Raw genomic sequence first — 48,846 nt, forward strand, 5'->3', positions numbered from 1 at the left:
CCGACAGCAACACCCAGCTGTGGCAGGCCCTGGGGGACGAGCCGGTGAACGACTGGCACCCCCCGGTGATGGCGCTCGCGTGGCGGATCCTCATCGGGATCACGGGCGACTTCTCGGTCATGGCCGCGGTGCAGGTCGCGTTGCTGTGGGGGACGTTGTGGGTGCTCGCCCGGCTGGTGTGGAGGAGGACGGGCAGCCGTGGGCTCTCCCTCGCGGTGCTGGCCGTCGGGTGGGCGCCGCACATCATGAACTTCACGGGGGTGGTGTGGAAGGACGTGCACCTGGCCTACGCGCTGCTCGCGGTCTTCGCGATCGCGCTCACCGTGCGCGAGTTGCCCCGGGACCGGGTCAGGACCCGCTGGGCCCTGCTGGTGCTGGGGCTGCTGTTCCTCACGTACGCCGCCCTCGTGCGCAAGAACGGGATCCCCGCCACGATCCCGGTCTTCGCCCTGCTGGTCCTCGCGGCATGGCCCGCCCCCGGCCGGCGTCGCTGGCTGGCCGCCGCCGGTGTCTTCGCCGCGGTCGTGCTCGCCGGCAGCGCCGGGGTGTCCGCGGCGACCCACCCGCTGGCCACCCGGGTGTACGCGGTGATCCCGGTGGACGACCTCGTCCACGTGCTCACCCCGGACCAGGTGCGCAGCGCCGCCGAGCAGGCCGGTGCGAGCCCGGACCTGCGAGACCGGCTCGTCGCCGCCGCCGTCACCTGTCAGGAGCGGCACATCACTTCCGACGGATACCTGCAGTGCTTCCCGCAGAGCCGCCCGTTCGACGTGACGTATCTGGACCGGCGGGCCGACGTCGTCGTGCGGATGTGGACGCAGCAGATGCCGAAGCACTGGAAGGGCTATGCCGAATACCGGGCCCGGGTCTTCACCAAGCTGCTCTTCCAGAGCAATCAGACGTTCTGGAACGGCACCCACGTCAACGCCGGCGCCCGCCTGCACCCGGAGGTGCGCAGGCAGCCGCTGAACGACACCTTGCGATTCGCCCTGCAGAACTATGTGACCGGGTTCGCCCGCGACCTGCCGATGCTCTTCCAGGGCTGGTTCTGGCTGGCCGTCTCACTGGTGCTCGTGCTGCGCCGCCGGCCGGCCGGCCCCTACGCCCGCGAGTTGCGGCTCCTCGGGGCCAGCTCCCTCCTGTACATCCTCGCCTACCTGCCCACGGCGCCCGAGTCCAACTACCGTTACGTGTACTGGCCCGCGCTCGCCGGGACCGTCGCACTCGCGCTCATCGCGACCGCCTTCGTGGCGCGTCGGCGCACGGCGGCCGGCGGGCCGGACTACCGTCCCGCCGTGCTTCCGGCCGGCCGGGCCCCCAAAGCCGCTGCGGCGGGCCCGCGCGAGGACGCCGGCGCCGTCGGATGACCCCGGCCGCCGTCCTGACTCACACCGCCACGTAGGTGACCGGCTCGCTCCCGGTCACCGCCTCGGCCCGCCCCAGCTTCACCAGGCGGCGCAGATGCGATTCGGCCTCCGACACGGCGATGTTCCGCGATCCGTAGGGGATCTGCGCCCAGGGCCGGTTCCACTCCATCCGCTCGGCCAGCTGCCATGGCGTGAGCGGTTCGGCGAGCAGGGCGAGGAGGCCCGTCAGACGTTCCTCGTGGTGGTCCAGGAGTTCCTGTACGCGGCCCGCCGCATCCGCGAACGCGTACTGATGGGCCGGGAGGACCTCGGCGACGCCGAGGCGGCCGATGCGCTCCAGGGAGTCGAGGTAGTCGCCCAGCGGGTCGGTGGCCGTGGCGTCGTCCGGGTCCTCGTAGAGGCCGACGTGCGGACTGATGCCGGGGAGCAGATGGTCGCCGGAGAAGAGGCGGCCGCGGCCGGGGAAGCCGGCCGGGTGGTCCTCCTCCAGGTGCAGGCACACGTGGCCCGGGGTGTGGCCCGGGGTCCAGATGGCGCGCAGGGTGCGGCCCGCCAGGTCGAGGAGCTCCCCCGGCACGATCTCGCGGTCCGGGACCGCGGCCCGCAGCCCGGGCAGGGTGCGCATGCGGCCGCCCTTCTCGCGGGCGGCCCGCAGCGGGGCGATGTGGTCCTCGGGTGCGCCGACCGTCGCCAGCTTCGCCGCCAGGTAGGACAGCCAGGTGCCCGGCTCCGACTCGCGGGTGCGGCGGACGATCGCCGTGTCGGCGGCGTGCATCGCGATCCAGGCCCCGGACGCCTCGCGGACCTGGCCGGAGAGGCCGTGGTGGTCGGGGTGGTGGTGCGTGATGAGCACACCGTGGATGTCGGAGACGCCCACGCCCACGGTGGTCAGTCCGGCGGTGAGGGTGTCCCAGGCCTCCGGGTCGTCCCAGCCGGTGTCGATCAGGACCGGGCCGCGGTCCGTGTCGAGCAGATGGACCAGCGTGTGGCCCAACGGGTTGTCCGGGATGGGGACCTTGATGCTGTGGACGCCTCCACCGTGGTTGATCACCTGCGTCATGGACTCCCCATCTCTCCGCGGTCTCGGCGGCGTGCGGGGTACGGCCACGACGCGCCGCGTCCACTGTAACGAGAACTTGTTCCAGTGGTAGCCCCGGTCGACCATCCGTATCGGTGCGCTGGGGAAGGGCGTTCGGCCGGTGCGCCCTCGCTCGCCGCGCGCGGGCTCGACCGGCGTTGCCCCAGCCGTGGACTCCTGGAACTGGAACTGGTATCAGTTCTGACACAAGGTCAGATGAGGGATCGTCAGTCGGGCGGGTCACGTGCCGCGTCGCGGGAGGCAGCAGCCATGAGCGAGCTTGTCGAACACGGAAAACTGTTCATCGGCGGGGAGTTGGTGGATCCGCTCGGCCGGGATGTCATCGAGGTCATCTCCCCGCACACCGAGCAGGTCATCGGCCGTGTGCCGCATGCCGCCGAGGGGGACGTGGACCGTGCCGTCGCCGCGGCCCGGCAGGCGTTCGACCACGGGCCCTGGCCGCGGATGTCACTGGACGAGCGCATCGCCGTCGTCACGCGGATCAAGGACGCGTTCGCCGTGCGGTACGAGGAGATCGCCCGGGTCATCAGCTCGGAGAACGGAACCCCGTACACCTCCAGCGTCATGGTGCAGGCCCTCGCCGCGATGATGGTGTGGGACGCGGCGATCACCGTCTCCCGCACCTTCCCGTACGAGGAGCGCCGGGACGGGGCGCTCGGGCAGCTGCTCGTGCGGCGGGAGCCGGTCGGTGTCGTCGCCGCCGTCGTGCCGTGGAACGTGCCCCAGTTCACCGCCGCGGCCAAGCTCGCGCCCGCACTGCTCGCCGGATGCTCGGCCGTCCTCAAGGTCTCGCCCGAGTCGCCGCTCGACGCCTACATCCTGGCCGAGATCGTCGCCGAGGCCGGGCTGCCCGAGGGTGTGCTGTCGATCCTGCCCGCCGACCGCGAGGTGAGCGAGTACCTGGTGGCGCACCCCGGCGTCGACAAGGTCTCCTTCACCGGGTCCGTCGCCGCCGGCCGACGTGTCATGGAGGTCGCCTCGCGCAACCTCACCCGTGTCACCCTGGAGCTGGGCGGGAAGTCCGCCGCCGTGATCCTCCCCGACGCCGACCTGGACGCCGCCGTCGCCGGCATCGTGCCCTTCGCCTGGATGATCAACGGCCAGGCCTGCGTGGCCCAGACCCGCATCCTCGTCCCTCGTTCCCGGTACGAGGAGACCGCCGAGGCCTTCGCCGCCGCCGCCGGTGCGCTGAAGGTGGGCGACCCCCTCGACCCCGCCACCGAACTCGGCCCGCTCGTCGCGCAGCGCCAGCAGCAGCGCTCCCTCGACTACATCGGGATCGGGCAGGAGGAGGGTGCGAAGATCCTGACCGGGGGCGGCCGTCCGGCGTCGCAGGAGCGTGGCTGGTACGTCGAGCCGACCCTCTTCGGGGACGTCGACAACTCCATGCGCGTGGCCCGCGAGGAGATCTTCGGCCCGGTCATCTGCCTGCTGCCGTACGGCGACGAGGACGAGGCCGTGCAGATCGCCAACGACTCCGAGTACGGCCTCAGCGGCAGTGTCTGGACCGCCGACACCGAGCGCGGCATCGACATCGCCCGCCGGGTCAGGACCGGCACGTACAGCGTGAACACCTTCAGTCTCGACATGCTCGGACCGTTCGGCGGCTACAAGAACTCCGGTCTGGGCCGGGAATTCGGACCCGAGGGGTACGGGGAGTACTTCGAGCACAAGATGATCCACCTGCCCGCCGGGTACGGGGGCGAGGCCTGATGGGGGACCGGTGGAGCGTTGAGGTCGACCGGTCCGTCTGCATCGGGTCGGGGATGTGCGTGAACCACGCACCGGCCGGATTCCGGCTGGACTCCGCCCGGCAGTCCCACCCCGTCGACCCGGACACCGACGCCAACGAGCAGGTCCTCGCCGCCGCCGAGGGATGCCCGGTCGAAGCCATCACGGTGGCGCTGGCCGACTCGGGGGAGGTGGTGTTCCCGCCGGAGGAGTAGGGGTGCTCCGGCGGCTCAGGGCCGGGTGCCCGACAACAGGTGCAGCCGCAGCGCCAGTTGGAGTTCCAGCGCCCGGTCGGGCTCGTTCCAGTCCCGGCCCAGCAGTACCTGGATCCGGTCGAGGCGCTGCACCACCGTGTTCACGTGCACGTGCAGTTCGTCCTTGGCCCGGATCAGGCTGCCGCCTGCGGCGAAGTACGCGCTCAACGTCCGAACCAGGTGCGTGCCGCGCTGCGCGTCGTACTCCAGCAACGGCCCCAGCGCCGCCGTCACGAAGCCGTCGACGTCCTGGGCGTTGCCGAGGACCACGCCCAGGAAGCCCAGTTCCTCCACGCACGCGCCCTCGCCCGTACGCCCCAGCACCCGCATCGCCCGCAGGCAGCGCGCCGCCTCGCCGTACGCCCGGGCCAGCTCCTTGGGGCCCCGGGCGGGCCCGGCGGCGGCCACGGTGACCGGGGACTGAGCCAACTGGCCCAGCTGGGCCGCCGCCGAACGGGCCGCGCGGCCCGCGGCCGTGCCGTCGTCCTCGATCAACAGCACCACCGTGCCCGCGTGTTCGGCACTCACGCCGTGGATGTCGCCGCCGAACAGATAGCGCATGGCGGCCGGGGCCAGCCGCTCCCGCGCCCCGGTCTCCGCCACCAGCAGCAGGTGCGGGCGGTCCAGATCGACACCCAGGCGGCGGCCGCGCTCGGCCAGCCCCGCCGGGTCGCGGCCCGTGTCCGTCAGCAGGTCGGCGATCAGCTCGCCGCGGATCCGGTTCTCCGTCTCGGCCACCGTGCGCCGCAGGAGCAGCAGCAGCCCGGTCACCACCGCCGACCGTTCGAAGAGCCTCCGGTCGGAGTCGTCCAGCGGCCGCCCACGGTGCAGTACGAGCCCGGCCAGCAGCTCCTGCCCGGCGAGCACCGCGCAGACCACCCGCCCGTCGCGGTGCACGGCACGCGCCCCCGTACGGGACTCCTCGGCCGCCTCCGCCAGCCACCCGGCGTCCATGCTGTCGGCGGCGAAGCCCGTACCGTCCGGGCGCACCGCGGCCAGCGGGCGGCCGCCCGGGTCGTGAATGGTCAGCGGGGATTCGAGCAGCGCGGCGACGGCCGCCGCGACGTCCTTGACGTCCCGGCCCCGCAGCACCAGGTCCGTCAGCCGGTCGTGCGACTCCTCGGCCCGCCGCATGGCCGCCGAGTGCGCCCGTACGGAGGCGTTGGCCTCGGCCAGTTCCGCGTTCGCCTCCGCGAGTTCGGCGAGGGCCGCGGTGGTGTCGGCCAGCGCGCGGGCCGTGTCGATGGCGATCGCTGCGTGCGCGGCGAGTGAGCAGAGCAGCGCCACCTCGTCGGGGCTGAAGACCCGGGGAGCGCGGTCGGCCGCGAAGAGCACGCCGATCACCTTCCCCGTTCCGCCGCGGCTGGAGCCGAGCAGCAGGGGCACGCCCAGGATGGCGACCAGGCCCTCGTCCAGGACCCCGGCGTTGATGTTGCGGGTGTGGTGGAAGCGTTCGTCGGCGGGGTAGTCCGGCGTCGCGTACGGGCTCGCGGTCTGCGCCACCAGGCCGCCGAGCCCCTCGCCGAGCTCCAGGCGCAGCCGCTGGAAGAGGACCGAAACCGACCCGTCGGTCACCCGCATGTAGGTGTCGCCCGCCTCCTCGTCCGGAAGCGTCAGATAGGCCGTGTCCGTGCCCAGCAGCATCCGGGCCCGCCGCACGATCGCCTTCAGCACGTCGTCCAGGTCGCGGGAGGCCGCCAGGTCGCCCGCCGTGTCGAACAGCGCGGTGAGCTGGAGTTCGCGGCGCCGGTGCTGACGCAGGGCGCCCCTGATCCGCAGCGCCGTCGCCGTGGCCCGCTCCACCTCGGCGAGCTCCACGGCGGGCACGCCGTCCCCCCGCGCCTGCGAGGAGACCGCCCCCAGCGCCTCGGCGGGCGCGTCGTCGGCCAGCAGGTCGAACAGGCGCCGGAGGTGGGGGGCGGCGGAGGGGAGCGGTTCAGGCATGGCGTCCAGCGTTTCGAAGAGGGGATGAGAGGTGGATCAGTTCGCGGTCCAGCCGCCGTCCATGGAGAGCGAGGTGCCCGTGATGTGCCCGGTGCGGGGCCCGCACAGCCACAGGACCGCCTCGGCGACGTCCGCCGGTTCGATCAGCCGCTTGATCGCGCTGCGCTCCAGCATCACCCGTCCCACCACGTCCGCCTCCGATATGCCGTGCGTCCGCGCCTGGTCCGCTATCTGGTTCTCGACCAGGGGCGTGCGTACGTAGCCGGGGCTGACGCAGTTGCTCGTCACCCCGTGTTCCGCCGCTTCGAGCGCGACCACCTTGCTCAGCCCTTCCAGTGCGTGCTTGGCCGTCACGTAGGCCGATTTGTAGGGACTCGCGCGCAGCCCGTGCACCGACGAGATGTTGACCACGCGCCCCCAGCCGCGTTCGTACATCCCCGGCAGGGTCCGGCGCAAGATGCGGAACGGGGTCTCCACCATGACGCGCTGGATCAGGGCGAACCGGTCCGGCGGGAACTCGTGGACGGGCGCGACGTGCTGGAGCCCCGCGTTGTTGACCACCACGTCCACATCGGCCGGCAGCGTGTCGACGACCGCGGGGTCGGACAGGTCCACCACCCAGGGCGTCCCGCCGATCTCCTCCGCCAGGCTCTTCGCGGCCTCTCCCGACCTGTCCACGACGTGCACATGGGCGCCCGCCGCGGCCAGCGCCAGGGCGCAGGCCCGCCCGATGCCGCTGGCCGCACCGGTCACCAGCGCGGTGCGCCCGGCCGGCAGCGGTTCTGGTGCCTGCGGTGATCCGCCGCCGGGGGAGGGGACGGCGGGCTCGTGATCCGGTCTGCGGGAAGTCTCCATGGCCGTCACCGTAGGTACGCGGCGGCCCGTGTCACACGGCGCCGGTGCACACACCCTCCTGCCCCGGCATGGTGGCGGCGTACATGGTGCCGCCCCGCGCCGGGCCGCTCCGGCGCACGGCCCCCGGACCGCACAAGGGCCCCGCCGCACACACCCCGCACGCGCCGGTGTCCGCCTGCCACATGGGCGTGCGGATGCCCCGCTCATAGGTTCCGGCAGCAACCCGATCCCCGCACGTACCGACCAGGGAGGCACCCGTGCGCCCATCCATCCTGAGACGACTGCTCCGCCGCGTCGCGTCCACGGCCGTCCTCGGCCTGCTCGCGGCGACGCTGAGCACCACCGCCGCCGCACAGCCCGCGGCCGCCGCTGCCGGCGGCCTCCAGCAGGTCACCGGCTTCGGCTCCAACCCCGGCAATCTGCAGATGTACGCCTACACACCCGCCGGACTCCCGGCGAACGCGCCCCTGGTCGTCGCGCTGCACGGCTGCACCCAGACTGCCTCCGCCTACTACACCAACTCCGGCTGGCCGAAGTTCGCCGACGAGTGGGGCTTCTCCGTCGTCTTCCCGCAGACCACGTCGGCGAACAACTCGCTGTCCTGCTTCGGCTGGTTCGACCCGGCCGAGGACACCCGGGGCAAGGGCGAGGCCGCGTCGATCGTGCAGATGGTCGAGTACGCGAAGCAGCAGTACGGCTCGGACGGCCGCCGGGTGTACGTCACCGGCCTCTCGGCGGGCGGCGGCATGACCGCGGACCTGCTGGCCGCCTACCCGGACGTGTTCGCGGGCGGCTCCGTGGCCTCGGGGCTGCCCGCACAGTGCGCGACGAGCCAGGCGGCCGCCTCGGGCTGTCAGACGGGCCCGCAGAAGCTGACGCCCGCGCAGTGGGGGGACAAGGTGCGCGGCGCCCACCCGGGGTACACCGGGCCCTGGCCGCGGGTGGCGATCTGGCAGGGCACCTCGGACTACACGGTGTACCCGGCGAACGCCACGGCCCTGCGTGACCAGTGGACGGACGTCTGGGGCATCGGCCAGACGCCGTCGTCCACCGGCACCCTCCCCGGGAACACCACCCGCAGCGTCTACAACGACGCCTCCGGGAACCCGGCCGTGGAGACGTACTCCGTCTCCGGCATGGGGCACGGCCTGCCCGTGAGCCCCGGAACGGGTGCCCAGCAGTGCGGGACGGCGGCCGCGTACTTCCTGAACACGATCTGCTCCACGTACTACACGGGCGTGTTCTGGGGCCTGGACGGCGGCACCCCCGGCGGGGGCGGCGACCAGCTCCCCGCGCCCGCCGGCGTGACCGTCACCGGCACCACGGACACCACGGCCACCCTCTCCTGGAAGGCGGTCGAGGGCGCGGCCTCGTACGCCGTCCACCGCAACGGCACGAAGATCGCCTCCCCCACCGCCACCACGTACACGGACTCCGGCCTCACCGCGGGGACCGCGTACCGGTACACCGTGACGGCCCTCGACGGATCGGGCACGGCCGGCACCGCCTCGGCCCAGGTGACGGCGACCACCACCGGCGGCAGCACACCCGCCACCTGCTACTCCGCCACCAACTACGCGCACGTGACGGCGGGCAGGGCCCACATGTCCGGCGGGTACGTGTACGCCAACGGCTCGAACCAGAACATGGGCCTGTACAACGTCTTCGTCACACACACCCTGAAGGAGTCACCCGCCGGATACTTCGTGATCGCGGACAGCGGCTGCACCACCGGCTGACGCGTGCGGGGGACGGGCCCGGCAGCGGAACTGCCGGGCCCGTCCCCCGCGTCAGGCGCCCTGCCGCGTGAACGCCACCAGACGGTCGGCGATCTCCCGACCGCCCCGCTCGCCCGTGAGGACCGTGTAGTGGTTCACGTCCTTCACCGCCACCGGCTCCACCCGGGTCCCGTCCAGGCAGGCCGCCGCGAGCCGGCCCTCGTCGTACAGCCCCTGCTCCTCGTCCATCAGCCCGCGCGCCGCCCACAGCAGGGTCGCCCCGACGGGGAGCTTCCGTACGGCTGTGAGCACCTCCTCGTCGAACAGACCGACACCGTCCGCGCGGATCGCCTCGATCCGGCACGTCGAGCGCAGCGCGGGCTCCTCGCCCGACAGGTCGCGCTGGATGTACGCGTCCACCTCGTCCGACCACGCCCCCGCGAACGCCGGGTGGGCCTGCCAGAAGGCGCGGTAGGCGGCCCGGTCCGGGAACGTCATCGACAGGCGGTCCATCGCCGGCCCGATCACCGCCGTCAACAGCTCGTCCGGCGTCAGATGCGTGGGTGCCGGGAAGCCGATGCCGCCGTCGACGAGCAGCAGCGGGCCGAAGCGCAGCGGGTGGCGCACCGCGGCCAGCGCCGCCACGAACGCGCCCATCGAGTGGCCCGCCAGCACCACCCGGTCCAGGCCCAGGGCCTCGGTCAGGGCAGCGATGTCGTCCGCGTGCGCGGCGATGCCGTACGGACCGGGTACCCCTGAACTCCCCGCCCTGCCCCGCAGGTCGGGGGCGATCAGCGTGACACGGCCGGCCAGCTGCCGGGCCACCGTGCCCCAGGAGAGCGCGTTGGCCGTGATTCCGTGCAGCGCCACCACCACCGGCGCGCCCGGATCGGTCGCCGGCCAGCGCAACGCGGCCAACGCGCCCCCGCTGACGGGGGCTTTGATCTCCTCGTACGGAATCACTGGTCTCCGGTCTCCTTCCGGTGCGAGACGGCCCCGAGCCTGGACGGCAGCCGCGCCAGGCCGCCCGGCAGCAGATGTACCACGGCCACGAACAGCACGCCCAGCAGGAACAGCGGCTGGGAGAGCGGGACGCGGAGCACGGACGGCAGATCGGCGACCGCGCCCGAACCGGCCAGATCACCGAGCCGGTGGTCCGCCCACGTGTAGAGGATGCCGCCGACCATCGGGCCCCAGCGGGTGCCCGAGCCGCCCAGCACCACCATCACCAGCAGCGACAGCGTGAAGTCGGACGTCGTGGTCTGCGGTGTGGAACCACCGGTCAGGAGCAGGTGCACGATGCCGCCGAGCGCGGCGAGCGCACCCGCGAGGACGAAGGCCGTGAGCTTGAAGCCGTACGGTTTCAGGCCCAGGACCTCCACCCGGCGCTCGTTCTCCTTGATGCCCTCCCAGACGCGCCCGGTGGGAGAGCGGACCGCCCAGGCGACGACCGCCAGGGTGAGGACGAGATAGGCGAGGGCGATCCAGTAGAGGTTCGCGGTGTTGTCGATGCCCACGAGCCAGGAGGGAAGCAGGTCCGCCGGGGCCGCCCGCCCCTCCTCACCGCCGGTGACACCGCCGGGGTTGCGGGACACCAGGATCGAGCCCGCCTGGGCGAAGGCGAGGGTCACCATGGAGAAACCGATTCCGGTGACGCGCAGGCTCACCGACCCCAGGACCAGGGCCAGCGCGATACCGAAGAGCAGCCCGAGGGCCGCGGCGAGGGCGAAGGGGAGCCCCGCCTCCAGCAGGAACATGTTGGTGGCGTAACTGCCCGAGGCGAAGTAGAGCGCGTGGCCGAACGAGAGCAGCCCGGTGCGCCCGAGCAGCAGGTCGTACCCCGTGGCCAGCGCTCCGAACAGCAGGCAGGTGGCCAGGAGCTGCAGGCTGCCCGCGCTGCCGAGCGGCCCGTCCAGCAGGCCGGGCACGGGCACGGCGCTGAAGGGGGCGACGGCCAGGAGCAGCAGGACGGCGGCGGGCCACCAGCGCAGTGGACGTGTCCTGGCACGCGGAAGGGGCGCGGCGGCGGGGCCGCCCCCGGTGCGGTCGTGTGTCTCGGTGGCGGTGCTCACGCGAGCCTCCCCGTCAGTCCGCGCGGGCGGATCAGCAGCAGCGCGGCGAGCAGGACGACGACCGCCAGGTCGCCGAGGCCCGCCGCGGTGTAGTAGTTGGCGAACTGCTGGACCAGGCCGATGACGACGGACGCCACGGCGGCGCCGGTCACCGACCCCATGCCGCCGGTGACCACGACCACGAATGCGAAGATCAGGAGCGACGTGCCCTGCCGGGGGTCCACCGAGCCGAAGTACAGCCCTCCGAGCGCCCCTCCGAGCGCGGCGGCCGCGCCGCCGATCGCGAAGACGAGCGTGAACGCCCTGCGGACGTCGATGCCGAGCGCGGTGACCATGGCCCGGTCCTCGACCCCTGCCCGTACGACGAGGCCGTGCCGGGTCCGGCCCAGGAAGAGCCGCAGCGCCACCAGGACCACGAGCGCCGCCGCGATCAGGACGAGGCGGTTGACCGGGACCTGCGCGCCCAGCAGCCCGAAGGTGCCCGACAGCGCCTCGGGCCCCGGGTAGGTCCGGGCGTCCGAGCCCCAGATGCCCGACAGCAGCGCCGGGACGGCGAGCCCGACCCCGACCGTGGCGAGCACCTGCTCGCGCGGCCGGGTGTAGAGCGGGCGGACGACGGTGAGTTCCAGGAGCACGGCGGCCGCGGTGCCCACCGCCGTACCGAACAGGACCGCGAGGACGAAGCCGGCCCCGCCGGGTCCCGCGCCGGGCAGATTCCCGGACGCCGCCCACCAGGTGCCGTACGCACCGATGGAAAGCAGCGCCCCGTGGGCGAAGTTGAGGACGTCCATCAGGCCGAAGATCAGCGAGAGCCCGGACGCGATGAGGAAGTAGAGGGCTCCCAGACCGAGTCCGGTCATGGTGAGCAGTACGAGGGTGGACATCAGGAATCCGCCTTCACGGAGGGTTCGTCGGCACCGGCAGGAACTTCGGTGACCGGGCCGTGGCCCACGCCGAGCAGCCTGCGGGCCGCGTCCGCGTCCTCGAGCAGCTCGTCCGCCGGGCCCCGGTGGGCGGTGCGGCCGTCGGCCAGCACCACACAGTGCCGGGCGAGGCGCCGTACGACGGCGAGGTTCTGCTCGACGAGCAGGACCGGCACCGCCTCGGCGGCCCGCTCAAGTACCTGGGCGACCTCGGTGACCACCTTCGGCGCCAGGCCCTTGGTCGGTTCGTCCGCGATGATCAGCCGGTTGGTGTTCAGCAGGGTGCGGCCGATGGCGACCATCTGCTGCTGACCGCCGGACAGCGTTCCGGCCAACTGCCGTGCCCGTTGCTTCAGTTCCGGAAACAGCTCATGGACCAGCGGGTACGCGGGCTCGCCCGCGCCGCGCCGCTCCGCCAGCCGCAGGTTCTCCGCGACCGTCAGCCCGGCGAAGATGCCGCGGTCCTCGGGGGCGTAGCCGATCCCGCGCCGGACCAGCGCGTGCGTCGGCAGCGCCGCGGTCTCCTCGCCGTCGAGGCGGACGCTGCCTTCGCGCGGGACGAGGCCGAGGATGCCCCGTACGGTCGTGGTCTTCCCGGCCCCGTTGCGACCGAGCAGCGCGGTCACGCCGTGGGCCGCGACGTCCAGGTCGACTCCGTGCAGGATGTGACGGCCGCCGATCAGGACCCGCAGATCCCGTACGTCGAGCAGGGGTTGCCCGGTCACAGTCCCTCCCCGAGGTAGGCCTGCTGCACGGTCGGGTCGGCGGTCACGGCCGCCGGTGTGTCGAGGGCGAGCAGCCGGCCGTGGTGCATCACGGCCAGTCGGTCCGCGAGGCCCAGCAGCACGTCCATGTGGTGCTCGACCATGAGGACCGTGCGCCCCTCCTCCCGGTGCAGGGTGCGGATCAGCTCGGTCAGCGCCGGGACCTCCTCGGCGCTCACCCCGGCCATCGGCTCGTCGAGGAGCATCAGCCGGGGCTCGCCCACCAGCAGCACGGCGAGCTCCAGCTTCCGCTTCTCGCCGTGCGACAGTTCGGCGGCCGTCGCCCCGGCCCGGTGACCGAGACCCGTGCGCTCCAGGACGCCGACCACTTCGGCGGTGTACGGGTCGGCCCGCCGCCAGAGGCGGTACGAGCCGCCCCGGGCAGCCTGCGCGGCCAGCCGGACGTGGTCGGCCACCGTCATCGCGGGCCAGAGGCTGGACGTCTGGAAGGTGCGGCCGATGCCGCGCCGGGCCCGGACGTGCGCGGGCCGGTCCGTCATGTCCGTGCCGTCCAGCGCGATCGTGCCCGTGGTGGGCAGCGTCAGCCCGCTGATCAGATTGAACAGGGACGTCTTGCCCGCCCCGTTGGGCCCGATGAAGGCGAGGAACTCGCCCTCGCGGACGCTCAGGGTGATGTCTCGGACGATGGTCGCGCCACCGACGCTCCAGCCGATCTGGTCCAGCCGGAGCACCGGGGCCGCCACGTCCGCCGGGCTGCCGGGCCCGAGGGTGTGGGGTGCGGTCACGGTTCAGCCCGCCGAGGGCTTCACGGGCGGAGCCACGGTGTCCATCGCCTCGGTGTCCACCAGCCCGGGCTTCGCGGCTGCGCCCTTGCCGGACAGCCGGGCGACGAACATCGGCTGCAGCAGCGCGTGGTCCTCGGCCCGGACCTGCTGCTTGCCCTTGGCCCCGTCGAAGGTCCAGCCCTCCAGGGCCTTCACCATCGCGGCCGGGTCGGTGGCGCTGCCCTCGGCGACGGCGTGCACGATCATCTGGGCCGCGGTGAAGCCGTCCGGGGTGAACAGGTCGGGCGTTCCGCCGGTCCTGGCCACCGAGTCGAGCATCGCCTTCTCCACGGTGTTGCCGCCACCCGCGCCGGGGAAGTAGTGGGCCAGGAACGACACCTTCGCCCCGGCCGCCCCGAAGACCGGGTACGAGGCGGTCCCGGCGAGGCCGGTCACGACCTTGCCCGCGCCCAGCACGCCCTGTTGGTCCAGTGCGGTCCACAGCGCCGGGGCGGTGGACCCGGCCCAGGCGACGAAGACCAGCTCCGGCCCGCCCGCCTTGACCTGGCGGGCGAACGGCGTCAGGTCCGTCGCACTGGGCGGCGCCAGCACCGAGCCCACCTTCGCGCCCTTCGCGCCGAGCACAGCCTTGACGGCGGCGACGTTGGCCTGGCCGAAGGTGGAGTCCTGGGCGAGGACCGTGACCTTCTTTCCCTCGGCGTCGCCGAGCATCGCGCCCGCCGTCAGGATGTCCTGGTAGGACTGGCGGCCCGAGCGGAACGTGTACGCGTTGATGCCGGTCACCGCGTCGGTGGCCGCCGGGCCGCTGACGTACAGCACCTTGTTCTGTGCGGCGAGCGGTGCCATCTGCAGAGCGACGCCGGAGTCGGTGGTGCCGGCCAGCACCTTGTAGCCCTTGCCTATCAGGCTCTTCGCGGCGGAGACCGCCTTGCCGGGGTCGCCCGCGTCGTCCTGCTCGGTGACCTCGATGCGGTGGCCCGCGACCTTGCCGGTGCCCTTCGTCGCGTAGTCCAGGCCCGCCATGAAACCGTCGCGGTACTGCTTGCCGTAGTCCGCGAGCAGGCCCGTCCGGGAGTAGACCAGGCCGACCTTCACGGGCGCGTCGGCGGCGGACTTCCCGGACCCGCCGGACCCGGAGTCGCCCGCCTTGCCGGCTGCGGTGCAGCCGGTCAGCAGCAGGCCGGCGGCGGCCAGTACGGCGACGGTGGACAGCGACCGGTGCGGGGCGGTGCGGGTGCCGCCTGTGCTGGATCTGCTGATTCTGCTGGCTCTGCGACGCATGGTGACCGGCTCCTCGGCGTGTTCCTGTGATGTCGCCGAACCGTATGAACACCGTGCCGTCGTCGACATGGTGCAGGGCGCCCCACCTGGCCCGGGGGGCATGTGGGGGCGCTACATAGGCAGGGGTCAGGGGCCGGGAGCCCGGAGCGCCGGTCGGCGGGGGAGGTGTTGCCGGCGTCTCCGTGTTCCACGGAGGGTGTGCGGGCGGCCCGCAGGACTGTTCCGGTGCCACGGGTGCGGCCCGGCGGGTCCGGCACCCCGCGAGCCCGCACCGCCCGTCGGCGGACGGGCGGGGGCGCGTGGGATCAGCGGACCGGGCCCTCGGACGTCAGGTCGATCAGCCGGCAGACCGTCTCGATGTCTATCTTCACCTGCGCGATCGATGCCCGTCCCGACAGCCAGGTGATCAGTGCGGAGTGCCAGGTGTGCTCGATCACCCGGACGGCCGAGAGCTGCTCGGGCGTCGGGTGGTCGAGCTCCATCGCGTCCAGGATGATCGCCGTCGTGAGCCGCGAGACCGTGTCCACCTCGGGGCTGACGCTGCGGTCCGCGAAGGTCAGCGCGCGCACCATCGCGTCCGCCAGATGCGGTTCGCGCTGCATCGCGCGGAAGGCCCGCATCAGGGTGTCGGCGACCCGCTCCGCCGCGTCGTTCCCGGCCGGGGGCCGTTTGCGGAGTGTCCCGTGCATGTGCTGGAGCTGGTCCTGCATGGTGGCGACGAGCAGATGGACCTTGGACGGGAAGTAGCGGTAGAGGGTACCCAGGGCCACTCCGGCGGCCTCCGCCACCTCGCGCATCTGCACGGCCTCGAACCCGCCCCTGCTGGCGAGCTGGGCGCTGGCGTGCAGGATGCGGCGGCGGCGGGCCTCCTGGCGTTCCGTCAGGGGCGGCGATGCCGGTCTGGCTTCCGCTGTCATGTGTCCCATCCCGAGGCTTCTGTCCGCGACCGCGAGGCTGCGGCGGCCGGTCCGGCGGCGCACAGCATGCCAGGGTGTGTGCCGTGGCGCGAATCACCTGATCCGGCCGTTGCACCGTTGCTACCTGCCGGTAGATTCGTAGCTCATTGAACGATCAAGTCTGACCGACCGGCACCTGGAGGGTGGGTGAAGGAGCGGGGCCGGGTGCGTGCAGCTGCGAGGCGGAGGATTGAGCCATGGCGATTGACGACAACGCCGCAGATGTGCGTGCCCAGCCCCGCGACGCCGCCCTCCATGTGCCGGTCGGTCTGTAACTTGTTCTAGATTAGCGTGAGCGGTTACGCTCCGGCGAACACGCAGTGAGAAGGGGGCCGAGTGTGACCGCTGAGGCCATAGAGTCGGGCCCCCGTACGGGCGTCGATACGTCGGACACGGGCGCCGGTGACCGGCCCCTGCGCATCGCGCTCCTCACCTACAAGGGCAACCCCTTCTGCGGCGGGCAGGGCGTCTACGTACGCCACCTCGCCCGGGAGCTCGCCCGCCTCGGCCACAGCGTCGAAGTGATCGGCGCCCAGCCCTACCCCGTGCTCGACGAGGGCGTCCCGCTCACCGAGCTGCCGAGCCTGGACCTCTACCGGCAGCCCGATCCGTTCCGCACCCCGGGGCGCGGCGAGTACCGGGACTGGATCGACGCCGCGGAGGTCGCCACCATGTGGACCGGCGGCTTCCCCGAACCGCTCACCTTCAGCCTGCGCGCCCGGCGTCACCTCGTGGCCCGGCGCGGCGAGTTCGACGTCATCCACGACAATCAGACGCTCGGCTACGGACTCCTGGCAGACCTCGGCGCACCGCTCGTCACGACGATCCACCACCCCATCACCGTCGACCGGCAGCTCGACCTGGACGCCGCCCCGACCAGACGCCGACGCGCCTCCGTACGCCGCTGGTACGCCTTCACCCGCATGCAGAAGCGGGTCGCGCGCAAGCTGCCGTCCGTGCTCACCGTCTCCGGCTCCTCCAAGCAGGAGATCGTCGACCACCTCGGCGTGCGTCCGAACCGCGTCCGTGTCGTGCACATCGGCGCCGACACCGACCTGTGGTCGCCCGACCCCGCCGTCGCCGAGGTGCCCGGCCGGATCGTCACCACCTCCAGTGCGGACGTCCCGCTCAAGGGCCTCGTCCACCTCGTCGAGGCGCTGGCCAAGCTCCGTACCGACCACCCCGCGGCGCACCTCGTGGTCGTCGGCCGCCGGGCCGAGGACGGACCGGTCGCCCAGGCCATCGAGCGGCACGGACTCGGGGACGCCGTCGAGTTCGTGAAGGGCATCAGCGACACGGAGCTCGTCGACCTGGTGCGCGGCGCCCAGATCGCCTGCGTCCCCTCGCTGTACGAGGGCTTCTCGCTGCCCGCCGCCGAGGCCATGGCCACCGGCACCCCGCTCGTCGCCACCACCGGCGGGGCGATCCCCGAAGTCGCGGGCCCGGACGGCGAGACCTGTCTGGCGGTCCCGCCCGCCGACGCGGGCGCGCTGGCCGACGCGCTCGGCCGGCTGCTCGGCGACCCGGAGCTGCGCGCGCGGCTCGGGGCCGCGGGGCGCGAACGGGTCCTCGCCCGGTTCACCTGGAAGCAGGCGGCGATCGGCACCGCCGCGCTCTACCGGGAGGCGATCGCGGCCCGCGCCGCCACCGGCCCCGGCGGCCGACGGTGACACCGCCTCCCACCCGCTCCCTCCCTCCCCGACCCCTCGACCGCGAAAGCAGGCATTCGTGCTGACCGTGGACTTCACCCGCTTCCCGCTCGCCGCAGGCGACCGAGTGCTCGACCTGGGCTGCGGCGCCGGACGCCACGCCTTCGAGTGCTACCGGCGCGGCGCCCAGGTCGTGGCGCTCGACCAGAACGGCGAGGAGATCCGCGAGGTCGCGAAGTGGTTCGCCGCGATGAAGGAGGCCGGGGAGGCCCCCGAGGGCGCCACCGCCACCGCGATGGAGGGGGACGCGCTCAACCTGCCGTTCCCCGACGCGTCCTTCGACGTCGTGATCATCTCCGAAGTCATGGAGCACATCCCGGACGACAAGGGCGTCCTCGCCGAGATGGTCCGGGTCCTGAAGCCCGGCGGCCGGATCGCGATCACCGTGCCGCGTTACGGCCCCGAGAAGGTGTGCTGGACGCTCTCCGACGCGTACCACGAGGTCGAGGGCGGCCACATCCGCATCTACCGGGCCGACGAGCTGCTGGGCAAGATCCGCGGCGCCGGCCTCAAGCCGTACGGCACCCACCACGCGCACGCCCTGCACTCGCCCTACTGGTGGCTCAAGTGCGCCTTCGGCGTCGACAACGACAAGGCGTTGCCGGTGCGGGCGTACCACAAGCTGCTGGTCTGGGACATCATGAAGAAGCCGATGGCCACCCGGGTCGCCGAACAGCTCCTCAACCCGGTCGTGGGCAAGAGCTTCGTGGCCTACGCGACCAAGCCGCACCTGCCCGCCACCGTGACGGCCGAGGACCGGGCGTGAGTCTTCCCGAGCGGACCGAACACCTCGTCCTGCCCGGAGTGCTCACCGCCGGGGAGGCCGCGGAGACCGTCGCCGCGCTGCTCGCCGTGCAGTGCGACGACGGCGCGATCCCGTGGTTCCGCGGCCACCACCTCGACCCGTGGGACCACACCGAGGCCGCCATGGCCCTGGACGCGGCCGGCGAGCACGCAGCCGCGGAACGCGCGTACGAGTGGCTCGCCCGCAACCAGAACGAGGACGGCTCCTGGTACGCGGCCTACCACGACGGCGACCCGAAGCAGCCGACCGACCGGGGCCTGGAGACCAACTTCTGCGCCTATGTGGCCGTAGGCGTCTGGCACCACTACCTCGCCACCGGAGACGACGCGTTCGTCGACCGGATGTGGCCGACGGTCTTCGCCGCGGTCGAGTTCGTCCTGCGGCTCCAGCAGCCGGGCGGACAGATCGGCTGGAAGCAGGAGGCCGACGGCACCCCGGTCACGGACGCGCTGCTGACCGGATCCTCCTCCATCCACCAGGCCCTGCGCTGCGCGCTCGCCATCGCCGAGCGCCGTGAGGAGCCGCAGCCCGACTGGGAGTTGGCGACCGGGGCGCTGGCGCACGCCATCCGCAGCCACCCGGAGCGCTTCCTCGACAAGAGCCACTACTCGATGGACTGGTACTACCCGGTCCTCGGCGGCGCGATCGGCGGACCGGCCGCCCAGCAGCGGATCGACGAGGGCTGGGACCGCTTCGTCGTCCCGGACCTGGGTGTGCGCTGTGTGCTGCCCAACCCGTGGGTGACCGGCGGCGAGAGCTGCGAACTGGCCCTGGCCCTCTGGGTGATGGGCGAGTCCGACCGCGCGCTGGAGATCCTCCAGTCGATCCAGCACTTGCGGGCCGGGGGCGGGATGTACTGGACGGGGTACGTCTTCGAGGGCAACCGGGCGTTCTGGCCCGAGGAGCACACGGCGTGGACCGCCGGATCACTCCTGCTGGCGGTGGCCGCGCTCGGGGGGGACGAGGCGACCACCGCGGTCTTCAGCGGTGAACGGCTGCCGAAGGGGCTGGAGCCGGACTGCTGCGGCTGACCGGCACATGGGGGCGGGTCCGGGCCCGCCCCCTCTTCGGCGTTCTCAGTGCCGGATGCGGCCGGCGACCGCGTGACCGATGAACAGGTACACGACGGCGGCGAGTCCGTATCCGGCGACGACCCTGGCCCACGCCTCGTCGAACGTGAACAGGTCGTACGACCAGCCGGCGAGCCATCGGGCCGTGTGCTGCACGAATTCCACCAGGTCGTTGCCCCGGTTGGCGTCGAGCAGGTACATCAGGATCCACAGGCCGATGATGAAAGCCATGATGTCGGCCACCACGGCTATGACACGTGCAGCGGTGCTGCTTCCCTTGCCTCTGCTGTAGGACATGGATTGCGGGTTGCCCGTTTCCACCGGGCGAAACCCGGACGGGCGGTCCCGGGTGGCGGCACCGACCCGCCGCGGGCAGCCTTGCGGGGAAGTGCCGGGACCCGGCACCCACCGTGATGTCCCCGGTCAGGGAGGCCCGCCGTGCCCCGCTCCGTACCGCTCCGCCGACTGCTCGTGGCTTTGCTGCTGTGCTGCTCCGTGCTGGTGGGCACCACCGCGTGCGGGGGTGACGACGGAGACAGCGGCGCGAGCAGTTCGGCGTCGCCCACCGGTACGTCGTCGGCCGAGGCGCAGAAGTTCGCCAAGACGCGGTTCGTCGCCAACGCGGGGCTCGCGGCCGGGGCGACGTACCAGTGGATCGTCAAGCCTTACCGCGCAGGGAAGTTCAAGAAGGGCGCGGACGGGCGGACCTTCGCGCTCGTCAAGGCCGGGCTCGCGGGCGGGTTCGCCTACAACCGGCTCAAGGCCGCGTCGGACAACGCCAAGGGCGACCCGCTGCTGTCGAAGGCCGTCGCCCCGCTGACCGCGGGCATCGAGTCCCTCAAGGGCATGGCCACCAAGCTCCGCAAGGGCGAGGCGGGCGACGGGGACGTCGGCGCGTTCGAGAGCGTCATCAACAGCATCAAGGACGCCGGCAGGAGCGCGGGCGCCGAGGTCGAGGAGAAGGTGCCGTCCACCTCGCAGCTCGGCGGATAACCGCATGTGGGACGGGTGACGGCCGCACTAGAGTGCGCGCATGACCCCCATCGCGCATGAGCGCTACTGCGACGAGATCGTCCTGCTGACCGACGAGTTGAGGTCGGCGATCAACGGCGCGGACCTCGACGCGACCGTCCCGACCTGCCCGGAGTGGACGCTGCGGGACCTCGCCGTCCATGTCGGGGGCGCCCACCGATGGGCCGGTGAGATCATCCGTACCCGCGCCACCGAGGAGCTCCCGGACGAGCAGGTGCCGGCGTTCACACCCGACGGCGACGACCCCGCCGTGCTCGACGCCTGGCTGGCGGACGGGGCGGCCGGGACCGCCGCGGCGCTGCGGGAGGCGGGCCCGGCGGCGGAGGTCTGGTCGTGGTACCGGGACTGCAACGCGGGCTTCTGGGCGCGGCGGATGGCGCTGGAGACGGTCGTCCACCTGGCGGACGCGGCCCTGGCCGCGAAGGTTCCGTACACGATGGCGCCCGGCCTGGCCGCGGACACGATCGACGAGTGGCTGGAGATCGTCTCCTTCGCCCAGGCCGAGGGTGATCCCGAGGCCGCGGAGCTGCGCGGGGAGGGTCGCTCCATCCACCTGCACGCCACCGACGTACCGGATGCCGAGTGGCTCATCGAGTTCGGCGAGGACGGCTTCACGTGGCGCCGCGCGCACGGGAAGGCGACCGTGGCGCTGCGGGGGCCGCTCACCGAACTGATGCTGGTCTTCAACCGCCGCCTGGCTCCCGACAGCGACCGGGTCGAGCTGCTGGGTGACGCGGAGCTGCTGGACTTCTGGCTGGCCCGGTCCTCCTTCGGCTGAGCCGCGGCGGAGCGGCGCGGCCGGTGTGCGGGCCGGGCGGGGCTGGGCCAAGCTGGAGGGGACGCCCGTCCCGTCCTGCCAGGAGGTGCCGATGGACCCGGTCCGGGCCCTGGAGCGGATCGCCTTCCTGCTGGAGCGCGGCAGAGCCGAGACGTACCGCGTCCAGGCCTTCCGCACCGCCGCCCGCACGGTGGCGGGCATGGCCGACGGCGAGGCCGTGGAGCGGGTGACGAACGGCTCCCTGGAACGGGTCAAGGGCATCGGCCCCCGTACCGCTCAGGTGATCCGCGAAGCGGTCGCCGGGCAGACGCCCGCCTATCTGGAGCGGCTGGAGGCGGAGGCCGCGCAGAACGGCCCGCTCGCCGAGGGCGGTGAGCGGCTGCACGGCCTGCTGCGGGGCGACTGCCATCTGCACTCCGACTGGTCGGACGGCGGCAGCCCGATCGAGGAGATGGGCCGGACGGCGGCGGAGCTCGGCCACGACTGGGCAGTGCTCACCGACCACTCGCCGCGGCTGACGGTCGCCAACGGGCTGTCCCCCGAGCGGTTGCGCAAGCAGCTCGACGAGGTGGCCGAACTCAACGAGCGCTGGGCGCCGTTCCGGCTGCTGACCGGCATCGAGTGCGACATCCATCTCGACGGCTCCCTCGACCAGGAGGAGGAGCTGCTGGAACGCCTCGACGTCGTGGTGGTGTCCGTCCACTCCAAGCTGCGGATGGACCCCGGCCCGATGACCCGGCGGCTGGTCGCCGCCGTCAGCCACCCGCAGGCGAACATCCTCGGTCACTGCACCGGGCGCCTGGTCACCGGCCGGGGCCGGCCCGAGTCACGCTTCGACGCGGACGAGGTCTTCGCCGCCTGCGCCGAGGCGGGCACGGCGGTGGAGATCAACAGCAGGCCCGAGCGGCTCGACCCGCCCAGGCGGCTGCTGCGCCGAGCCGTGGACGCGGGCACGCTGTTCGCCGTCGACACCGACGCGCACGCGCCCGGACAGCTCGACTGGCAGATCTACGGCTGCGCCCGCGCCGAGGAGTGCGGCGTCCCGGCGGAGCGCGTCGTCACGACGTGGACGGCGGACGAGCTGCTGGGCTGGACGCGCGAGGGCGCGGTTGCGAACCGCACGGGCTGAGGCCCGCGCTCCCCGTGGCCGCGCACGGGCGGCCACCGGAGCGGTCAGCTGCCCGGCGGGCGGAACTCCGGCTGGTCGATCATGCGTTGCCAGCTTCCGTCGGCCTGGCGCCGGACCACCTGGGCCCGGGCGCCCGAGCCGTCCTTCGGCGGTGTGGCGGTCAGGGCGATGTCACCGCAGACGAGCGTCGGGAGCGGCTCCTCCGCCTCGAAGTGGGGAGCGTGGGCGAGCACCTTCTCCCACAGTTCACGAATGGCTTCGCGCCCCACCGTGGTGCTGCCGGGCGGGTAGGCCATCACCGCCCCCTCCTCGTACAGCGCGGCGAGACCGGCGGCGTCCCCGGCATTGGCACGCTCCACGAAGAGGCGGGTGAGGTCCTCGGGGGCCAGGGCCTTCTCGTACTCGGGCACAACGTTCCTTCCGTGCGGGCGAATTCGGCACCACCATGGTCCAACGCTCTACGGACAGAAGTCCAATCAATCGCTCCGATTGGCTCTATAATCAGAAGTTATGGAACTCAGGCAGCTGAAGTACTTTCTGGCCGTGGCGGAGGAAGCCAACTTCACCCGGGCCGCCGAGCGCGTGCACATCAGCCAGCCAGGGATCAGTGCGCAGATCCGCCAACTGGAGAACGACCTCGGCGCGACCCTCATCGACCGGTCGGGCCGCAGCGCCGCACTGACCGCGGTGGGGGAGGTGGCCTTCGAGCACGCGCGTGCTGTCCTCGCCGCCGCGGAGGCGCTCCGGCACGCGCTGGACGAGATGAACGGGCTGGTACGGGGCCGGCTGGTGGTCGGCATGGTGACGGCGTGCACGGTCACCCCGCTCTTCGAAGCGCTGTCGGGTTTCCACCGGGCCCATCCCGGCGTGGAGATCAGTCTCGTCGAGGGCGATTCCGCCGCGCTGGTGGAGGACGTCCGCGAGGGGACCGTCGACCTCGCACTGGTCGGCACGGCCGGCCCGGCCCCGGCGGACCTGGACGGACAGCAGGTGATCAGCGAGGCGATCGTCGCGGCGGTCCCGCCCGGCCACCCGCTCGCCGGGGAGGACGGCGTCACGCTCGCCGAGCTGAGCGTCCATCCCGTCATCTGCCTCCCCCGGGGCACCGGCATCCGTGCCGTACTGGACCAGGCCTCGGCCGCGCGCGGCCTCACGCCCACCGTGGCTCTGCAGGCCGCCGCGCCGGGTGCGGTGGTCCAACTGGCGGAGCGGGGCCTGGGCGTGGCGGTCCTGTCCGCGTCCATGCTCACGCAGCACCCGCGGTTGCGTACCGTACCCATCATCGACGCCGACATCGCGGCGGTACTCAGTCTGGTCTCCGCGCCCACCAGGAGTCCGGCCCTGCGCGAACTGCTCGTGCACTGCCGGGAGTCCTTCGGGGCACCGGCCCACAAGGCGCCGGCCCCGGCCGGCCGGGGCGCCGCAGGCCAGGTGGGGCCGTAGCCTCCGGTCACCTGCGGCGCCGCCAGGAGCCGACGGCCCCGACTCCCCGACCCGTCGAGGTCAGCCCTCCGCAGCCACCGCAGAGGTGCCGGGGGCCTCGGCGGCGGGCGCCTGCGGTTGCCGCGCGGCCTCGAAGTCGGATGCCCGGATCAGCACCAGCGACAGCAGACCGCCCACGAACGCGAGACCCGCCGAGAGGGTGAGCAGGGTGTTCAGGCCGTCGACGTACCCCTCCACGGCGAGCCGCTCCACGGTCTGCCGCTGCGCCTCGGGCACCAGCGCCGCCGCCTGGTCGATCTCGCCTCCCCGCACGAGGGCGGCGAGCCGGTCGGTGCGGTCGCCCACGCCGGGGACGCCCGCCAGCCCGTCACGAAGACGGTCACCGATGATCACCGCGAAGGTGGAGCCGAGGACGGCGACACCGGCGCTCACACCGAGCTGGCGGAAGGTGCCGTTGACACCCGAGGCCATACCGGAACGGGAGAAGTCCACGACGCCCACGGCCGTCGAGGCGAGCGGCGGGTTCACCAGGCCGGCGCCGATGCCGCCGAGCACCAGACCGGGCAGGAAGTGCTCCCAGCCGCTGTCCGCGTCGACCCCGCCCATGAGCAGCAGGCCGGCGCCGACGAGGAGCAGCCCGGCACCGATCAGGATGCGCGCCGGGATCCTGGTGCTCACACGGCCTGCCACCAGTGAGGCCACCAGCATCGACAGCGAGGCGGCCAGCAGCCGGACACCGGTCTCCAAGGACGAGTACTGGAGCACCTCCTGGAAGTAGATGGCCAGGAAGAGGAACATCGCGAACAGCGAACCGTTCATCGCGAACGCCGCGACGGACCCGCCGACGAAGGTCGGGATGCGGAACAGCCTCAGCTCGAACATCGGCTGCTCCACCCGTGCTTCGACGCCGAGGAAGGCCGACAGCAGTACACCCCCGACGACGAGGTACGTCACTGCGCCGGTATCGCCCCAGCCGTCCTCACCCGCGCGGATCAGCCCGTAGACGAGGGTGGTCAGCCCGGAGGTCAGCAGCACGAAGCCGGGCAGGTCCAGCCGGCGGGCGAACGGCGACCTGGCCTCGTCCACCCGCAGCACGACGATCAGCGCGACCAGGATGCCGAGCGGCACGTTGACCAGGAAGATGCCCCGCCAGCTGATCCCACTGGAGATCAGCCCCCCGGCCACCGGGCCGATCGCGGAGGCGAGACCGGTGACCATGCCCCAGACACCGAACGCCGTGCCGCGTTCCTTGCCCTGGAAGCTGCCCGCGAGCAGCGCGAGGCCGGTCGCGAACATGACGGAGCCGCCGACGCCCTGAAGGACCCGGGCCAGTACCAGCGTCAGCGGTGACTGCGCCAGACCGCACAGGAGCGAGGCGAACGTGAAGAGGATGACGCCGGTCGAGTAGAGGCGCTTGCGGCCGAACCGGTCCGCGAGGGTTCCGCCGGTCAGCAGCAGGGCCGCCAGCGCCAGCGCGTATCCGTCGACCACCCACTGGAGATCGGCGAAGCCGGCGTGCAGGTCGGCCTGCACGTCGGGGAGCACGACGTAGACGATGGTGGTGTCCAGCAGGAGCATGAACGTCCCGCCGCACACCGCCAACAGCGTCCACCATTTCTTCGGCATCTTCGTTCCTTCTGGTTGTCGAGCGGCGCGGCCGGTGCCGGGAAGCGCTGCCCCGGGCCGTCCGTCGGCGGACCGATGCGGAGGCACCGTTCTCGGTGACACCGTCGTCCGCTGTTCATGCTCGTGAGGGCTGAACCAGAAGTCCAAGACCTAGTTTCTTGGCAGTTCCCAACTTTTGCTTATGGCTCGCCGCCCCGTCGTCCGGAGCGCCGCCGGCCGCCCGTCCGTCAGGTGAGCTCCGCCAGCACCCGCAGGGTGTACGGGTCCGGCGCGGTCACCAGCAGGTCGGTCACCGGGCCCTTGCGCCACAACTCGAGCCGTTCCGCGATCCGTTGCCTCGGCCCGACGAGCGAGATCTCGTCGGCGAACGCATCCGGCACGGCCAGTACGGCCTCCTCCTTGCGCCCCTCCAGGAAGAGCCGCTGGATGTGCCGCGCCTCCTCCTCGAACCCCATCCGCGCCATCAGGTCCGCGTGGAAGTTGCGGGCCGCGGCGCCCATGCCGCCGATGTAGAAGCCGAGCATCGCCTTCACCGGCAGCAGTCCTTCCGCGACATCGTCACAGACGTGCGCCCGGGCCATCGGAGCGATCATGAACCCTTCGGGGAGGCCGCTCAGCGAGGCCTCGTACACATCCGTGCGCAGCGGCGACCAGTACAGCGGCAGCCAGCCGTCCGCGATCCGGGTGGTCTGGGCGATGTTCTTCGGCCCCTCAGCACCCAGCAGGACCGGAAGGCCGGCGCGCAGCGGATGCGTGATCGGCTTCAGCGGCTTGCCCAGGCCGGTGGCGTCCGGGCCGTTGTACGGATGCGCGTGGAACCGTCCGTCCAGGGCGACGGGTGCCTCACGGCGGAGCACCTGACGCACCACGTCCACGTACTCACGGGTCGCGGTGAGCGGACTCCTCGGAAAGGGGCGGCCGTACCAGCCCTCCACGACCTGCGGTCCGGACAGCCCGAGGCCGAGCATCATCCGGCCGCCGGAGAGATGGTCCAGGGTCAGGGCGTGCATCGCGGTCGCGGTCGGGGTGCGGGCAGCCATCTGGGCGATGGCGGTGCCCAGCCGGATGCGGGAGGTGTGGGCGGCGATCCACGTCAGCGGGGTGAAGGCGTCCGAACCCCAGGCCTCCGCCGTCCATACCGACGCGTAGCCCAGGTCCTCCGCCTCGCGGGCGAGGTCCAGATGGGCCGGGTTCGGGCCGCGGCCCCAGTAGCCGAGAGCGAGTCCGAGCCGCATTCCGCTGCCTCCCCATATTTCTGACGATGCATCAGGTATGGCCGGAGGGTACGACAGCGGCCCCCCGCCCGGAAGGGGCGGGGGGCCGCTGTCGGCCGTGCGTGTGCTGTGGTGTCAGCCGCGCTGGATGCCCGTGGTGTCCTGGAGGACACCACGACGGCCGTCCTGCGTCTGGGCGATGAGGCCCGGACCGCGCTGCTCGATCGCGAGGTACCAGGTGCCCGGCGCCAGTTCGGCGATCGGGGACGGGGAACCGTCCTCGCCGTACAGCGGACGGGCCACCGGCACCGCGAACCAGAACGGGGTGAAGTCACCGGCGGGAGCCGCCTGCTGGGCGGGGGCCTGAGCCTGCTGCGGCTCGGGCTGGCCGGGCTGCGGCTGACCGCCGAACGCCGGCGCCTGGCCCTGCGGCTGCCCACCGTAGGGCGGCTGCTGCGCACCCGGGTAGCCATAGCCCTGGCCCGGCTGGCCACCGTACGGCGGCTGCACGGCCTGCGGCTTCGGAGCACCCGCCAGCGGGGCCTTGAGGGCCGGGACCAGCGGTGAGGCGACCGCGCCCGCGGCCAGTGCCAGGGAGGCGATCAGGCCGAGGATCAGGCCGGCGCCGGCGTCGATCTGGCCGAGGTCGATGATCGTCCAGAAGAGGCTCCACGCGGTGAACACCGTGGCGGCGACACCGAACTGGGCGAGATCGAGACCGGCGACCTTGCGCGGCTGGGGCTGCGAACGGGACAGCACGATCAGTGCTGCACCGATCACCCCGACCATGTAGACGCCGATCGCGTTGCCCAGGGAGTCCCAGGAGTTGGGCGCGTCGACGCTGGTGCTTCCGTAGTCGAAGTAGTCGAGGAAAGAGGCGATGAACAGCACGACCGCTGCTCCGATCACCACGCCATCGCCTCGAGTGAGGGAGCGGATATTCACGTGAAGGTCCTTAGTCGGTCGTCTCGTCGGGGCGGTCGTCGCTGCCACCGGTACGGCGGGTACGGCGCGAAGCTCGGGAGCGGCCCCCCATCGTACGGATGAATCTATCGTCTGCCCGGGCGGGTTGGGTCCCTGCCCGGTCCTTGAGCGGGCATCCTCCCGAATTCAACGCAGAACCACCTCTTACTACCCCTTGAGGTAGCTGCTGATGCCGTCCGCGATGCCCTGGGCCGCCTTCTGGCGCCAGCCCGCGCTGGTGAGCAGGGCGGCATCCTTCGGATCACGCATATTGCCGCATTCGATGAACACTTTGGGCACGGTCGACAAATTCAGTCCGCCGAGATCGTCGCGGGTGTCCAAACCGGTATTGCCGCCGATGTAATTGGAAGGCGCACTTCCGGTGGCGCGTACGAAGAGGCCGGCGATCCGGGTGCCCAGATCGCGCGAGGGGCCCACGATCTTCGAGGTGTCCGCGCCGCCCCCGCGCACCGGTGCGGGAAGAATCACATGGAAGCCGCGGTTCCCGGCCGCCGAACCGTCCGCGTGGACCGAGACGACCGCGTCCGCCCCGGCCTTGTTGCCGATCCGGGCCCGCTCGTCGACACAGGGCCCGAACGCCCGGTCGCCGTCGTACGTCAGGACCACCTTCGCGCCCTGCGCCTGGAGCAGCGCCCGCAGCCGGTGCGAGACATCGAGCGTGAACCGGGCCTCCGCGTAACCGGAGTTGGTGGAGGTACCGGTGGTGTCGCACTCCTTGTGCGTCGTACCGATGTCCACCTGTCGGTTGATCTCGGCGGTGTGCAGATGGTTGTCCGGATTGTGGCCCGGGTCGATGACGACCGTTTTTCCGGACAGCGGCCCGGAGACGGTCGGAGGCGTGGACGGCGAGGGGGAGGCGGGCTTCTTCGTCGGGGACGGGCTCGCACGCACCGGTGACGGGGTCGCCGGGGAGGCCGGGGTGGACGAGGCGGCCGACGGGTCCGCGTCGCCGCCCTTCCCCGGCCGGGCCTGTGCGGCACCGCCGCCACCGCAGCCGGCGACGCCCAGACACAGCAGGGTCAGACCCGCGGCGGCGGACAGGGCGGGGCGGCGGCGGGTGGAGGGAACACTCTCGTAGGGACGCACCCGGCGATGCTATCCGGGAGCCCGCGCGGTGTCCGGAGTGCTCAGATCCCCGTCCCGGTACGCCGCAGCACCCGCAGTGAATCCGTGACGGAGATCTCGGTGAACGCCCCCGACGCCAGCGCCCTCAGATACACCCGGTACGGGGCCTGGCCGCCGTGCGCGGGGTCCGGGAACACGTCGTGGATCACCAGCAGCCCGCCCTCCGCGACGTGCGGGGCCCAGCCCTCGTAGTCGCCGTTCGCGTGCTCGTCGGTGTGACCGCCGTCGATGAAGACGAGGCCGAGAAGGCCGCCCCATACGGCCGCCACCTGCGGGGACCTCCCCACGAGCGCCACCACGTGCTCCTCCAGTCCGGCGGCGTGCAGCGTCCGGCGGAACGTGGGCAGCGTGTCCATCCGGCCCACCTCGGGGTCCACCACCGTGGGGTCGTGGTACTCCCAGCCGGGCTGCTGTTCCTCGCTGCCCCGGTGGTGGTCGACGGTGAGAGCCGTCACGCCCGCCGCCCGCGCCGCGTCGGCGAGCAGGATGGTGGAGCGCCCGCAGTACGTGCCCACCTCCAGCAGCGGCAGACCGAGCGCGGCCGCCTCGGCGGCGGCGGCGTACAGCGCGAGTCCCTCGACCACCGGCATGAAGCCCTTGGCGGCCTGGAACGCGGCGAGAATCTCCGGCTTGGGCTCGGCGGCCACGGGTTCCTCCTGGTGGGGCGGGGTGTTTCGACGGCGCCCCATCGTGCCGCACACCCCCGCGGACGTGGTCGGCGGGGGTGTGCGGGTACGAGGGACGGTTCAGCAGCTCTGCCAGAGGCGGGTCATGACGCGGACACCGAAGCGCAGTCCCTCCAGGGGGACGCGCTCGTCCACGCCGTGGAAGAGCCGGCCGTAGTCCAGGTCGTGCGGGAGCTTGAGGCCCTTGAAGCCGAAGCAGCGGATGCCCAGGTGGGTGAAGGCCTTTGCGTCCGTACCGCCGGGGTTGCAGTACGGCACGGGGTGGCCGTCCGGGTCCTCGGCGCGCACCGCGTCGCACATGGCGTCGACGAGCGGGCCGTCGAACGTGGTCTCCATCGCGATGTCGTGGTTCACCCACTCGCGGCTGACCGAAGGGAGCAGCAGCCTGTCGATCGTGTCGATCAGCTCCTGCTCGTGGCCGGGCAGGAAGCGGCCGTCGACACGCGCGGTGGCCTTTCCCGGGATCACGTTGGTCTGGTAGCCCGCGTCGAACATGGTCGGGTTCGCCGAGTTGCGGAGCACCACCTGCATGAAGTCGGAGACGGGCCCGAGCCTCGCGAGGCTGCCCTCGATGTCGTTCTCGTCGAATGCGACGCCGTAGAGCCGGGCGGCCTCCTCGAGCAGCGCGCGGACCGGTTCGATCAGCCGGACCGGGAAGGTCTCGCGGCCGATCCGGGCCAGCGATTCGGCGAGGTCGGTGACCGCGTTCTCGTCGTTGGGGGACGAGCCGTGGCCGGCCCGGCCCGTCGCGGTGAGCTCCATCCAGGCCATACCGCGCTGGGCGTTCTCGATCGGATAGAGGCGCCGCGTGTCGTCGAGGGCGAAGGAGAACCCGCCGCCCTCGCCGATCGCCTCGGTGACCCCGGCGAACAGCTCCGGGCGGTGCTCGACGAGCCAGTGGGCGCCGAATCGGCCGCCCGCCTCCTCGTCGGCGAGGAAGGCGAGGACCAGGTCGCGCGAGGGCCGGGTGCCGGTGCGGGCGAAGTGGCGGGCGGTGGCCAGCATGACGGCCACCGTGTCCTTCATGTCGATCGCCCCGCGGCCCCAGAGGTAGCCGTCCCGGATCTCGCCGGAGAACGGCGGCACCTGCCACTCGGAGGCGTCGGCGGGGACCACGTCCAGATGGCCGTGGACCAGCAGGGCGCCGCGCTCCGGATCGCGGCCCGCGATCCGGGCGATGACGCTGGCCCGGCCCGGGGCGGACTCGATGAGCTCGGACGCGATGCCCACTTCGGCGAGGCGGCCCGCGACCCACTCGGCGCTCGCGCGCTCGTTGCTCGTGGGGTTGGAGGTGTCGAAACGGATCAGTTCGGCGCAGAGGTCGACGACCTCGGCCTGGGCCTCGTCGGAGGCCGGGACCAGGGCGGCGGGGCCGGGGGTGGTGCTCATGCTGCTCCCACGGAGGTGGTGGCGGGGGCGGCGGGGGCCGCGTTGTCTTCGGAGCCCTCGTCGTCGAGGGTGGAGGTGCCGTACGGCCTCACCCAGCCCAGCAGGCCGAGGACGCTGTACAGGACGAATGCGGTGGCCAGCGAGTTCAGGGCCGGGATGCCGCCGTCGTAGAACTTGCCGACGCAGAAGGCCGCGATCCAGATGGCGATCGACATCGGGACCCAGGTCGGCGAGGACTTCGGCAGCGTCTCGGACTCCCGGGTGTCGTCCAGCGGCTTGCGCATCTTCTTCACGACCCAGTACTCGGCCACGATGATGCCGCCGATCGGCGGGATGGCGACGCCGAGGATCGTGAGGAACTCGGTGAAGTGGGTCATGATCCCGACCGCGGACAGGAGGGTGCCCGCGATGCCGAGGACGATCGTGACGGCGCCGCGGTGGACGCGCTTGCCGAAGACGACCTGGAAGAAGTTGACGACGCCGAGCGAGGATCCGTACAGGTTCCAGTCGTTGATCTTGGCGGTGGACATCAGGACCACGATCACGCCGAAGGCGCCGGAGGTGGAGAGGACGATGTGCGAGACCTCGTTGCTCTTCACCAGATGGCCGAGGAGCACGCCGGTCAGTCCGACGATGTACTCGGAGAGGATCATCGAGGACGCGCTCTGCAGGAAGACGTGCGAGCCCTTCCTGTTGTAGCGGGTCATCTCCGGGGAGACGATCGCGCCCGTCATGTAGCCGCCCGCGATCGCGGTGGCGGCGACGGCCAGCGGGATCGTTTCGCCGGGCGGCGGCGAGTGGATCAGGTCGCTGAACGAGTGGTCGTCGAGCGTGGTGACGACGGACCAGGCGACCATCGCGAAGAACAGCGGGGTGACGATCTTCGCGAAGTTCGCCATGTACTTGAAGCCGAAGATCACCAGGGCGGTGATGGCGATCCCGGCGAACACGCACCACATCCAGGACGGCCCGCCGACCAGCGCCGAGACGCTGTTGCCGAAGATCGTGTTCTGGACGCCGAACCAGCCGACGAGGCTGACCGCGATGACGAAGCTGACCAGCGCGGAGCCGTTGCGGCCGAAGCCCACCCAGCGGGTCAGCATCGGGGTCGCGAGACCCTCACGCATGCCGGCCAGGCCGATCGCGAAGATCACGATCTCCAGGATCACCGCGCCGAGCGTGAAGGCGAGGAAGGCGTCGCCGAAGGTCATGCCGACGCCGATGGTGGCACCCAGCGTGAACTGCGAGATCGAACCGGACTGGGCCAGCCACTGGAGCAGCATGGACCAGAACCCGAACCGCTTGTCGCGCGGGACGCGCGAGAGCGAGTAGTCGTCGCTGCCGATGCTCCTGGCCTCGTGGACCACGGCGTCGGCCTGGGGGGCGGCTGCCATCAGGACTCCTGGGGTGTGCGGCCGAAGGTCTGCAGGTGTGCCAGCGACCCGTAGCGGTTGACGAGGTTGTCGAACTCCACCGCGTCGTGGAAGTCCAGGTGGCCGCCGCCGTAGGCCTTGGCGACCTCCACGGCGTAGCGGGCGGCCGACGCGATGTCGATCTCGTGACTCGCGCCGGTACCGCAGCCCGGCACCGCGGCGGCCGAGGTGATGGCCAGGCCGACGACGGGGGCGGCCGTCGCGGTGGCGGGCTGGAGGATCGAATTGATGTGGTGTGCACCGTTACCGTACGGCGTGATGTCCTGTGTGGTCACGGGATACGTGGCCAAGGGCTCACCGGTCACCACGGCCAGGAGCTCGCCCAGCTGCTCGCTGACCCGGAGCACCCAGCCCTCCTTGACGGTGGGCGACAGGGCCAGACCCTTGTGGTTGATGATCCGGTTGCCCTTGGTGGTGTCGATGGAGAGCACGGCCTCCATCTCGCCGGTCACCTCGTGCCGGTTCATGGTGGCGATGTCCACGGGCGAGCCCATGAACGGCACCGGGTCGTGCGGCTCGGTCGGCGCGTTCGGGCAGATGTGGGTGGCGACGATCACATCGCCGGGCAGCACATCGCCGCGGCGGCGCATGTCGAGCAGTTTGGCGGCGGTGGCGACGGCCGAGGCGGCGCCGTCGGCGTCGGAGACCATGCCGGTCACCTCGGGCCGGGCGCCGATGCCGCCGAGCCGGCCGACGACGCCGAGCGTACGGGCGTCGCCCCCGGCCGTACGGCCCCGGGAGCCGGGGATGCGGACCGTCACGAAGTCCGTCGAGCCCTGCTCGCCGGCGACCGTGGTGACCTGTGCGGACGAGCCCTCGGCCCCAGCCACGGAGTCGAGGTACTCGACGACCGTCTTGCCGTTGGCCTGGGGATCGTCCAGAAGACCGACGACGTCCAGTACGTACTTCAACATGGGGGGCCTTTCTCGCGCATCCGTCACACCCGTCCGGCGCCCGGCAGGGAGTGGGACGCCGGACGGGGTGCTGAGAGCAGATTCGGGATCGGATAGCGTTGAGCGCAACTGTTTCCCGTTATTTGCAACTCGGGAGGTCTGTGTATGGGGGTGGGTGAAGGAGCGGGGCTGGGTGCGTGCCCAGCCCCGCGACGCCGCCCCCCGTACGCAGACCCACCCCAGGGTCTGAAGGGTGAGATCGCGATGTCGGACTTCGATCTGGACCGGCGCACCCCCGCCGGAGCCCTGCAAACCGTCGACCGGGCGCTCCTCGTGCTGCTCGCGTTCGAGCGCACCAGACCCGACTGGGGCGTCACGGAAGTCGCCGAGGAGTTCGGCTGGGACACCTCGGTGGCTCAACGGCTGCTCGCCACCCTCGCGGGGCGCGGCTTCCTCGTCTCCGACCCGGCCACCCGCCGCTACCGCATCGGCCCCGCCGTGCTGCGCCTGGGCAGGCTCTGGGAGCGCTCCGGTTCGCTGGAACTGCTGGCCGGGCCGGTCCTGGAGGAGCTGCGCCGGGTCACCGGCGACACCGTGCTGTTCTGCCTGCCCGACAGCTTCCACATGCGGTGCGTGGCCGCCGAGGAGGGCGAGGCCGGGCCGCTGCGCTACTACCCGCTGGTCGGTGAGCTCTACCCGGCGCACGCCGGTGCGACCAGCAAGTCGTTCTACGCCTACCTGCCCGACGAGCAGCGCCACCGGCTCTTCCGGGGGCGCCCGATGGCCCGGTTCACCGACCGGACCGTCACCGATCCGGACCTGCTGGAGCAGGAGCTCCTGAAGGTCCGCGCCCAGGGGTACGCCTGGACGGTCGGCGAGTACGACACCGGCATCGCGACCGTCGCCGTACCGGTCTTCCTCGGGCGCGAACCGTACGGAAGCCTCAGCCTGGGCGGCGCGAAGGAGCGGTTCGAGGGAGCGCCGGAGAACCGTCTCGACGCACTGCGGCAGGCCGCCGGACTGCTGGAGAAGCGCCTCACCCACCCGCCACAGCGCCCGAAGCCCAAGGCCCGCCGCACCCGTACGTCCTGACAGGGGCGGTGCCCGGCCACACCCGCACGACCTGATCCGTAGAGAACCCCAAGAGGAACCCCGTGAATCTGCTCCTGCTCTCCAACTCCACCCAGCACGGCTGCGGTTACCTGGAACACGCCCTCGACACGGTCGCCGGCTTCCTGCCCTCCGGCGCCCGGCTGGCCTTCGTGCCCTACGCGCTCGCCGACTACGCCACGTACACCGCTCGCGTCCGGGACGCCCTGGAACCGGCCGGCATCAGCGTCCGCGGCGTCCACGAGAACGCCGACCCGGTCGCCGGACTCGCCGCGTCCGACGCCGTGTTCATCGGCGGGGGCAACTCCTTCCGGCTGCTGAGCGCGCTCTACCGGACCGGGCTGCGGGACGCCGTCATCGAGGCGGTGCGCGAGGGGCTCCCGTACATGGGGGCCAGTGCGGGGACGAACATGGCGGCGCCCACCCTCCGTACGACCAACGACATGCCGATCGTGCAGCCGCCGTCCTTCGAGACGCTCGGCCTCGTGCCGTTCCAGATCAACCCGCACTACCTGGACCCGGACCCGGACAGCACCCACAAGGGCGAGACCCGTGAGGAGCGGCTCACCGAGTTCCTGGAGGAGAACGACGTCCCCGTGCTCGGTCTGCGCGAGGGCTCATGGCTGCGGGTGGACGGGCGCCGGGCCCGCGTCCAGGGCGCCCGCCCCGCCCGGCTGTTCACCCGCGGCGCGCAGCCGCAGGAACTGCCGGTGGGGACGGACGTCTCTCATCTGCTCACGACCGCGCCGCGGTTCGACGCGCCGGTGCGCTGACCGTCAGCACCAGATCGGTCTCGCTCCGCGGCCCGTCCGCCGGATACGACGCGGGGCGTGCCCGCGGTGCGTAACCGGCGGCCGACCCGGCCAGGACGAAGCTGCCGTGGCCGGGAGCGGCGAGCGCGTAGCGGCCCTCCGCGTCCGTCGTGGTGAGGCCGGCCTGCCGGCCGTGCCGGTCGATCAGGGTCACATTGGCGCCGGCCACCGGAGTGCCGTCCGCCTCCAGTACACGGCCGCGGAACGCGCCGGAGCCGAGATGAGGGTGCGGGACGGCGGGCAGCGGACGACCGGCCTCGCGTGCGGCGTCATCGGCCGCGCTGCTCGCCAGCAGCACCGGCGCGGCGGCCTTCCGCTGCGACGGCAGGAACGCCGCCAGGACGAGACCGACCAGCACCGCACCGGTCGCGATCATGAACGAGGTCCGGAAACCCTCCATGCTGGGCACCGCGACCGGCCCCATCTGCACCGAGGTGTTGGCCAGCACCATGCCGATCACCGCGCTCGACACCGAGGTGCCGATCGAGCGCATCAGTGTGTTCAGCCCGTTGGCCGCGCCCGTCTCCGAGGCGTCGACCGCATCGATGATCAGCGCGGGGAGCGAGGAGTACGCGAGTCCGATGCCCGCCCCGAGCAGCACCGCGATCACGATGGTCTGCCAGGCGGCGCTCATCAGGCCGAGCCCCGCGCCGTAACCGATCGCGATGACCAGCATGCCGAGCATCAGGGACACCTTGGGGCCGTACCGGGCGGAGATCCGGGCGTACAGCGGGGCGACGAACATCATCGTCAGGCCGAGCGGGGCCACGCACAGTCCGGCGACCACCATGGACTGGCCGAGCCCGTAACCCGTGGACGTCGGCAGCTGGAGCAGCTGCGGAAGGACCAGCGAGACGGCGTAGAAGGCGACCCCGACCATGATCGAGGCGAGGTTGGTGAGCAGCACCTCGCGCCGGGCCGTGGTCCGCAGGTCGACCAGCGGTGCGTCGCTCCGCAGCTCGAAGACGCCCCAGAGTACGAGGACCAGCAGGGCGGCGGCGAGCAGACCGAGCGTGGTGGCCGAGGTCCAGCCCCAGTCACTGCCCTTGGTGATCGGCAGCAGGAAGAGGACCAGACCGAGCGAGAGACCCAGCGCGCCCGTGACGTCGAACCGCCCGGGTGCGCGCAGTGAGGTCTCCGGCACCGCGAGCACGGTCAGCCCCATGGCGAGCACGCCGAGACCGGCCGAGCCGAAGAAGAGGGTGTGCCAGTCGGCGTGCTGGGCGACCAGCGCGGCGGCGGGGAGCGCGAGTCCGCCGCCCACCCCGATCGAGGAGCTCATCAGCGCCATCGCGGAGCCGAGCTTCTCGCGCGGCAGCTCGTCGCGCATGATGCCGATGCCCAGAGGGATGGCACCCATGGCGAAGCCCTGGAGCGCACGGCCCACGATCATGATCACGAGGTCGTCGGTGAACGCGCATATCAGCGAGCCGATCACCATCACGGCAAGGCTGACCAGAAGCATCTTCCGCTTGCCGTTGAGGTCTCCGAGCCGTCCCATGATCGGGGTGGAGACGGCTCCGGCGAGCAGGGTCGCCGTCATCACCCAGGTCGCGTTGGACGGGGCGGTGTCCAGAAGGGCGGGCAGGTCCTTGATGACGGGGACGAGCAGGGTCTGCATCACTGCGACGGTGATGCCCGCGAAGGCGAGTACGGGGACGATCCCGCGGCCCGCCTTCGATGTCCGTGGATCAGGAAGCTCCGCGGCGGGCTTCTCGTGCGTCGTCTGTGGCATGCGTGCGGCCTCCGGGCGGCAAGAAGAGGAGGGGTGGGGCGGGAGAGCGGTCCCTGCGGCGGACAGCGCTGACCGCCAAGTACGTGCAGGTTGAAACCTTCCGTACGTCCGCGGTATTCCGGTGAATAGGGAAAGAACAGGTCAAGGCGACCGGCGGGGTCCCAAGTGGGGGCTCGCCTGACCTTCCGTCAGATTGGAACGTGTTCTACTCTTGCGCCGTTCCAGTGGCTGCGACCGGCGAGGATCCGCATGGGCATCGGAATCACCGAAGAGCACAGGGAGCTCGCGCTGGCCGTGCGGGGATGGCTGGCACGTGCCGTACCGCCCGCGGAAATCCGCAAACTGCTCGACGCGGACGCCCCTGCCGCCCCCGCCGCACGCCCCGCGTACTGGGACGGCCTCGCGGAGCAGGGGCTGCTGGGCATCCATCTGCCCGAGGCGTACGGAGGCGGGGGCGGCGATCTCCTCGACCTGGCCGTCGTCCTCGAGGAGGCGGGCCGCGCCGCGCTGCCGGGCCCCTACCTCGGCAGCGCCCTCGCCTCGGCCGTCCTGCACGCCTCGGGAGCCGGTGAACTGGTGCTCGACCTGGCGGCCGGTACGCGCATCGGGGCCGTCGCGCTCGGCCCCGGCACCCTCACCGCCGTCGCGCACGAGGACGGCCATCTCCTGGACGGCGCACTGCCACCGGTGCTCTCCGGTGCCGAGGCCGACCTGCTCCTGTTTCCCGCCACCTCGTCCACCGGCACCCGCTGGTTCGCCGTCGACACCGCCACCGAGGGCCTCACCGTGCGCCCGCACCGGAGCGCCGACCCCACCCGGCCCACCGCGGCGGTCCGCGCCGACGGGGTCCTGGCCCCCGCCGCACGCGCGCTGCGCGCCGACTCGGCTCTCGTCCGCGACCTCGCCGCCGTCCTCCTCGCCGCCGAAGCCTGCGGCACCGCGGCCCGCTCGCTGGACACCGCCACCGAACACGCCAAGGTCCGCGAACAGTTCGGCCGCCCCATCGGACGGTTCCAGGGCGTCAAGCACCTGTGCGCCGACATGCTCGTACGCGTCGAACAGGCCCGCGCCCTGGTCTGGGACGCCGCCCGGGCGGCCGGCGCGCCGGCCGAGGTACGGGGCCTGACCGCCGCACTCGCCGCCGCGACCGCCCTGGACGCGGCGTACGGCTGCGCCAAGGACGCCATCCAGATCCTCGGCGGCATCGGCTTCACCTGGGAGCACGACGCCCACCTGTACCTGCGCCGCGCCCTGGTGGCACGGCAACTGCTGGGCGCCGGGGACGACCACCGGCAGCGGGCAGTCTGCCTGGCCGCAGGCGGTGCGCGCCGCGAACTCGCCCTGGAACTCCCCGCGCACGCGGCGGAGCACCGCTCGGCGGCCCGCGAGGCCGTCGCCGCCGCCCGCGGGCTCGACCCGAGAGCCGCCCGTCGCGCCCTCGCGCCCACCGGGTACGCGGCCCCGCACCTGCCGGAGCCGTACGGGCTCGGCGCCGGGCCCGTACAACAGCTGGCTGTCCAACAGGAGTTGCGCGAGCAGGGCGTGAAGCTGAGCGACCTCGGGATCGCCACCTGGGTGGTCCCCTCCCTCCTCGCGCACGGGACCGCCGAGCAGCAGGACCGCTACCTCCTGCCCACCCTGCGCGGCGAACTCCTGTGGTGCCAGCTGTTCTCCGAGCCCGGCGCCGGTTCCGACCTCGCCTCGCTGCGCACCCGCGCCGAACGGACCCCCGAGGGCTGGCGGATCAACGGCCAGAAGGTGTGGACGAGCGCCGCCCAGTGGGCCGACCACGGCATCCTGCTCGCCAGGACCGACCCGGACGCACCCAAGCACCAGGGGCTCGGCTACTTCCTCGTCGACATGAAGAACACCGAGGGCATCGACATCCGCCCCCTGAAGGAGATCACCGGCGACTCCCTCTTCAACGAGGTCTACTTCGACGACGTCCTGCTCCCCGCCGACGCCCTCGTCGGCGAGGCCGGCGGCGGCTGGCAGGTCGCCCGCAACACCCTGGGCAACGAACGCGTCCACATGGCCGACCAGGTGGCCTTCGACACCGGTCTGGAAGCCCTGATCGACCGCGCCGAAGGGCTCGACGGCGCCTGCCGGACCCGGATCGGGGCGCTGGCCGCCGAGGCCCACGCGCTGGCCTGCATCGGGCTGCGCACCACGCTCCAGCAGGTCTCCGGCCTGGAACCGGGCGCGGGAGCCTCCGTACGCAAGCTCGTCCAGACCGTCCACCAGCAGAAGGTCGCCGAACTAGCCCTCGAACTCCTCGGCCCGGACGGGGCGGTCTGCGAAGGTCCGGGGGAGCGGACGGTGCACGGCTTCCTGATGTCCCGCTGCCTCACCATCGCGGGCGGCACCACCCAGGTTCAGCTCAATGTCGTCGCCGAGCGCATCCTCGGCCTCCCTCGGGACTGAAGGAACACCCCATGAAGGCATACATCGTCGGTGTCGGAATGACGAAGTTCGAGAAGCCCGAGACCCGCGACTGGCAGTACTGGGACATGGTCCGGGAGGCCGGTACCGCCGCCCTCACCGATGCCTCCGTCACGTACGAGGACATCGAGCAGGCCGCCGTCGGCTACTGCTTCCAGCCCTCCACCGCCGGGCAGCGCGCCGTCTACGAACTCGGACTGACCGGCGTGCCCGTCTACAACGTCAACAACAACTGCGCCACCGGCTCCACCGCCCTGATGATGGCCCGCCAGTTCGTCGAGGGCGGCGGCAGCGACTGCGTCCTGGCCCTCGGCTTCGAGAAGATGGCGCGCGGATCGCTCGGCGGGGGCGGGGCCGACGGCGGCGCGGGCGACTTCAAGACGTCTCCGGTGGCCCGGCACTACGGCATCATGGCCGCCGCCCACGGCTTCGAGATGACCCCGCCCACCGCACAGATCTTCGGCAACGCCGCCCGGGAGCACATGGAGCGGTACGGGACCACGGAGGCGCAGCTCGCCGCGGTCGCCGCGAAGAACCACCGCCACTCGGCCGGCAACCCGTACGCCCAGTTCCAGGACCCGTACACGGTCGACGAGGTCCTCGCCGCCAAACCGATCCACCGCCCCCTCACCCGGCTCCAGTGCTCCCCGACCTCCGACGGGGCGGCGGCCGTCGTCGTCGTCTCGGAGCGCTTCGTCGAGCGGCACGGCCTCGGTGACCGGGCCGTCGAGATCGCCGCCCAGGCCATGACGACCGACACCGACGCCTCCTTCGCCTCCGGGACCTGTATCGACGCGGTGGGGCTGCCCATGTCGCGGGAGGCGGCGCGGCAGGTGTACGAGAGGGCCGGCATCGGCGCCGCCGACCTCGACGTGATCGAACTCCACGACTGCTTCTCCATCAACGAACTCCTCACCTACGAGGCGCTCGGACTGTGCGGCGAGGGCGAGTCCGGGGCGCTCGTCGAGTCCGGCGCCACCACCCACGGAGGCCGCTGGGTGGTCAACCCGTCCGGCGGCCTGATCTCCAAGGGGCACCCGCTCGGCGCCACGGGCATCGCCCAGGCCGCCGAACTCACCTGGCAGCTCCGGGGGGAGGCCGGGCCCCGTCAGGTTCCGGGCGCCCGGACCGGACTCGCCCACAACATCGGCCTCGGCGGAGCGGCGGTGGTGACACTCCTGCGGCGCTGAGGCCTGGGTGGGGCCCGAGTCCTACGCCGCTGGACCGAGGCCGGGACGGTCCGGAAACCGATGTACGGGGCGCAGGGCGGCTGCGAGTATGACGCGCATGGTTGACGTCTCGACGCGCACACGCAGAACCGGCCCGGACCGGCCCCGTACCTGGGCGGTCGTACTCGCCGCCTGTACCGGCCAGTTCCTCGTGGTGCTCGACGTGTCCGTCGTCAATGTGGCCCTCCCGTCGATGCGCACCGACCTCGGGCTGAGCGCCGCGGGCCTGCAATGGGTGCTCAACGCGTACTCGATCGCCTTCGCCGGATTCATGCTGCTCGGCGGGCGGGCCGCCGACCTCTACGGCCGCAAGCGGATGTTCCTCGTAGGGCTCGGCCTCTTCACAGCCGCCTCCCTCGCCGGCGGACTCGCCCAGGAGGGCTGGCAGTTGCTCGCGGCCCGGGCCACCCAGGGGCTCGGGGCGGCCGTGCTCGCCCCCGCGACCCTGACCCTGCTCACCGCGGCCGTCCCCGAGGGGCCCGCCCGTACCAGGGCCATCAGCACCTGGATGGCAGTCGGCGCGGGCGGCGGCGCGGCCGGCGGACTCATCGGCGGGGTGCTCACCGACACCCTGTCGTGGCGGTGGGTCCTGCTCATCAACGTACCCATCGGGGTGCTCGTCCTGATCGGCGCCGCGCTGCGGCTGGCCGAGGGCCGGGCCGGTGAACGCAGCCGGCTCGACCTCCTGGGCGCGGTACTCGTCACAGCGGGCCTGGCCTCGGTCGCGTACGGCATCGTGCAGACGGAGGAATCGGGCTGGACCGCCCCGGCGACCCTCCTGCCGCTGCTGGCCGGCCTGGCGCTGATCGCCCTGTTCGTCCTGGTGGAGGCCCGGACCGGGAAGCCGCTGATGCCGTTGCGGGTGCTGGGGGCCCGGGCGGTGGCTTCGGCGAACGTGGCGATGTTCGTGATCGGCTCGGCCACGTTCTCGATGTGGTACTTCATGACGGTGTACGCGCAGAACGTCCTGGGGTACACCGCGCTGGAGGCCGGACTCGCTCTGATGCCCACCTCGGTGGCCATCGTCCTCGGCTCCAAGTGCGCGCCGCTGCTGATGGTCCGCACCGGCGCGAAGAACCTGGCGCTGATCGGCACGGCGATCGCCGCCGCGGGCTTCGGCTGGCAGTCCACGATGACGTCCGACGGCTCGTACCTCACCGCGGTCTGTCTGCCCGGCGTCCTGATGATGGCCGGCACGGGCCTCGCGGCCACCCCGCTCGCCACCCTCGCCATCTCGGGCTCGGCCCCCGGCGAGGCCGGCCTGGTCTCCGGGCTCGTCAACACCTCCCGCACGATGGGCGGCGCCCTGGGACTGGCCGTACTCTCCACGGTCGCCGCGGCCCGTACGGAGGGTTCGGCCGACCCGGTGGAGCTCACGGCCGGCTACGCGCTGGCCTTCCGGACGGCGGGCGGGGTGCTGCTCGGCGGACTGCTGCTCATGGTCCTGTGGCTGCCGCGCCACGGGTCGGTCAAGCGGTGAGGGCCACCCGTTTCAGAGCCACCCCTGCTGCCGGGCAGCCCTGACCGCCTCCATCCGGTTGCGCGTGCCCGTCTTCCCGATCGCCGCGGAGAGGTAGTTGCGCACGGTCGACTCCGACAGGTGCAGCTTGAGCGCGATGTCCGCGACCGTCGCCCCGTCCACCGAGGCGACCAGAGCGTCGCGCTCGCGCGCGGTCAGCGGGCTCGGTCCCGCGCTCAGCGCAGCGGCGGCCAGGGCCGGGTCGATGACGGTCTCCCCGGTCAGCACCCGGCGGATCGCCCCCGCGAGCTCCTCGACCGGGCCGTCCTTCACCAGGAACCCCGCAGCCCCGGCCTCCATCGCGCGCCGCAGATACCCCGGCCGGCCGAAGGTGGTGAGGATCAGCACCCGGCAGTCCGGCACCTCCTCCCGCAGATCGGCGGCCGCGTCCAGGCCACTTCGGCCCGGGAGCTCGATGTCGAGGAGCGCCACATCGGGCCGCGATGTCAGCGCGGCGGCCACGATCTCGTCGCCCGCCCCCACCTGGGCCACCACCTCGATGTCGGGCTCGAGTCCGAGCAGCAGGGCGAGCGCACCGCGCATCATGCCCTGGTCCTCGGCGAGCAGCACCCGAACGGACTTGGACGGACGGTGATCCTGCGGCATCTCGTTCACGGGGAACAGACTAGGGCGGGCGGTCGCACGTGGTGCGGTGTCTGCCGCGCGTGTGCGACGGCGCCGCAACCCGTGGGCCCGCCGGGCCAGCGCCTTCACGGTGCCGGGGGCGCGGCGCCGTCCTCTGCCCCCGGAACATCAGCCGGGAGCTCCGCCGTGACCACGAAGCCGCCTGCCGGTCCGGGGCCCGCCTCCAGGGAGCCGCCGGCCACCGCGAGGCGTTCGGTGAGGCCCTTCAGGCCGGTGCCGCCGATGCCGGGGGCGGGCGGGGCGGCCGGGGTCCGGCCGTCGTCGGTGACCGTCAGACGGACCCGGTCCGCGGTGCCCTCGACGACGAACGCGCAGGTGGTGGCGGTGGAGTGGCGGACGACGTTGGTGACGGTCTCCCGGACCACCCAGCCCAGCAGCGCTTCCGTCTGCGGCGCGAGCGGTGTGCCGGAGCGGCGGACGGAGGGTTCGATGCCGGCAGCGGTCAGCGCGGACCTGGCCCGGTCGAGTTCGGTGGCCAGACTGCCCTCGCGGTAGCCGGACACCGCCTCGCGGATCTCGGTGAGCGCCTGCCGGCCCACGGACTCGATGTCGGCGACCTGGGAGAGTGCCGCGTCCATGTCGCGTGGCGCGAGCCTGCGCGCCGCCTCCGATTTCACGACGATCACCGAGAGGGTGTGGCCCAGCAGGTCGTGCAGATCGCGGGAGAAGCGCAGCCGCTCCTTCTCGACGGCCGTCCGGGCCAGTTCCTGCCTGGTCGAGCGCAGTTCCATCACGGTCTCCGACAGCGTGAGGATCGCCGCAGTCACCGCGCCGGAGATGAACGTTCCGTAGCCCAGCGTCCACGGCGTCGACGTGCTGTCGTCGCGCCACACGGCGATCAGGCACGCGGCCACGGCGAGGCCGAGGAGCCCGGCGGCGAGCCAGCGGTGGCGCAGGATGGTTCCGCACGCCAGCGAGAGCAGGGGGAAGAACAGCAGCCAGCTGCCTCCGTAACCGATCGCCAGGCCGAAGGTGATGACGGCCATCGCGCCCAGCAGGACGTACGACACCGGGCTCTCGCGCTTCTCCTTGACGAAGCCCCGGAACACCACCGAGATATAGAGGGAGTTGAAGGCGAGCAGCCCGATGCCGCCGATCCACGGACTGGGGGTCTCGCCCTGGAACAGGTTGGAGAAGGAGCCCAGGCCCATCAGCAGCCAGGGCAGCAGGGCGTACGGCCCCGGCGGGCCGGGGCGGCGCCCCTCCCTCCGCCGTCGGCGCCGTTCCTTCCGTGCTTCTCTTCCGTTCCCGGACATGTCCACTCCCGTCACACGGTCCTCGCGGACCGACGGTACGAGACCACGGCGTACGAGCCGAACAGCAGGAGCCACGCGGTGAGCACGCCGACGGTCGTGACGCCGGGCGCATGGCCGTCCGTGGCCGCCCAGCCCAGGTCTGCGAACCGGTTGGCGGGGGTGAACCTGCCGACGGAGCGCAGCCACCCGGGGAGCAGTTCCAGCGGGAACCACAGTCCGCCGACGACACCGAAGCCCATCAGACACGCGACGTTGACGACCCCGGTGCCCTGCGGGGTGAGCCGGTAGCCGTTGCCCAGTCCCAGCAGGGTGAAGGGCAGGGCGCCGATCCAGAGCAGCAGGATCAGCGCGGCCCACTGCCAGGCGGCGAGCCGTACCCCGTTCACCAGACCGCCGGCCAGCAGCACGGTCAGGATCGTCGGCAGCACGGTCACCGAACCGCTGACGGCCCGGCCGACGACCGCGTGCGCGGGGGAGAGCGGGGTGATCCGCAACTGCTGGAGCCAGCCGAGGGACTTGTCGGAGGCGACGCCCGTACCGATCGACATGGCCGAGCCGAGCGCCCCGTACGCGGCCATGCCGACCATCGAGGCGGTCTTCCATCCGTCGACGCCGTCACCGCCGCCGATGTTCGTGAAGATCAGGTACATCATCACGGGCATTCCGGTGCCGAAGATCAGGAAGGTGCCGTCACGGAGGGTGCGGCGGATCTCGAGCACGACGTAGCGGTACATCAGACGGACTCCTTCGCGGGCCGCGGGGCGCCGGCAGCGGGCGCGGTGAGGGAGAGGAAGGCGGCCTCCAGGGTCGCCACGGACACCTGGAGGCCCCGGATCAGGCCGAGCCGGGCGAGCTCCACCACGGTGGCGTCCGAATCGTCCGTGTGCAGCACCGCCCGGTCGCCGGTCACCTCGACCGTCACGACACCGGGCAGCAGTTCCAGGCCCGCGGTGGACCGGCCCGCCAGATCGAAGGAGACCTGGCTGTGTCCGGCCGCGGCCTTGATGGCCTCGCCGCTGCCGTCCGCGACGATCCGGCCGCGGTCGACGACGACGATCCGGTCGGCGTTCTCGTCGGCCTCCTCCAGGTAATGGGTGGAGAAGAGCACGGTGTTGCCGCGCCGGGCGTAGGCCCGCATGGAGTCCCAGAACGTGTGCCGCGCCTCCACGTCCAGGGCGGCCGTCGGCTCGTCGAGCACGATGAGCTCCGGATTCCCGGCCAGCGCGACGGCGAACCGGACCCGCTGGATCTGGCCGCCGGAGAGCTTGTCGATCCGCCGGTTCGCATACTCCGCCACGCCCGCCAGGGCCAGCGCCTCGGTGACGGGCATCGGCTGCGGGTAGGTGGAGGCGACGAACGTGATCAGCTCGCGGACGGTGACCCGCTGGATGGGCCGCCCGTCCTGGAGCATGGCGCCGACCAGGCCCGCCCGTACCGCCTGTCCGGGGGTGCGGCCCAGCACGCGCACACTGCCCGCGTCCGGCTCGTTCAGCCCGAGCAGCAGGCTGATCGCCGTGGACTTTCCCGCACCGTTGCGGCCGAGCAGGGCGACGGTCTCGCCCCGCTCGACGGTCAGCCCGATCCCGTCCACGGCCCGCACCCGCTGCCCCGGCCTGCCGAAGGTCTTCACCACCCCGGTGAAGACCACCGCGGCCCCGTCCCCTGTCGTCTGCGTCATACATACGACGCTACGGAGCCCGGAGATGCCGCGGCAGAGGCGCATGTACGGACTCCGCGATGACAAATGTCATGGCCCGCAGCGGGGTGAAAACGCCACCCCACAGCCGATCTGACGAAACGTCAGCGGTCTTCACAAGTGCTGGGCGCTGCGTTATACATAGGGCCAACCGGCTAGAACGCGTTCTAGAACGGGCGTGGTCTCCGGTCCCCGCACGACCTCGGTGCGGCCGACGGTGCGGACGGCCGCACCGAGGTCTTTCACCGTCGAGGAGCAGCTTCCCCATGCCCATTGATGCCGAAAAAGCTCTCGCTGCCGAACCCAGGACCAGCCGGATCAGCTGGGACCACAAGGACGTCCAGCTCTACCACCTCGGGATCGGCGCCGGGGCCCGCCCCGACCTGGCCGACCCCGCCCTCGACCCCGGTGAGCTGCGCTACACGCTGGAGTCCCGGCTCCAGGTGCTGCCCTCCTTCGCCACGGTCGCGGGCGCGGCGACGGCCATGGCCGGTGGCCTCTCGGCACCCGGTGTCGACGTCGACCTCGCGGCCGTCCTGCACGGCGGGCAGAGCGTACGGGTGCACCGGCCGGTCCCCGTGCGGGGCAGTGCCGTGACGACCTCGAAGGTCGCCGCGGTCTACGACAAGGTCAAGGCGGCCGTGCTGGTACTGCGTACCGAGGCAGCCGACGACGAGGGCCCGTTGTGGACCAGCGACTCGCAGATCTTCGTGCGCGGCGAGGGCGGATTCGGCGGCGAGCGCGGCCCGTCCGAGCGAACGGCCTACCCCGCCATCGCCGGCAACCACGTGGTGGAACGGCCGGTCCGCCCCGATCAGGCGCTGCTCTACCGCCTCTCGGGTGACTGGAACCCGCTCCACGCCGACCCGGAGTTCGCCGCGAAGGCGGGCTTCGACCGGCCGATCCTGCACGGACTGTGCACCTACGGCATGACGCTGAAGGCCGTGACCGACACGGTGCTCGGCGGCGACGTGACCCGCGTCCGTTCCTACCGAGCCCGGTTCACCGGGGTGGTCTTCCCCGGGGAGACCCTCCGCATCGAGATGTGGACCTCCCCGAACCAGGTGCGGGTCGAGGTGCGAGCCGTGGAGCGGGACAACGCCGTGGTCCTCGGTGACACCTTCGTCGAGCACTCCTGAACCCGGACCTGACCCGAACCCGTACCCCGTACCGATTCCCGCAGCACCACACGCCCGTGAGGGGAGCCGCACCATGCGCGCAGCCGTACTGCACGAGATAGGCCAGGACAAGCTCGAAGTACTCGACGACGTCGAGGCGGTGGGCTTCGGCCCCGGCAAGGTCAGGCTCCGTATCCGGGCCACCGGCCTGTGCCACTCGGACGTCTCCGCGATGAGCGGGGTGCTGCCCCAGCCCGCCCCCTTCATCCCGGGCCACGAGGGCGCGGGCGAGGTCGTCGACGTCGGTGACGGGGTGACCGGGCTGAGCGCGGGGGACCGGGTGCTGGTCTGCTGGCTGCCGGCCTGTGGCACCTGCCCGGCCTGCAAGCGCGGCCAGACCCACCTGTGCCTCGCCGGTTTCATGAACGCGGGCACCCCCAACTTCAAGCGGCCGGGCGGAGATGTCTTCGGCTTCGCCGGCACGGGCACCTTCACCGAGGAGGTCGTCGTCGGCGCGGGCTGCGCGGTGCCGATCCCCGACGACGTGCCGTTCGAGATCGCCGCGCTGATCGGCTGCGGGGTCACCACCGGCCTCGGTGCGGCCATCAACACCGCGAAGGTGGAGGCCGGTTCGTCGGTCGCGGTGATCGGGTGCGGCGGTGTGGGCATCTCCACCATCCAGGGCGCCCGGGTGCAGGGAGCCGCCCAGATCGTCGCCGTGGACCCGGTGGCCTCGCGGCGGGAGGCGGCCCTGCGGTTCGGCGCGACCGAGGCCGTCTCGCCCGACGAGTTCGCCGACGCCAAACAGCGCATCACCGCGGGCGAGGGCTTCGACTACGTCTTCGAGGTGGTCGGCAAGTCGGTCACGGCCCGTACCGCGTACGAGCAGACCCGGCGCGGCGGCACCCTCTGCATCGTCGGCGCGGGGGCCATGGACGACAACTTCCAGGTCAACATGTTCGAGCTGTTCTTCGACGAGAAGCGGATCCTCCCCTCCATGTACGGAGGCGGTGACGTGCTCAGGTCGTACGAGCGGGCCATCGCGCTCTGGCGGGCCGGACGCATCGACCTGGAGTCGATGATCACTCACCGGGTGCGGCTCGACGGCATCAACGACGCCCTCGACCAGATGCGGACCGGCGAGTCGCTGCGTACCTGCATCGAACTCTGACCCACCGCGCCGCTCCGACCCGAGAGGATCCCGAGAACCGATGTCACTACCCCTGGACGGACTGTCCGCCATCGTCACCGGTGCAGGCCGCGGCCTGGGACGGGCCGAAGCGCTGGAACTGGCGGGGCTCGGCGCGGCCGTCGTCGTCAACGACTACGGACAGCCCGGCCGCGACGGCTCGGGCGAGGCCTCCGCCGCGCCCGCCGAGGAGGTCGCCGAGGAGATCCGCGCCGCCGGCGGCCGGGCGGTCGCCCACCTCGGCGACGTCTCCGACCACGAGCAGGCCCGCGCCCTGGTGACGCTGGCCGTCGAGACGTACGGCCGGCTCGACATCCTGGTCAACAACGCGGGCATCCTGCGCGACCGGATGATCTTCTCGATGACCGAGGACGAGTGGGACTCGGTCATGCGGGTGCACCTCAAGGGCCACTTCAACACCACACACTTCGCCGCCGCGCACTGGCGGTCGAGGTCCAAGGAGGCCGGCCGACCGGTCTACGGCCGGATCGTCAACACCTCCTCGGAGGCCTTCCTGGCCGGCTCGGCGGGCCAGCCCAACTACGCGGCGGCCAAGGGAGGCATCGTCGGGCTGACCACCTCCACCGCGCTGGCACTGGCCAAGTACGGCGTCACGGCCAACGCCATCTGCCCGCGCGCACGGACCCGGATGACCGAGGACGTCTTCGCGGGCTTCCAGGAACCCCAGGACGGGCGCCTCGACGCGCTCGCACCCGAGCACGTCTCACCGCTCGTCGGCTACCTCGCCTCACCGGCGGCCGCCAAGGTCAACGGGCAACTGCTCGTCGTGCACGGCGGCATGGTCGCGATCGTCGAACGCCCCCGGGTGGCGGCGAAGTTCGACTCGTCGAAGGAGACGTTCTCCTTCGACGAGCTGGACGAGCTGATCTCCCCGTACTACGAGGACCGGCCGCCGAACGAGACGTTCGCGGCCGCGGAGGTGCTCGGCCTCAGACGCGGCTGACCCGCCCGGGCGCAGAGGAGGGGGCCCCCCGCCCGCCGGCGGCGGGGGGGCGCCGCCCCCCCGGCGCTATTACAGGGGGGGGGGGGCCCCCCGCCCGCACCCCCC

Annotated in this window: 44 protein-coding genes (1 of these 44 only partly in view); 19 read left to right on the forward strand and 25 right to left on the reverse strand. The window is 72.1% G+C overall.

Annotation, left to right across the window (positions count from 1 at the left end):
- Nucleotides 1–1,367, forward strand: partial view of a hypothetical protein gene (locus ABZ434_RS07590; protein ID WP_359132850.1) — the 3' portion only. 142 nt of this gene lie to the left of the window's left edge; only the last 1,367 of its 1,509 coding nucleotides appear in the window; its start codon lies off the left edge, out of view; it ends in the stop codon at nt 1,365–1,367.
- 19 nt (nt 1,368–1,386) lie between these two features.
- Here ABZ434_RS07590 and ABZ434_RS07595 read toward each other — a convergent pair whose 3' ends face one another.
- The gene (locus tag ABZ434_RS07595; RefSeq protein WP_359132851.1) at nt 1,387–2,427 is read right to left on the reverse strand and encodes an MBL fold metallo-hydrolase; all 1,041 of its coding nucleotides are present in this window, start codon (nt 2,425–2,427) and stop codon (nt 1,387–1,389) included.
- Between the two features lie 288 nt (nt 2,428–2,715).
- On the opposite strand from ABZ434_RS07595, the gene ABZ434_RS07600 reads away from it, so the two are divergent.
- Nucleotides 2,716–4,179, forward strand: coding sequence for an aldehyde dehydrogenase (locus ABZ434_RS07600; protein WP_359132852.1), 1,464 nt, complete (start codon nt 2,716–2,718; stop codon nt 4,177–4,179).
- Entirely contained in the window at nt 4,179–4,412 is a 234-nt protein-coding gene (locus tag ABZ434_RS07605) for a ferredoxin (protein ID WP_359132854.1), read from the forward strand. Before ABZ434_RS07600 ends, ABZ434_RS07605 begins: the two co-directional genes overlap by 1 nt.
- 15 nt (nt 4,413–4,427) lie before the next feature.
- Here ABZ434_RS07605 and ABZ434_RS07610 read toward each other — a convergent pair whose 3' ends face one another.
- Complete coding sequence (locus ABZ434_RS07610; RefSeq protein WP_359132855.1) at nt 4,428–6,395, reverse strand: GAF domain-containing protein; 1,968 nt, start codon at nt 6,393–6,395, stop codon at nt 4,428–4,430.
- A gap of 36 nt (nt 6,396–6,431) precedes the next feature.
- Nucleotides 6,432–7,250: a 3-hydroxybutyrate dehydrogenase gene (locus ABZ434_RS07615; protein WP_359132856.1), complete on the reverse strand. Its 819-nt coding sequence runs from the start codon at nt 7,248–7,250 to the stop codon at nt 6,432–6,434.
- A gap of 257 nt (nt 7,251–7,507) precedes the next feature.
- On the opposite strand from ABZ434_RS07615, the gene ABZ434_RS07620 reads away from it, so the two are divergent.
- Nucleotides 7,508–8,989 (forward strand): PHB depolymerase family esterase, encoded by a 1,482-nt coding sequence (locus ABZ434_RS07620; RefSeq protein ID WP_359132857.1) that lies wholly within the window; start codon nt 7,508–7,510, stop codon nt 8,987–8,989.
- A gap of 51 nt (nt 8,990–9,040) precedes the next feature.
- Here ABZ434_RS07620 and ABZ434_RS07625 read toward each other — a convergent pair whose 3' ends face one another.
- From ABZ434_RS07625 to ABZ434_RS07655, 7 genes are all read right to left on the reverse strand, one after another.
- Entirely contained in the window at nt 9,041–9,931 is an 891-nt protein-coding gene (locus tag ABZ434_RS07625; RefSeq protein WP_359132858.1) for an alpha/beta fold hydrolase, read from the reverse strand.
- Complete coding sequence (locus tag ABZ434_RS07630; protein WP_359132859.1) at nt 9,928–11,040, reverse strand: branched-chain amino acid ABC transporter permease; 1,113 nt, start codon at nt 11,038–11,040, stop codon at nt 9,928–9,930. Before ABZ434_RS07630 ends, ABZ434_RS07625 begins: the two co-directional genes overlap by 4 nt.
- On the reverse strand, nt 11,037–11,924 hold the full coding sequence (locus tag ABZ434_RS07635; protein WP_359132861.1) for a branched-chain amino acid ABC transporter permease: 888 nt from the start codon (nt 11,922–11,924) through the stop codon (nt 11,037–11,039). The genes ABZ434_RS07630 and ABZ434_RS07635 overlap by 4 nt, the downstream gene beginning before the upstream one ends.
- Nucleotides 11,924–12,688, reverse strand: a complete 765-nt coding sequence (locus tag ABZ434_RS07640; protein WP_359132863.1) for an ABC transporter ATP-binding protein — start codon at nt 12,686–12,688, stop codon at nt 11,924–11,926. Before ABZ434_RS07640 ends, ABZ434_RS07635 begins: the two co-directional genes overlap by 1 nt.
- Nucleotides 12,685–13,473, reverse strand: a complete 789-nt coding sequence (locus ABZ434_RS07645) for an ABC transporter ATP-binding protein (protein WP_359132864.1) — start codon at nt 13,471–13,473, stop codon at nt 12,685–12,687. Before ABZ434_RS07645 ends, ABZ434_RS07640 begins: the two co-directional genes overlap by 4 nt.
- Before the next feature lie 3 nt (nt 13,474–13,476).
- A complete protein-coding gene (locus ABZ434_RS07650) occupies nt 13,477–14,754 on the reverse strand; it encodes a substrate-binding domain-containing protein (RefSeq protein ID WP_359132865.1) in 1,278 nt (425 codons plus the stop codon).
- Between the two features lie 305 nt (nt 14,755–15,059).
- The gene (locus ABZ434_RS07655; protein ID WP_359132866.1) at nt 15,060–15,671 is read right to left on the reverse strand and encodes a TetR family transcriptional regulator; all 612 of its coding nucleotides are present in this window, start codon (nt 15,669–15,671) and stop codon (nt 15,060–15,062) included.
- Nucleotides 15,672–16,048: 377 nt separating this feature from the next.
- Here ABZ434_RS07655 and ABZ434_RS07660 point away from each other — a divergent pair, with 377 nt between their 5' ends.
- From ABZ434_RS07660 to ABZ434_RS07670, 3 genes are read left to right on the forward strand one after another with little or no spacing between them, the layout of a single operon-like run.
- The gene (locus ABZ434_RS07660; RefSeq protein ID WP_359132868.1) at nt 16,049–17,380 is read left to right on the forward strand and encodes a glycosyltransferase family 4 protein; all 1,332 of its coding nucleotides are present in this window, start codon (nt 16,049–16,051) and stop codon (nt 17,378–17,380) included.
- Nucleotides 17,381–17,438: 58 nt separating this feature from the next.
- Nucleotides 17,439–18,185 carry a class I SAM-dependent methyltransferase gene (locus ABZ434_RS07665; RefSeq protein ID WP_359132869.1) on the forward strand — a complete coding sequence of 249 codons (747 nt, stop codon included), beginning with the start codon at nt 17,439–17,441 and terminating at the stop codon, nt 18,183–18,185.
- Nucleotides 18,182–19,255 (forward strand): prenyltransferase, encoded by a 1,074-nt coding sequence (locus ABZ434_RS07670; protein ID WP_359132870.1) that lies wholly within the window; start codon nt 18,182–18,184, stop codon nt 19,253–19,255. Before ABZ434_RS07665 ends, ABZ434_RS07670 begins: the two co-directional genes overlap by 4 nt.
- Before the next feature lie 45 nt (nt 19,256–19,300).
- Here the strand turns inward: ABZ434_RS07670 and ABZ434_RS07675 are convergent, their stop codons facing one another.
- On the reverse strand, nt 19,301–19,591 hold the full coding sequence (locus ABZ434_RS07675; RefSeq protein ID WP_359132872.1) for a hypothetical protein: 291 nt from the start codon (nt 19,589–19,591) through the stop codon (nt 19,301–19,303).
- Nucleotides 19,592–19,732: 141 nt separating this feature from the next.
- Here ABZ434_RS07675 and ABZ434_RS07680 point away from each other — a divergent pair, with 141 nt between their 5' ends.
- The 3 genes from ABZ434_RS07680 to ABZ434_RS07690 all read left to right on the forward strand — a co-directional run bounded on the left by ABZ434_RS07680 (nt 19,733) and on the right by ABZ434_RS07690 (nt 22,233).
- Entirely contained in the window at nt 19,733–20,287 is a 555-nt protein-coding gene (locus ABZ434_RS07680; protein ID WP_359132873.1) for a hypothetical protein, read from the forward strand.
- A 40-nt stretch (nt 20,288–20,327) separates the two neighbouring features.
- Nucleotides 20,328–21,104 (forward strand): maleylpyruvate isomerase family mycothiol-dependent enzyme, encoded by a 777-nt coding sequence (locus ABZ434_RS07685; RefSeq protein WP_359132874.1) that lies wholly within the window; start codon nt 20,328–20,330, stop codon nt 21,102–21,104.
- A gap of 91 nt (nt 21,105–21,195) precedes the next feature.
- Nucleotides 21,196–22,233, forward strand: coding sequence for a PHP domain-containing protein (locus ABZ434_RS07690; protein ID WP_359132876.1), 1,038 nt, complete (start codon nt 21,196–21,198; stop codon nt 22,231–22,233).
- A gap of 44 nt (nt 22,234–22,277) precedes the next feature.
- Here ABZ434_RS07690 and ABZ434_RS07695 read toward each other — a convergent pair whose 3' ends face one another.
- Nucleotides 22,278–22,643, reverse strand: a complete 366-nt coding sequence (locus ABZ434_RS07695) for a nuclear transport factor 2 family protein (protein ID WP_359132878.1) — start codon at nt 22,641–22,643, stop codon at nt 22,278–22,280.
- Between the two features lie 100 nt (nt 22,644–22,743).
- On the opposite strand from ABZ434_RS07695, the gene ABZ434_RS07700 reads away from it, so the two are divergent.
- Nucleotides 22,744–23,676 (forward strand): LysR family transcriptional regulator, encoded by a 933-nt coding sequence (locus ABZ434_RS07700; protein ID WP_359132879.1) that lies wholly within the window; start codon nt 22,744–22,746, stop codon nt 23,674–23,676.
- Between the two features lie 60 nt (nt 23,677–23,736).
- Here the strand turns inward: ABZ434_RS07700 and ABZ434_RS07705 are convergent, their stop codons facing one another.
- The 8 genes from ABZ434_RS07705 to ABZ434_RS07740 form a co-directional block, all read right to left on the reverse strand.
- Nucleotides 23,737–25,302 (reverse strand): MFS transporter, encoded by a 1,566-nt coding sequence (locus ABZ434_RS07705; RefSeq protein WP_359132880.1) that lies wholly within the window; start codon nt 25,300–25,302, stop codon nt 23,737–23,739.
- A 227-nt stretch (nt 25,303–25,529) separates the two neighbouring features.
- Nucleotides 25,530–26,537 carry an LLM class F420-dependent oxidoreductase gene (locus ABZ434_RS07710; protein ID WP_359132881.1) on the reverse strand — a complete coding sequence of 336 codons (1,008 nt, stop codon included), beginning with the start codon at nt 26,535–26,537 and terminating at the stop codon, nt 25,530–25,532.
- Nucleotides 26,538–26,651: 114 nt separating this feature from the next.
- On the reverse strand, nt 26,652–27,428 hold the full coding sequence (locus ABZ434_RS07715) for a hypothetical protein (RefSeq protein ID WP_359132882.1): 777 nt from the start codon (nt 27,426–27,428) through the stop codon (nt 26,652–26,654).
- Nucleotides 27,429–27,647: 219 nt separating this feature from the next.
- On the reverse strand, nt 27,648–28,586 hold the full coding sequence (locus tag ABZ434_RS07720; RefSeq protein WP_359132883.1) for an N-acetylmuramoyl-L-alanine amidase: 939 nt from the start codon (nt 28,584–28,586) through the stop codon (nt 27,648–27,650).
- 41 nt (nt 28,587–28,627) lie between these two features.
- On the reverse strand, nt 28,628–29,272 hold the full coding sequence (locus tag ABZ434_RS07725) for a class I SAM-dependent methyltransferase (protein ID WP_359132884.1): 645 nt from the start codon (nt 29,270–29,272) through the stop codon (nt 28,628–28,630).
- 99 nt (nt 29,273–29,371) lie between these two features.
- Complete coding sequence (locus ABZ434_RS07730; protein ID WP_359132885.1) at nt 29,372–30,700, reverse strand: M20/M25/M40 family metallo-hydrolase; 1,329 nt, start codon at nt 30,698–30,700, stop codon at nt 29,372–29,374.
- Nucleotides 30,697–32,094: a cytosine permease gene (locus ABZ434_RS07735; RefSeq protein WP_359132886.1), complete on the reverse strand. Its 1,398-nt coding sequence runs from the start codon at nt 32,092–32,094 to the stop codon at nt 30,697–30,699. The genes ABZ434_RS07730 and ABZ434_RS07735 overlap by 4 nt, the downstream gene beginning before the upstream one ends.
- Nucleotides 32,094–33,047 carry a DUF1177 domain-containing protein gene (locus tag ABZ434_RS07740; protein ID WP_359132887.1) on the reverse strand — a complete coding sequence of 318 codons (954 nt, stop codon included), beginning with the start codon at nt 33,045–33,047 and terminating at the stop codon, nt 32,094–32,096. Before ABZ434_RS07740 ends, ABZ434_RS07735 begins: the two co-directional genes overlap by 1 nt.
- Nucleotides 33,048–33,290: 243 nt before the next feature.
- Between ABZ434_RS07740 and ABZ434_RS07745 the strand changes: the two genes are divergently transcribed.
- Nucleotides 33,291–34,118 carry an IclR family transcriptional regulator gene (locus tag ABZ434_RS07745; RefSeq protein WP_359132888.1) on the forward strand — a complete coding sequence of 276 codons (828 nt, stop codon included), beginning with the start codon at nt 33,291–33,293 and terminating at the stop codon, nt 34,116–34,118.
- 62 nt (nt 34,119–34,180) lie between these two features.
- Nucleotides 34,181–34,909: a dipeptidase PepE gene (gene pepE / locus ABZ434_RS07750; protein ID WP_359132890.1), complete on the forward strand. Its 729-nt coding sequence runs from the start codon at nt 34,181–34,183 to the stop codon at nt 34,907–34,909.
- Here pepE and ABZ434_RS07755 read toward each other — a convergent pair.
- Nucleotides 34,872–36,683: an MFS transporter gene (locus ABZ434_RS07755; protein ID WP_359132891.1), complete on the reverse strand. Its 1,812-nt coding sequence runs from the start codon at nt 36,681–36,683 to the stop codon at nt 34,872–34,874. The genes pepE and ABZ434_RS07755 overlap by 38 nt on opposite strands.
- A 249-nt stretch (nt 36,684–36,932) precedes the next feature.
- Between ABZ434_RS07755 and ABZ434_RS07760 the strand changes: the two genes are divergently transcribed.
- The 3 genes from ABZ434_RS07760 (at nt 36,933) to ABZ434_RS07770 (ending at nt 41,834) form a co-directional block, all read left to right on the forward strand.
- A complete protein-coding gene (locus ABZ434_RS07760) occupies nt 36,933–39,107 on the forward strand; it encodes an acyl-CoA dehydrogenase (RefSeq protein WP_359132892.1) in 2,175 nt (724 codons plus the stop codon).
- An 11-nt stretch (nt 39,108–39,118) separates the two neighbouring features.
- A complete protein-coding gene (locus ABZ434_RS07765) occupies nt 39,119–40,315 on the forward strand; it encodes a lipid-transfer protein (RefSeq protein ID WP_359132893.1) in 1,197 nt (398 codons plus the stop codon).
- A 97-nt stretch (nt 40,316–40,412) separates the two neighbouring features.
- Entirely contained in the window at nt 40,413–41,834 is a 1,422-nt protein-coding gene (locus ABZ434_RS07770; protein ID WP_359132894.1) for an MFS transporter, read from the forward strand.
- A gap of 12 nt (nt 41,835–41,846) precedes the next feature.
- Here ABZ434_RS07770 and ABZ434_RS07775 read toward each other — a convergent pair whose 3' ends face one another.
- The 4 genes from ABZ434_RS07775 to ABZ434_RS07790 all read right to left on the reverse strand — a co-directional run bounded on the left by ABZ434_RS07775 (nt 41,847) and on the right by ABZ434_RS07790 (nt 45,452).
- Nucleotides 41,847–42,479, reverse strand: a complete 633-nt coding sequence (locus ABZ434_RS07775) for a response regulator transcription factor (RefSeq protein WP_359132912.1) — start codon at nt 42,477–42,479, stop codon at nt 41,847–41,849.
- 104 nt (nt 42,480–42,583) lie between these two features.
- Complete coding sequence (locus ABZ434_RS07780; RefSeq protein WP_359132895.1) at nt 42,584–43,774, reverse strand: sensor histidine kinase; 1,191 nt, start codon at nt 43,772–43,774, stop codon at nt 42,584–42,586.
- Nucleotides 43,775–43,785: 11 nt separating this feature from the next.
- The gene (locus ABZ434_RS07785) at nt 43,786–44,508 is read right to left on the reverse strand and encodes an ABC transporter permease (RefSeq protein WP_359132897.1); all 723 of its coding nucleotides are present in this window, start codon (nt 44,506–44,508) and stop codon (nt 43,786–43,788) included.
- Entirely contained in the window at nt 44,508–45,452 is a 945-nt protein-coding gene (locus ABZ434_RS07790) for an ABC transporter ATP-binding protein (protein WP_359132898.1), read from the reverse strand. The genes ABZ434_RS07785 and ABZ434_RS07790 overlap by 1 nt, the downstream gene beginning before the upstream one ends.
- Before the next feature lie 284 nt (nt 45,453–45,736).
- On the opposite strand from ABZ434_RS07790, the gene ABZ434_RS07795 reads away from it, so the two are divergent.
- The 3 genes from ABZ434_RS07795 to ABZ434_RS07805 all read left to right on the forward strand — a co-directional run bounded on the left by ABZ434_RS07795 (nt 45,737) and on the right by ABZ434_RS07805 (nt 48,741).
- Complete coding sequence (locus tag ABZ434_RS07795; RefSeq protein WP_359132899.1) at nt 45,737–46,609, forward strand: MaoC/PaaZ C-terminal domain-containing protein; 873 nt, start codon at nt 45,737–45,739, stop codon at nt 46,607–46,609.
- Between the two features lie 73 nt (nt 46,610–46,682).
- Nucleotides 46,683–47,759, forward strand: a complete 1,077-nt coding sequence (locus ABZ434_RS07800; RefSeq protein WP_359132900.1) for a Zn-dependent alcohol dehydrogenase — start codon at nt 46,683–46,685, stop codon at nt 47,757–47,759.
- Nucleotides 47,760–47,799: 40 nt separating this feature from the next.
- Nucleotides 47,800–48,741: a 3-oxoacyl-ACP reductase gene (locus ABZ434_RS07805; RefSeq protein ID WP_359132901.1), complete on the forward strand. Its 942-nt coding sequence runs from the start codon at nt 47,800–47,802 to the stop codon at nt 48,739–48,741.
- Nucleotides 48,742–48,846 lie beyond the last annotated feature (105 nt).

It is taken from the genome of Streptomyces sp. NPDC005761, assembly GCF_040630635.1.
Classification (GTDB): Bacteria; Actinomycetota; Actinomycetes; order Streptomycetales; family Streptomycetaceae; genus Streptomyces.

What these genes read in the sequence shown, in the direction of transcription:
- ABZ434_RS07595 (WP_359132851.1), bottom strand. Translation starts at nt 2,427, where the DNA reads ATGACGCAGGTGATCAACCACGGTGGAGGCGTCCACAGCATCAAGGTC.
- ABZ434_RS07600 (WP_359132852.1), top strand. Translation starts at nt 2,716, where the DNA reads ATGAGCGAGCTTGTCGAACACGGAAAACTGTTCATCGGCGGGGAGTTG.
- ABZ434_RS07605 (WP_359132854.1), top strand. Translation starts at nt 4,179, where the DNA reads ATGGGGGACCGGTGGAGCGTTGAGGTCGACCGGTCCGTCTGCATCGGG.
- ABZ434_RS07610 (WP_359132855.1), bottom strand. Translation starts at nt 6,395, where the DNA reads ATGCCTGAACCGCTCCCCTCCGCCGCCCCCCACCTCCGGCGCCTGTTC.
- ABZ434_RS07615 (WP_359132856.1), bottom strand. Translation starts at nt 7,250, where the DNA reads ATGGAGACTTCCCGCAGACCGGATCACGAGCCCGCCGTCCCCTCCCCC.
- ABZ434_RS07635 (WP_359132861.1), bottom strand. Translation starts at nt 11,924, where the DNA reads ATGTCCACCCTCGTACTGCTCACCATGACCGGACTCGGTCTGGGAGCC.
- ABZ434_RS07650 (WP_359132865.1), bottom strand. Translation starts at nt 14,754, where the DNA reads ATGCGTCGCAGAGCCAGCAGAATCAGCAGATCCAGCACAGGCGGCACC.
- ABZ434_RS07655 (WP_359132866.1), bottom strand. Translation starts at nt 15,671, where the DNA reads ATGACAGCGGAAGCCAGACCGGCATCGCCGCCCCTGACGGAACGCCAG.
- ABZ434_RS07675 (WP_359132872.1), bottom strand. Translation starts at nt 19,591, where the DNA reads ATGTCCTACAGCAGAGGCAAGGGAAGCAGCACCGCTGCACGTGTCATA.
- ABZ434_RS07685 (WP_359132874.1), top strand. Translation starts at nt 20,328, where the DNA reads ATGACCCCCATCGCGCATGAGCGCTACTGCGACGAGATCGTCCTGCTG.
- ABZ434_RS07690 (WP_359132876.1), top strand. Translation starts at nt 21,196, where the DNA reads ATGGACCCGGTCCGGGCCCTGGAGCGGATCGCCTTCCTGCTGGAGCGC.
- ABZ434_RS07700 (WP_359132879.1), top strand. Translation starts at nt 22,744, where the DNA reads ATGGAACTCAGGCAGCTGAAGTACTTTCTGGCCGTGGCGGAGGAAGCC.
- ABZ434_RS07705 (WP_359132880.1), bottom strand. Translation starts at nt 25,302, where the DNA reads ATGCCGAAGAAATGGTGGACGCTGTTGGCGGTGTGCGGCGGGACGTTC.
- ABZ434_RS07710 (WP_359132881.1), bottom strand. Translation starts at nt 26,537, where the DNA reads ATGCGGCTCGGACTCGCTCTCGGCTACTGGGGCCGCGGCCCGAACCCG.
- ABZ434_RS07730 (WP_359132885.1), bottom strand. Translation starts at nt 30,700, where the DNA reads ATGAGCACCACCCCCGGCCCCGCCGCCCTGGTCCCGGCCTCCGACGAG.
- ABZ434_RS07735 (WP_359132886.1), bottom strand. Translation starts at nt 32,094, where the DNA reads ATGGCAGCCGCCCCCCAGGCCGACGCCGTGGTCCACGAGGCCAGGAGC.
- ABZ434_RS07740 (WP_359132887.1), bottom strand. Translation starts at nt 33,047, where the DNA reads ATGTTGAAGTACGTACTGGACGTCGTCGGTCTTCTGGACGATCCCCAG.
- ABZ434_RS07745 (WP_359132888.1), top strand. Translation starts at nt 33,291, where the DNA reads ATGTCGGACTTCGATCTGGACCGGCGCACCCCCGCCGGAGCCCTGCAA.
- ABZ434_RS07755 (WP_359132891.1), bottom strand. Translation starts at nt 36,683, where the DNA reads ATGCCACAGACGACGCACGAGAAGCCCGCCGCGGAGCTTCCTGATCCA.
- ABZ434_RS07760 (WP_359132892.1), top strand. Translation starts at nt 36,933, where the DNA reads ATGGGCATCGGAATCACCGAAGAGCACAGGGAGCTCGCGCTGGCCGTG.
- ABZ434_RS07765 (WP_359132893.1), top strand. Translation starts at nt 39,119, where the DNA reads ATGAAGGCATACATCGTCGGTGTCGGAATGACGAAGTTCGAGAAGCCC.
- ABZ434_RS07770 (WP_359132894.1), top strand. Translation starts at nt 40,413, where the DNA reads ATGGTTGACGTCTCGACGCGCACACGCAGAACCGGCCCGGACCGGCCC.
- ABZ434_RS07775 (WP_359132912.1), bottom strand. Translation starts at nt 42,479, where the DNA reads ATGCCGCAGGATCACCGTCCGTCCAAGTCCGTTCGGGTGCTGCTCGCC.
- ABZ434_RS07780 (WP_359132895.1), bottom strand. Translation starts at nt 43,774, where the DNA reads ATGTCCGGGAACGGAAGAGAAGCACGGAAGGAACGGCGCCGACGGCGG.
- ABZ434_RS07785 (WP_359132897.1), bottom strand. Translation starts at nt 44,508, where the DNA reads ATGTACCGCTACGTCGTGCTCGAGATCCGCCGCACCCTCCGTGACGGC.
- ABZ434_RS07790 (WP_359132898.1), bottom strand. Translation starts at nt 45,452, where the DNA reads ATGACGCAGACGACAGGGGACGGGGCCGCGGTGGTCTTCACCGGGGTG.
- ABZ434_RS07795 (WP_359132899.1), top strand. Translation starts at nt 45,737, where the DNA reads ATGCCCATTGATGCCGAAAAAGCTCTCGCTGCCGAACCCAGGACCAGC.
- ABZ434_RS07800 (WP_359132900.1), top strand. Translation starts at nt 46,683, where the DNA reads ATGCGCGCAGCCGTACTGCACGAGATAGGCCAGGACAAGCTCGAAGTA.
- ABZ434_RS07805 (WP_359132901.1), top strand. Translation starts at nt 47,800, where the DNA reads ATGTCACTACCCCTGGACGGACTGTCCGCCATCGTCACCGGTGCAGGC.